A 57,671-nucleotide genomic window follows, 5' to 3' on the forward strand; every position below is an offset into this window, starting at 1 on the left:
AGTTTAATTTGGTGTGGGCCTGGAGCAGTAGTAATGTAGCCTTCCATACTTAGTATACTGCTTCCCTCATCAACATCCACCTTAAAAGGGTCTATGCAGGAGGTAAATCCCAGCAAAAAGAAATACAAGAATTTTTTAATTACAGACTTACCAGGATTACTTAAAAGAAGATTTCTAATCAATCGGATCATTAAAAAACAGTGTAGATATTTTTAACAAAATAATTGAATCTTGGTTGCTTTCCTAGATTAAAATGAAAAATTCAATGAACGCTGTTGTTTGTCTCAATCCTAGAGCTGTCTTTCCTGCCTTCACAAAGGTATATTACCGCCCTAGTTCGTGTTTTCACGAACGGACATATCCTCCTCCAGACGATCTGTCCCTGCATAGGGCTGGCCATCTTTTCTTCCGAATTGTTCAATAGAAATTAAGCCCCGTTGTAGTCCGATGTTTAAAATCATTTTTAAGCGTGAATCGAAGATTTAATTGTCAAAAATGGAGTTTTCAAGATGAAAATTACCCTGTACAGGGTATTTTTCTATATAGTTGAGTGTCGTAAATTTACCATGGGTGATTAAGACTTTTAGTACTTCAAAATTTTACGGAGCCAAGGGAGGGAATTGTTAAGCATGTTATTTTTTATCCCTCCTTTTTTATGAACTTATTCAAAAACTTGAATTTGAACTGGATCTGCCTTAATTTGTTACCTGATTAACAAGTATATAAACCCAATGGAACTCTACGCCAAAGCCCTATCCTTTGCAATACCGTTTTTTCTTCTCCTGATCATTATAGAAGAATTTGCTGCCCGCAAAATGAAAAAGCAGGTCAATAGAGGCATGGATACCATTTCCTCTCTCAGTTCGGGAATGACCAACACCCTGAAAAACCTGATGGGCCTGTCCATAGCCATAGTATCTTATGCTTGGCTGGTGGATAAAGTGGCGCTGTTTGACATTAAAAGTACTTTCTTGGTATATGTGCTGGCCTTTATAGGAATAGACTTTGTCGGATATTGGAGCCATAGATTCGACCATAAAGTGAATGCATTCTGGAACAGGCATATCGTGCATCACAGTTCGGAGGAATTTAATTTGAGTTGTGCTCTGAGGCAATCCATTTCGGCCATTATCGGTATTTATTTTTTTCTCTATATCCCCATGGCATTTTTGGGGATTCCTGCAGAAGTTGTGGCCATCATAGCACCCATACATCTCTTCGCCCAGTTTTGGTACCATACCCGTCTTATCGATAAAATGGGCTTTTTGGAACACATCATCGTGACACCTTCACATCACCGGGTTCACCATGCCATCAATGACATATATCTGGATAAAAATCTTGGGCAGATTTTTATATTTTGGGACAAGATTTTTGGTACTTTTCAGGAAGAACTGGAGGAAGAGCCACCTGTCTATGGGGTGAAAAAACCGGTTAATACATGGAATCCCCTGATCATCAATTATGTGCATTTTTGGGCCTTGATACAGGATGCCTGGAGAACCAAAAGCTGGTGGGACAAGCTCAGGATCTGGTTTATGCCTACCGGATGGAGGCCTTCCGATGTAGCAGAAAGGTATCCTTGGGCATATTGGAAAAATGCCTTCGATCAGGTCAAGTATGATAGCAAGCCTTCCAGGCAACTCTTGGTCTGGTCTTGGGTACAAATGATTGTGGCATTTGGAATGGTATTCCATGTTTTGATCAGCTTTGTCAATTTCCAATACCTGGAAGTAATGCTGTATGCGGTCTTTATGATGGTATCTATTTTTGCCTACACCAGTTTGATGGACAAGTCTAAAATTGCCATTCCTGCAGAAGCGCTGAGGTTGACCATGGGTTTTGGCTTATTTTATTGGACGGGAGGCTGGTTTGGCCTGGATGTGTTGGTCCCGGGTGCGGGATATGCGGTGTTGGCATTTTTGCTGCTTTCTTCCCTGATGACTTTCTGGCTGATCCAGAAGGAATCAAGACAGTCGGTAAAAGAAGTGCCTGCTCAGTCCTTTGCAGCGGGTACTTAAATAAAATAAAGTTTTGGTTTCAGATTCAGTATCCTTAGTTTAGTACTAAACTAAGGGTATTATGAAAAATGTACATTTATTTTTAGCAGTTGCCTTTTTTTGTAGTTGTGGTAACTCCAACATTGAAGATCAGGGCGATTATTACGAATTGAGTCTAGACACGGTGTATCTGGATTCCAAAGGTGAAAATCTCTTTCTTTTCAACAACCTAAGTGTGTCTGATTTTTCGGATGATCAAACGTTGATGTACAATTTTGATTTGAGGACGCCTTCAATAGAGGTGTTGGACCTGGACAAAATGGAATTTAAAGAAAGGATCCTTTTGGAAAAGGAGGGGCCTGACGGGGTCGGAGAGATGGTGTACCATTTCAATCTTTTGGGAAGTGATACATTTTTTGCAGGAAGTACAGACCAAAAATTTGGAATATTCAGTATTGATGGATCAAAAGTCAAGGGTTTTACCGAGGAAGAGCTTGGTGAAGTCCTAGGGTTTCCTCAGGGAATGGTATCCATTAGCCAAGTCTTAGCGTTAAGTTCAGACCCTTTGTCTGTGATATGTGAATTTAATGACTGGACTGCAAAAGATGGAACTAAGCGTCAATGGATTGGTGTGTGGCACGTGGACGAGGGATCAATAGAGGAATATAAAATTGAAAATTGGTTTGATTTTGACGGTTATAGTCCGTTGGTAGACTTTGGAAATTACAAGGCCCAATTGAATGCATATTGGTTTTTTATCGAGAGCCTTGATGAAAAAGTTTTGTTTAGCACTAATGTCACCTCTACTTTGCTTGCATATAAAAATGGGGCATTCGACCTGATTATAATTAACCACAAGACCATCGAAAATAAAAAGAGAGGTAAACTGACTGATAGGTTTGAAAGCAGAGAAGAATTCGAGTTAGAATTGAAAAAATTACGAAGTGAGATTAATTTCAGCAAACCTGTTTGGGATGCCGAGAATGAAGTTTTTTATAGATTTGCTTACAAAGAAAAAGGGAATGAGGATCAGTCGGCTCCTTCAGCAGAAGTCTATTTGGTGGTTATGAACAAGGAGTTTGAGGTTCTGCATGAAATCAAGGTGCCACAGCTCAATAAAAGTCCGAACTTTCATTTTGTAAAGGATGGGAGGATCTGGATTTTTGAAAATGTGGACGATGAGGTCAGTTTCATCAGGATAAAGGTCTCAGCCTGATCTCTGATTTATATTTTTTGATTTATAACTCAAATATTGCTTATTTTTGAGTTATAAAATATGAGTATCCGGATATTTGCACCCTGAGCCTTAAGAACCAAACCTTCAACTTTACTATTAACTGTAAAATGAGACCTTGGAGGGTGGGACGAATTTCGACCGGGCCAGCGCAGGCCTTGAGCGTGGATAGGATTCGAAATTCTTGATTTTTTGGCTACTTTTTCATCAAAGCCTGTCCCGAAAATCGGGAGAAAAAGTAGCTTCATAATCAACTTTTGATCAGAATTTAGCTGAAAGAACTGGTTCAAAACGATAATTGGCTACGTGCAATCAAGCGGATACTCATATTATAAAGTTCTAATTTATAACTCATGAGCTGGAATTGGCAAAAAAAGAACTGGCCAGATTTTTAAAACCGGTGAACTGAAAGGAACCCGATACCACCTGCTTTTGCAGAATTGATTTTTTCAAAAAACCAAGTTGTCCGTATCTACCAGTTCTACCCAGCGTTTCATTTTCTTTTGAATGACTTTCCAATGGTGCTTGTCTTCTTCAGTAATCAGGGAAATGGCTTCTCCAGAAGCTCCCGCCCTGCCAGTTCTTCCTATCCGGTGGATGTAATCCTTGGGTGATCTTGGGAGTTCGAAATTGACTACGTGGGGCAAAAACTGTATATCTATTCCTCTCGCAGCAAGATCTGTTGCAACCAGCACACGAAGTGTTCCTCCTTTGAATTGTTTCAAGGCCTCAGTCCTGGCTCCCTGACTTTTGTCACCATGGAAGGCCATGGCCTGTATGCCGTTTTTATTCAGCTTGGCTGTCAGGTTATCAGCTGTTCGGATAGAGGAAGCAAACACCAATACCTGCTCCCAGTCCCCTTCCTGTATCAAATGCCTCAAAAGCGGTCCCTTTTTCTCTTGGGCTACTAAGTAGGCGGTTTGGTTGATGAGTTCAGGTGTGATTTCTTCAGGTTTGACTTCAATTTTTACCGGATTCTGTAGCAGTCTATCAATCAATTGGTCTACCGAATCTTCCATAGTGGCAGAAAAGAGCAGATTTTGTCTTTTCTTAGGTAGGCGGGAGAGGATTTCATCCAACTCTGCCTTGAACCCGAGATTGAGCACTTTATCAGCTTCATCCAATACAAGGGTTTTCAGATCGGAGATGGAAATGGCATTTCTAGCAATCAGATCCAGAAGCCTGCCCGGTGTAGCCACTAAGATGTCCGTACCGTTGAGTTTGATCATTTGGGGATTGATGGATACTCCACCAAAGACTGCGTTGCTTTTTACTTTTCTGGGTAGAAACTTACCGAACATCCGGATGACTTCTTCTACCTGGGCCGCGAGTTCCCTAGTAGGCACTATGATCAGGACAGGGACTGACCTGCTTTTGTGGATGGAGGATTTCTGCAACTCTTCCAGTATGGGTAGAATGTAAGCGGCTGTTTTGCCGGATCCAGTCTGCGCCAGGCCCAACAAATCCCTTTTTTGCAAAATGTACGGTATGGCTTCCACCTGTATGGGATAAGGTTTCTCGTAATTTGCTTTTTGGATGGCTTGTAAGATGTCGGGAGATAAGCCCAGGTCTGAAAAGTTCATGATCATTCGGTTTTCAGGACAAAGGTAGGGTTTATTTTAAAATCAGTTTGTAGAAAGGAATTTCTCGGGGATTGGGAGTGGTTCTTAGCTTTTTCACTGAATCCAATGAGCCGAATAATGTTTTTAATCGGCTCATAACCTACATTTGGTAAGACAAAGAAAAGTCTTATTTCTGATATGATTCAGGGTGACTATAAGTCCCAGTTTAATAGGTTTTTTTGCTAAGCCTGTTCTCAGTTATTTTGTTTTTTTTCAAGTTCATGAATAATTCTATCTTTTAAAGAAATGATTCTCTCTTTTTCATTTAGTTGATTTTCCAGAGTTGCAATTACAAGTTTTAAAGAATTCACAACCTCTTGATGCTGTGATTTTTCAATTAAACCATAGGGTGGTTCGCTTTCTTTTAGGAGAATGTTACTTTCTTGATTTTCTGCCTTGGCCAATATCATATCACCTTTACCGGTCATTAACCATACAGGATTCACTTCTGGGAAATGAATTACAAACATTTCAAGCCATCTTGTTTGAATGTCTTTATCTTTTCCTATGGCTTTTGAGATAGTACCATTACTTGCGCCTATTTTTTGTTCGATTTTCCTAATACTTAAATGGCAGGTGCTGGCAAATTCCCCTATTCTGTCAATAATTGTCGACATATTAATTTAAATATCTATGAAAATTTCTTAATGTAGAATATATTCTATATATTTCAATATTGTATACTAAAAATAGATAATTAAAGATGTAAATCAATCGAAGTTCAAATTACTATAGCTATAATTAACTCTAAATTTCATTTCTATTGTACCTATTAAACTTAATAAATATGTGTCCTCCTGTTTTTATCATCAACAATCAATACAGTAATCCAAATGGAAGTTCAAAAAATAATCCGGCAATTGAAGAAGCCAGAGAATTATTGAAATTAGTTCTAAAGAAGTGGGCAGAGAACCATGCACAGATATTTTCCCTATTAGAAGAAGAATGGGAGGATGAAGCAGCTCAGCTAAAAGAGCTCTGGAGGCTAAAGCAAGAGGCTGAGCAGTTACATGTCCTAGTGAAGGATAAAATCAAATGAAATCTTAAAAGTGCATATACGGTAAACATGTGGTCTAAAAATTAATTTTCACAAAAAAATGGTGCCGTTTCCAGTGTCCTTTGAAGTAACGGGAACAGGGCTTTCTTATAGGTTTTAAATTCAATACTTCATCTGACATTGTTGAAGCTTTTCAATTGGTTACCACGGAATGAATCTTATTCATAATTCTGTTGAACCGATACTCCTGTTCTTCATAATAGAGATTCCCTAAAATTGCTTCTTGTTTAATTTCATCTTGGAGAATATCCTTAAAGCAATCTTTTAAGTAGGGCGTGCTGAAAAACGCCAACTGGAGAATTAATTCTTTAAATTTTGATGAATACCCCGTTTGTCAGGTATTTTCTTTTTAAGCAGGTGCACGCTTATTCAATGACATAGCTTGATTTCCGTGCTCCTTAAAATTTCAAAACTCGAAATTTTAAGGCTAGCCTCAGGCATACCATCTTCTTCATTGGGCTCACTCGAAGTATAATCATACATCTTCATTCGCCCGCTTTGAATCTGGCATACCTGAGACTTTTTCAGCAAGCCCTAAATATCACTTTTCTCTTTACCTCTTCTTTCATCTCGGGTAAAAACTTCTTTGATCCTTCCTTTTGGGTAAAAATGTAAGCTTTCCTCCATGATCTGTGTATTGGTAAGACTGAAAGCATACTCATACTCAATCCCTTTGGATAAGAACCTTATAAAGTATTTGCTTGGCTTATTGGCATACCCATCAAATTTGAATGGTTTGTAATTGAAAATGGTATTTTCATTATGCGTATGTGATCGAAACACCAAGGTATTGCAAAAACGAATGGCCTTGATGACATTGCTTTTTCCAGAAGCATTTGCTCCATACATGACCATCGTTTTGAGAACATCAGTTTTATCATGGCGAAACACATTATCCACTAAGGCTCTAGCATTGGCGGATTTAATGTTCGCTGCTCTGAAATCTAGACAAACTTCATCTTTGATGGAAAAAAAATTGCTAAGACGTATCTATAACACCATTTTAATAGCTTATTATGTAAATATTTTACAAATATAAACTTTAAAATGACGTAAGTGTTTTTTTGTTTTGTTTTTCGACTAGCAATAAGTTTAATGAATATGGTTGCAGGTTTTTAGATCATCTTCTTTGCAATAAAACCACGATGAGCCGATTAACCCTTTTAATCGGCTCAAAATCTCATTTAGTTCAAGTAAGTAATGGTAGCAAGAATAAAAAGAACAAGAAATTCTTAATATTTAGCGAATACAATGTAAAAGAATTTCGATTTTCTTTACATTAGTGTTTCACAAGATAAAGAAAAATAAAAAATCTTTACAATACCCATGACCTGGCAACCTACATCACTTCCTTACAGCAAAGAACTTGAAACCAAACAAGTACTCAAAGCCCTCAACCAGGCACATCGTGCACTGGCAGAGCTCAAGGGCGTAGCTCGAAGTATTCCTAGGCAGGATATATTGATCAATTCATTATCCATACAAGAGGCTAAAGATAGTTCTGAGGTGGAAAATATAGTTACTACACATGATGAACTCTACCGATCTTCACTTGGACCTGATTACGATGTATCTCCACAAGCCAAAGAAGTGAAAAACTATATATCTGCTCTCAAAAGGGGTTTTGACATTGTCACCAAACATGGCATTCTTACATCCAATCACATCATAGAAATACAAACTGTATTGGAAGGGAACAATGCAGGTTTTCGAAAACTACCAGGAACAGCACTTAAAAATCAGCAGACGGGAGAAGTGGTTTACACACCACCGCAGGAATATGATGAGATTGTAAGGTTAATGCAGAACTTGGAGCTGTTCATCAACGATCCTGAGATGAGTGAAGTAGACCCAATTATCAAAATGGCAGTTATTCACTTTCAGTTCGAAAGCATACATCCATTTTATGATGGCAATGGTCGCACAGGAAGAATCATCAATATCCTCTACTTAGTTCTCCAAGGTTTACTTGACTTGCCCATATTGTACCTGAGCCATTTTATTATACAAAATAAAAGCGAATACTACATGCACTTGCAAGAAGTAAGAAAAACAGGGGAATGGGAAGATTGGCTTTTATACATGATTCAAGGGGTGGAGCAAACTGCGCTAAGCACCATGCACAAAGTGGAAGAAATAAAAAGAGCTATGATGGTGTTGAAAAATGTCCTCCGAGAAAATTATAAATTTTACAGTCAGGATTTGCTCAACCACCTTTTCCATCATCCTTACACCAAAATAGAATATTTACAAGAGGCCCTTCGCATCAGCCGTCCTACCGCCGCGGGATATCTCAATCAATTAGCCAAAGATGGTGTCTTGATCAAAAAAGTAAGCAAACCCAATTATTACATTAACCCATATCTGACCAAGGCATTGACGCCCTAAATGAATATAGACATAATGGTTTAAAACATTTTGAACAAAAGAATGATAAGGGATGTAAAGTTAATTTTTTAAAAAGTGCCTTAAACAGCTAACAGAGAGGGGTTAAACAAAAAAGGATACCAACTGGTATCCTTCGAAGTAGCGGGAACAGGACTCGAACCTGTGACCTTCGGGTTATGAGCCCGACGAGCTACCAACTGCTCCATCCCGCGATATATTTTCAATATTTCAAATCAATTTATTTTCGGACTCGAATCCCGAAATTCGGGACTAGCTCTGTGTCCGCCGCGGCGGATATGAGTCCGACAATCTGCAGTTGCAGTTCCATCCCGCGATATATTTTTAAAGCTTTTAGCTTTTAAATTCGATTGTTGAAAGGCCATTTGCCTTTAGCGTGGTACAAAAGTAGGGGGCTTTAGATTAAAATGCAAATATGTGTTCTTATTTTTTATTCAATTTGCTTTTTTAGAACAGTAAGAATTGGAATATATTGCTGATTGAGAGGTGATTTAACCATTAAAATTCTTTTTTAAACCCGATTAGGTGCCGTTTATCGAAAGCTTCTTTGGTTTATGGTGATTAAACTGACTGATACTCAAAAAAATCAAGTACCTTTGTGAAAAAATTATTGTCATGACCGAACAAACACACAAAGCAGGATTTGTAAACATAGTGGGTAAGCCCAATGTAGGCAAATCTACCTTGATGAATGTTTTGATCGGTGAGAGACTTTCGATCATCTCCTCTAAGGCACAGACTACCCGGCATAGGATTATGGGTATCATCAATGATGATGCATATCAGATTGTGTTTTCGGACACACCGGGTATGCTCAAACCCAAATATGAATTGCATAAAAACATGATGGGTTTTGTGCACATGTCCCTAGAGGATGCAGACGTGATCCTTTTCGTAACCGATCTATTTGAAACAGATGCTGAAATAGAAGACGTAATAGAAAAGATCAACCAATCAGGTGTTCCTGTATTACTTGTCATCAACAAAATTGACCTTTCCAAAGAGAATCAATTGGATGAAGTGACGGCTTATTGGACGCAGAGGATCAAAGCAGAAGCGGTTATTCCGATTTCTGCTACCGAAAGTTTCAATACCGAACGCATTCTGATGGAAATTCTGGACAGGTTGCCCCAACATCCCCCATTTTACGATAAAGAAGAACTTACTGACAAGCCTGAGCGTTTCTTTGCGTCTGAAATTGTTAGGGAAAAGATCTTTCTTAATTACAAAAAAGAAATTCCTTATAGTACAGAAGTAGCGATTGAGGATTTTTATGAAGAAGATCATATCATAAGGATCCGGGCTGTAATCTATGTGGAACGCAAAAGCCAAAAAGGCATAATCATAGGAGAGGGCGGAAAAGCCCTCAAAAGAGTAGGGATTCAGGCAAGGGAGGAAATGGAGAAATTTTTCGGAAAGAAGATTTTTCTGGAGACCTTTGTCAAGGTGGAAGATGATTGGAGGAAAAATAAAAATAAGTTGAAAAAATTTGGTTACGACCAATAAGTAATACAAGTATGTCAAATATAGTAGCAATAGTTGGTAGGCCTAACGTAGGTAAATCTACCTTTTTTAATAGATTGATCGAACAGCGTAAAGCGATAGAGGATAATGTCTCCGGAGTGACCCGTGACCGACACTATGGACACGCCACTTGGGGCGGTAAGTTTTTTTCAGTTATTGATACCGGAGGGTATGTGACTGGATCGGAAGATGTATATGAAGCTGAAATCAGAAAGCAGGTTAAGCTTGCCATTGAAGAGGCTAACGTGATCTTGTTTGTAGTGGATTGTCATGACGGCTTGACCGATTTGGATAAGGAGTTTGCCAATGAGCTCAGGTCTGCCAAAAAGCCAATCTATATAGTAGCCAATAAAGCCGATACTCCGGAGAAGTCCATGATGTCGGCAGAATTTTACGCCCTTGGCCTAGGAGAAAATGAGATTTTCCCTATCGCAGCCGCTAGTGGAAGTGGAACCGGAGACCTATTGGATGAAGTGATTCAGCATTTTGAGGAAGAAGGTCAGGAAGATCCCGAAGACGGAATTCCCAGAATAGCTATCCTCGGAAGGCCGAATGTTGGGAAATCTTCTTTTCTTAATGCCCTTCTTGGTAAAGAAAGGTCTATAGTAACCAATGAAGCAGGTACCACAAGAGATGCGATCAATACCAGATACAAGCTTTATGGTAAGGATTTTATCATTACTGATACGGCGGGTATCAGAAAAAAGGCTAAAGTCAAAGAAGATATTGAGTTTTACTCTGTGATGCGTTCGTTGAGGACCTTGGAAGAGTCTGATGTACTGATCATCATGATAGATGCCACCCGTGGTCTGGAAGCCCAGGACATCAACCTTATTTCCCTAGGAATCAAAAACAACAAGGGCATCATGATCATGGTCAACAAGTGGGATTTGATAGAAAAAGATCACAAGACCTTGGACACCCTAAAAAAGGATATGATCGATAAATTGGGAGAAAACAAATGGATTCCTATCATTTCTGCTTCTGTAGAGACCAAGCAAAGGATTTTTCAGGCGATTGAGCTGGCGGTCAAAGTGTATGAAAACAAAACCAGAAAGGTGCCTACCTCAAAACTCAATGAAAAAATACTTCCTGAAATAGAAAATTATCCCCCACCTGCCAATAAAGGGAAATACATTAAAATCAAATACATTACCCAGTTGCCGACCAAAAATCCTGTCTTTGCCTTCTTCTGCAATCTTCCGCAGTATATAAAGGCTCCATATACCCGGTTTTTGGAAAATAGGTTGAGAGAAAACTTTGATTTTGAAGGGGTTCCTATCAAGATCACTTACAAAAAGAAATAAAAATATTTGCATGAATTGCTTGCCGATTCCAAACAATATTTTACATTTGCGTGCTTAATTTAAGAATTAAACCAAACATCATGAAAAAGGTATTTGCAATCTTCGCCGTAGCTGGTATGTTATTTACTGCTGCTTGTGGCAACAAAGAAACTAACGAAGAAACTGAAATCGAAGTAATCATCGAAGAAACTGAAGAGACTGTAGAAGAGTCTGCTGAAGACGTTGAAGATGCTTTCGAAGATTCAGCTGAAGAAGAAGTAGAAGCTTAATTTCTACCTAACTTAAAATAAAGTCCCTCAGAAATGTGGGACTTTTTTTATATTCGACCATGAGTAAGGAAGCAGACTTTTTAAAGGTTTTCCAAAAATACATGCCGGAGGCTGCAGTTGACTATTGTTTTCAATTGTGGAAGTCCCAACCTTTTAATTTTTTGATCAGTAAGGAGAGACAAAGTAAGCTTGGGGACTTCCGGTATAGGAGAGATAGAAAATTACAGACCATTTCCATCAATCATAACCTGAACCCTTACCAGTTTCTGATCACTTACTTGCATGAGGTGGCTCACCTTAAGGCTTTTATCCAGTATGGATATCAAATTGCGCCTCATGGAGTAGAATGGAAAAGGACTTTTCAGGATTTAATGTTTCCGATCCTCCAAAAACCCGTTTTTCCCAAGGACGTCCATCATGCACTTCTCAGGCATATGGCAAATCCTAAAGCCAGTACAGGTGCAGATCTTTTTTTGAGTAAGGTGGTTAAGGCCTATGATCTGAACAAAGATGAAAACCAGTTGCTGTTGGCAGAAGTCAGGGTGGGTGACAGTTTTTTACTGAAGGGAAGGAAGTTTAAAAAGGAGGCAGTGAGAAGAACTAGGGTCTTGTGCGAGGAACTGACATCAGGACGCAAATACCTCATATCCGCGCATGCAGAAGTGTCAAAAATCCAATGATTTATTCTTTTTCTTCGCCAATCTGGTTTTCTTCTTGGCTAAAGTCTTTGGGTTGGGGCAGGTCAGAGATTTTATTGATGCCAAAATATTCCATGAACTTTTCACTGGTACCGTAAAGTAGTGGTTTGCCAACAGCGTCAGATTTACCTTTGATGGCAATGAGTTCTTTTTCAAGCAGCTTCTGTATGGAATAATCGCAACTCACTCCTCTGATGTGTTCTACTTCGGTTTTTGTGACAGGCTGCTTGTACGCTATGATAGACAAAGTTTCCAGCTGTGCCGTGGAAAGTCTTTTTTGGGATTGTTGCTTGAGTAATATGGCTATACTGCTTTGATACGCCGGTTTGGTCAGAAACTGGAAACCACCACCCAAGTGCTCAAGTCCAAAGGCGAAATCCTCAGAAGCGTATTTTTGCTGAAGCGCATAGATTGCTTCCTGAATATGATCCAGAGGGACATCCGACTCAAACATCTCCGACAGACATTTTTGGATTTCATCCATGCCTATGGGAGATGTTGAGCAGAATATCAATGCTTCTATATGCTTATGTAGGAATTCCACTTACTTTTTGGCAAGTTTTGCCTCAATAGAATGCATGGTGTGGGGTACGGCCCTTAGTCTTTCTTTGGAAATAAGTTTGCCTGTGTCTACACATACTCCATAGGTGCCGTTCTTTATCCTCACCAAAGCATTTTCCAGGTTGATGATGAATTTTTGCTGCCTTCCTGCCAATTGGCTCAGACTTTCGCGTTCCAGAGTATCAGCACCATCTTCCAAAAGTTTCGAGGTAGAGGCTGTGAAATCTGTTCCTGAATCATTTTTCTTGCTCAGGGTTTGTTTCAGGGTGCTCAATTCCTCCTTGGCTATAGCTAATTTTTTCAAAATAATTTCCTCAAATTCCTTAAGCTCCTCTGGAGAATATACTGTTTTTTCTTCTTGGCTCATGATCTTAATGTTTTAACAGTGAGTAATCCAATCTACCGGGGGTGATTGAAAAGTCCCCTAAAATACGTCTAGCATTTGAAAATCAAAAATAAAAAAACCGCCATGCGACGGTTTTTGAGATCCTACAGGTTTTGGGCTCTTTTGATCAGGACTTTCTCGTCCATAATCAGGTGATAATGTATCCTTAGATACCGCTGAATCACTTTGAGATTTTTACCTTTTTCTTTGAAGTAGGTTCTTAAGGTCTGCGTGATGAGGTCAGGCTTCATGGGCTTTTAAGATAAATTTAATTGCTACTTCTAATATACTGATTTTGTGTACTTTTTGCCAGCTACCTGTGAAATTTAGTGCCGACCACCACGGTTTTTCTTATATGGGATACCTGGCCATGCAAATCGAAAATTTCCAGCCATACAATGTAATACCCTGGCCTGACTTTTCTGCTGTTTTGGTCTGTACCATCCCATAAATAAAACCCGCTTTCTCCCCAGATGGCGTTCTGACACAATTCTTTTATCAAAACACCGGAAGGACTGAGGATTCTTAATGTGGCGATTTTACCCGCGCTTTCCATCTTATAACTGATTGTAGTAAAGGGTTGTTCACCCGCGGCTTCTGGAATAAATACTTTTGGGATTATTTCAAGCGTTAGATTTTGGTTTCCTTCGAAATGGTGGGAGTTACGGTATCCCGGACTGGCATATCCTTCAGTGGAAGAGGCAGATTGCCAGTTGTTGGGATCGTCTATGGGGGCCTTGGGGGAAAGTCTTTCCAAAGAAACACCTCTTTTGTCTCTCAGGAGCGGATGGTGCATGCGTTCCGTATAACTGAAAGTTTCCGTAATGCTTTCGTCGGGATTCAAAAAAACTACATTGCCGGCGGAAATGGGATAGCTGGGAAGTGAATTGTAGGCTACAAACCTTTCTTTTTTTCCTTTAGGATATTCCTGAAATAATTTTTCGGCATCTGTGGTAAAAACCAAAAATGAAAAAGGCTCTAGAATTTTGTTTTCTGAAAACAGGATCCGCCTGTTAGCCACTTCGTCTGATGCATTGAGGTTAGCCAGTTTCCAATCCTTCAGGTTGATGAACTTATGGCTTGAGTTATAGATTTCCACAAATTTTGGTGCTCCGGTCCTTGGGTTGAAAAGGACTTCATTGATGACCACATCACCTTGGACCGCTTCATCCGGCAAAATAAAATAGGTTTCGTTCTTTTTACCCTCAAACAAGTTGCCGCTGCAATCTCTCAAGCCATTTATCTCAACATAATATTGTGTATTGGTTTTCACTGGATCTTGCAAGTGTAGAATTATCTGATCTGGTGATGGGCCAATTTCCACTTCGAGTAGCTCAAGAAAAGGTTTTATTTCTATTTGCACATTCCTGAGGTCTTGATTCAGGATTTTGTCGAACTGTAGCAAAACTGTTTGTTCGGAAAGGATATCACTACCGATAAATAGGGGCGGTTTCCGGTCCGGGATATCTTCAAATACCGAATTGGTTCTGCCCGGTGTTCCTCTTTCAGGGTCTGTGCTGGGCCTGATATTGCTTGGCAGGTAGCATTTCAAAAATGGATTGACGATTTCCAGGCTATATCCACCACTTGCCAAAGCGCTCGATCCGTATGTCTGCTGGGTATAATTTAGGCTGTCGATGACATTGTCTTCCTTATCAAAAAGCTTCACCTGATCCGCAGTGTTCAACAAAGTGGGCCAGTTGCTCAGGCCAAGGACTTTTCCATACTTTTCAAATTGCGGACTTTGGTTTCTGGGGCTGAGGATGATGTACTCTCCCGGATCGAGGATGGCGCTTGGAAGTACGGTGATTCTCCTGGAATTGCCCAGCTGCATGCCACCTAGATACACCGGTCGGGTTCCTGCATTGAAAAGCTCCACATACTCAACATTGGGAAGGCTGTTGTTGGGCCTTGGTGCCGGCATCACTTCATTGAGAATTATGTCTTTGAAAGCTATTGGGATAGGTTCTCCTACAGTAAATTCCTTTTGAATGGATGCTGTCTGATTTCCATTTAGATCAAAGGTGCTCTGAATTTCCAAGGCATACTTTTCCCCCTCAATCAAGTCAAAATCTGTTTTTAACAAAACCCTATGCCCGCTGACGAATACTTCGAGAGGTTGGGTATTGCCAATTGAGTAATTCCCCACAACCGAAGCGAAGACGGGGTCAATATCTTCGGAAAATATCAATAAAAGCTTCCTTTGGCCCAAGGAAGTTATATCGATCAATTCCGGTGGTGTGATGTCAAAGATAAATTCCTTCATGGAAGCATGGACTGTAAATCCTCTGTCACTCCTCCAATTGGGAATATTCAATTGATAATGCACTCCCTCCTCAAAGGAGATGTCAGTATAAAGGATAAGCTCATAAGGATTTTGCAGACTTAATTTGAATGTGTACTGAGGAAAATCATCCATAGCAAACCCGGAATGATCCAGCTCACTTTTATTGAATGGCAGGATACTTACCAATTTCAGGTTGTTTTCATCCAGCACGATAAGGTGTTCTAAAAAATCAAGGTATAGGAATTCGGCCAAAAGGGTCTCGGAATTGGATACCCCATGGAGGTTAGGAATGTTGCTGCCTTCAATGGTGATTTGTTCTCCTACTCGTAGTGGTGAAGCCAATTCCAAGAAAATGGTATAGCCGTCATCCTGAATTTCGATATTTACAGGTGGCTTCCCGTTGATTTTGAAGTTGGCCGTCTGACTGACACTTTCCGGTGCGAAAAATTGAGAAAAAGAGAGCTGAATAGTCTTCGGATTGAGGATCAATGGATTCCCAAATTGTATTGATTCATTAATGACCCTGTAAGTTAAACTGCTGTTTGTATTTCCATCTTTACTTTTAATTTGGTTCAGGCTAAGTTCCTGATTGTGTTCCAAAGGATTTTCAAAAACAAGAATCAGGCTGCTGTCTGCCGGGAATGTCAAATCCAGTAATTTGTTGTTGGTCAAAGCGATCTGAGATTTGTCAGGCAGGAAGATTTCTTTATTAAAGTCTATCGCAACTTCAAAAGGGTTATGGATATGGACATTACTGATTTTAATAGGGTCTATTTCTTCACTGCTTTCAAATATACCTGCGTCATCCATAAAGAATCGTGCAGCAGTGCCATTCCCCGGACCAAATCGGATTTCCCATCTGATCCAGACTTCATTTTGTTGTTGGAATTCTTCAGGAAGTGGGACTTCATATAGGGAATAGTCTGTATTTCCGTTTGGGAAGGTGCTTTCATCACCGATTTGGATTTGACTTTGGAAGTCTATACCATCTTTTGAAAAAGAGACAAAAAGCAATATTGGTCTGTTGCCTGAGCCATTGGCTTTTGTTTTGGCAAAAAAGGCCAGTTTAGGGTTTTCGAAGTGGGATGTGGAGGTTTTGAAGAAAACCAGGCCATTGAAGGAGCTTATGGCTTGTACAGCCAATGCTTTGCTACCGGACCTTCCTTCTCCTGTTGCCTGGAATACTCTTGAACTGGTACTTCTCACTTCATTGGCAGACCAGCCTGGCAAAAATTCTTCAGGATGATTGGCGATGTTAAATGGGTTTTCAAAATCCTGGACTTGGGAAAGGGCAATAAAAGGGAAGTACCATGCTATCAAGGTAAAAAGATGGATAAAAAACCCATGGCCAAAAACATATTTCATAATGTCTAAAATTAAAAAAGTGGCAGGTTTTGGGATAATTTTATCCGTTTAACTGATTTTCTTTAGTGAAATTTGAAAAATTGAGCCTAATTTTTGAAAATTAAGCAATTATATATCTTGCATGTATCTTTTTTGGGAATTCTTCTTATACCTTTGCGGTTCATTTAAAAATTAATCTGATCTAAAAAATGAAACTAGCAGTAGTAGGAGCTACCGGATTGGTAGGCTCAGAAATCCTCGAAGTGCTGGAAGAGCACAATTTCCCATTTGATGAATTATTACTCGTGGCGAGCGAAAGGTCTGCCGGAAAGAAGATGACTTTCAAGGGTAAAGAATATACCATTATGGGATTGAAACAGGCTGTTTCTGAGAAGCCGGACGTTGCGATCTTCTCTGCTGGTGGTAGCACTTCTCTGGAATGGGCACCGCAGTTTGCTGCTGTAGGTACAGTGGTGGTGGATAATTCTTCGGCTTGGAGAATGGATCCGTCCAAAAAGCTGATTGTTCCTGAAATCAACGCCAAAGACTTGAGAATCGATGATAGGATCATTGCCAATCCTAACTGTTCTACCATTCAGATGGTAGTGGCTTTGAATCTACTGCACAAAAGATTTAAGATCAAAAGGATTGTAGTGTCTACCTACCAATCGGTAACAGGTACAGGTAAGGCTGCAGTGGATCAAATGATGGCTGAGAGAGCCGGAGAGAAGGCTGAGATGGTTTATCCACACAAGATTGACATGAATGTCCTTCCTCACATTGATGTTTTTCAGCCAAATGGATATACCAAAGAAGAAATGAAAATGATCAACGAAACCAAAAAGATTTTTGGGGACGATAGCATACAGGTCACAGCCACAACCGTAAGAATTCCTACCATGGGAGGTCACTCAGAAGCTGTAAATGTGGAGTTTCATGAAGATTTTGATCTGGAAGAAGTGAAAGAACTTCTTGTGAAAACTCCTGGCGTGGTCTTGCAGGATGATCCGGCTAACAACATCTATCCAATGCCTTTGACAGCGCATAAAAAAGATGAAGTATTTGTAGGTAGGTTGCGTAGAGATGAATCTCAGCCAAATACATTGAATATGTGGATAGTAGCCGACAATTTAAGAAAAGGCGCTGCTACCAATGCCGTGCAGATTGCAAATTACTTAAGGGAACATAGTCTCGTATAATTTGTCAATCGAAGGGAAATATACCGATGACGTGAAAAAATTTGTGCAGGATCATCTTAATGATGATCCTGCACAATTGCTTTTGGGCTATGCCGGTAAGGTAGACTTTGATCTGAGGTTTGCTGTTCAACAAATCAAAGCCCGGCAAAAAGCTAAGTCTAAGGTCCCAAGTTGGTGTGAAAATGAAAACCTGATTTTTCCTGTCAGCCTTTCAATGGAGCAGGCTTCTTCTGAGCTCACTGCTAGATACAAAGCAGGATTGATTTCAGGTGGGATCATGGCCGACCTTACAGGTGGCTTGGGAGTAGACAGCTATTTTTTAAGTCAAAAATTCCGATCGGCAGTTTATTGTGAGCGGAACAAGGATCTTTTTGACATTACAAAGCATAACCTCAAGATCCTGTCACCTGATAAATTTGACTTTGTTTTTGGAGACAGCATGAATTGGTTCAATAATCAGCAAGAAGTATTTGACTTGGTTTTTATCGATCCTGCCAGAAGGGGAGAGGGTAATCAAAAGCTGTATCGCCTGGAAGATTGCGAACCTGATGTGATGGCTCAATGGGATGGCTTGAAGACCAAGTCCAAAGCTATTTTAGTAAAAGCTTCTCCCATGCTTGATATTAAGCAGGCTTTACAAAGCCTTTCAGGTCTTGCCAAGGTACTGGTGCTATCTGTCAAAAATGAGGTGAAAGAAGTTCTTTTGTTTTGGTCCGCGTCATCTTTAGAATCTGTTCCTCAGATAGAAGCGATAGATATCAGAAATGAGGCTTCTATAGCTTTTTCATTCACATTCGAGGAAGAGGAAAACACATCCAATAAGATAGCGGAGGAAGTAGGCCAATACCTATATGAACCGAATGCGGCCATTTTGAAAGCTGGAGCTTTCAAAATTTTCGGACAGCGTTTTGGTCTGGAAAAAATCCATCCAAACTCACATTTTTTCACTGGAAATGAGGTGGTTGGACAGGTCCCTGGGAGGGTTTTTGAGATTCATTCAGAAATCAAACAACCAAAAAAGGAGATCAGGAAACTTTTCCCTTCAGGGAAAGCCAATGTTTTGACCAGGAATTATAGCATGAGCACCGATGAACTGAAGAGAAAATTCAGGCTAAAGGACGGTGGCGAAGATTTTTTGATCGGCTCCCAGACTGCAAAGGGATTTCAGCTTTGGCATTGTAGTAGGGTGAAAGGAGAAAGTGAGTGAAGACACTCACTTAGGCTCTTCAAACACGCACTTCTTCTTCGGCCCCCGTAAGTGTCTTTACTAACGGAAAACATATGCGGTTGCAGGGGAAGTGAGTGAGGACACTCACTTAGGCTCTTCATCCCATCACTTTTGTTCTTTTCAGCGCCCGTGAGTGTCATCACTAACGGAAAACATGTGCGGGTGCAGGGGAAGTGAGTGAGGACGCTCAATTTGGCTATTCATTCCCTCACTTTGGTTCTTTTCAGCCCCCGTTAGTGTCTCACTAACGGGTTCAAGGACACATTCATATTCTTTGACCAATGTGAGTTAGTATATTGAAAGGGTCTTCTTCGGCCCCCGTAAGTGTATAACAGGGCATGGAATAAAAAAAGTGAAGGATTTTAGTCCTTCACTTCTTCGTAGTCGATGTAATCTCCACCACGTATTTCTTTGGTACGTTTTTCCTGATAATCTCTGGGAATATGGTCTACGTTCACATTACCATCTTTTGGTTTATTGCGTCTTTCCTCTTCTCTTTTGAGGTCATTGGCGTGATTTACAAATTGCTTTAGCTTGCTTTTAAGGAAGAACCTCAAAAGGTTGGAGAATATCCATGACAAGGCTACTGCGATTAATATAAATTTTAAAATAAAACCCATTTTTTATAGATCTGAGAATCGAGAATAAAGAAGCGAGACTTTTTTTGAAGTATTGTCTCGCTTCCACTTTTCAAATTAACGGCTGAGGTACAGATTTCGTTCAGAATATATTTTCAGAAAATAATCATCCATCAAGTCTTCAATGAAGTAGATGGCCTCACCTGTAGACTTCATCTCAGGTCCTAATTCCTTATTTACATTCGGGAATTTGTGGAAAGAGAAGACTGGTTCTTTGATGGCATATCCTTTTTTCACCGGATTGAATTCAAAATCAGTGACTTTGTTTTCACCCAACATTACCTTGGTAGCATAGTTGACATAGGGCTCTTGGTAAGCTTTACAAATGAATGGTACTGTTCTAGATGCCCTTGGGTTGGCTTCGATCACATACACTTTGTCGTTTTTGATGGCAAACTGAATATTGATCAATCCTACTGTTCTAAGCGCCAAGGCTATTTTTTTGGTATAGGTCTCAATCTGGCGCATGACATAATCACCCAAATTGTACGGAGGAAGTACCGCATAGGAGTCGCCGGAATGGATTCCTGCTGGCTCTATATGTTGCATGATACCTATGATGTAGACGTTTTCCCCGTCGCAAATTGCATCTGCCTCTGCCTCGATGGCTCCTTCGAGGAAGTGGTCCAAAAGGATTTCATTGTTTGGGATATCCCTCAGCACATTGACCACATGCTCTTCCAGCTCTTTTTCGTTGATGACGATTTTCATGCCTTGTCCACCTAGGACGTAAGAAGGCCTTACCAAAAGAGGGAAGCCTATGGTTTTGCATAATTCAAGTGCCTCATCTGTATTATGGATGGTACCGAATTCTGGATAAGGAACCTCATTTTCTTTAAGCAAAGTGGAGAATCTACCACGGTCTTCAGCCAAATCCAGCGCCTCATAGCTTGTGCCAATGATGTTTATACCGTATTTGTCCATTTTCTCGGCCAGCTTGAGTGCTGTCTGCCCTCCAAGCTGTACGATGACACCTACCGGTTTTTCAGAAAGAATGATCTCATATATATGTTCCCAAAAAACGGGTTCAAAGTAAAGCCTGTCAGAAATGTCCGGATCAGTAGATACTGTTTCAGGGTTGCAGTTGATCATGATGGTTTCATAACCGCATTCTTTTGCAGCCAAAACTCCATGTACGCAGGAATAATCAAACTCGATTCCCTGGCCCACCCTGTTTGGTCCTGAGCCTAATACCACTATCTTCTTTTTGTCAGATGGGATGGCTTCGTTTTCCTCTCCAAAAGTAGAGTAATAGTAAGGAGTCTGGGCTTCGAATTCAGCCGCACAGGTATCCACAAGTTTGTAGACCCTTTTGATACCCATTTCTTGATACCGTTTGTCGAAAACCTCTGATTCAAGGCAACCAAGCAAATGTGCAATTTGACGGTCGGCATATCCTTTTCTCTTTGCCAGTTCCATCAACTCCCTGGGGATGTCCTCAAGCTCGTACTTTTCGATTTCTGCCTCGATATATATAAGTTCTTCAATTTGCTTCAAAAACCATTTGTCTATCTTGGTCAGGTCATGTATGGTCCTGAAAGAAATTCCAAGTTTAAAGGCGTCATAGACATGGAAAAGTCTGTCCCAGCTTGGATTGGCAAGGCTGTATAAAATCTGATCCTGATCTTTCAGTTCTTTGCCGTCAGCACCCAATCCATTTCTTTTTATTTCCAGGGACTGACAGGCTTTTTGTAAGGCTTCCTGGAAGTTTCTTCCGATACCCATTACCTCACCTACGGCTTTCATGGATAGCCCGAGTTTTTTGTCAGAGCCTTTGAATTTGTCAAAATTCCACCTTGGGATTTTGACGATCACATAGTCTATTGAAGGCTCAAAGAAAGCAGAGGTAGAACCTGTGATACTGTTGGTAAGTTCGTCCAGATTGTATCCTATGGCAAGCTTGGCTGCTACTTTAGCAATTGGGTATCCTGTTGCTTTGGAAGCAAGGGCTGAAGACCTGGATACTCTGGGGTTGATTTCTATTCCTATGATTTCAGTATTGTCAGGGCTTACCGCAAACTGAACATTACATCCTCCGGCAAAGTTGCCGATGCTGTTCATCATGGTAATGGCATAATTTCTCATGCGCTGATATACCGTGTCAGGGAGGGTCAAGGCCGGGGCCACAGTAATGGAATCACCTGTATGAACACCCATAGGGTCAAAATTTTCAATGGAGCAGATGACAATCATATTCCCGATATTGTCACGCATTACCTCCAGCTCATACTCTTTCCATCCCAGGATAGATTGCTCGATCAAAACTTCATGAACAGGGGAGGCCTGAAGTCCTGCGGAGAGGGCTTTTTCGAAGTCTTCTGCTTTTTCTACAAAAGCTCCCCCTGCTCCACCCAAGGTGTAGGAAGCCCTGATGATAAGTGGGAATCCAATCTCTTGTGCGATCTCCTTCCCCTGCAAAAATGAAGTGGCAGTGTCTCCTTTACAAACACCCACACCGATTTCTTCCATCAATGCTTTGAATTTCTCCCTGTTCTCAGCAGTATCAATGGCCTCGATATCCACACCGATCATACGGACACCAAACTTCTTCCAAATGCCTGCGCGGTCACAGTCGATGGCAAGGTTGAGCGCTGTCTGCCCGCCCATGGTAGGGAGGACACAGTCAATATCAGGATGGTCCTGAAGAATTTTTATGATGGATTTTTTTTCGAGAGGCAACAGGTACACATTATCGGCAGTGACCGGGTCAGTCATGATGGTGGCCGGGTTAGAGTTGATCAAAGTGACTTTGATCCCTTCTTCCCTGAGTGATCTTGAGGCTTGTGAACCTGAATAGTCAAATTCACAGGCCTGTCCGATGACAATGGGACCTGAACCGATGAGTAGAACGTGTTTGATGCTGGAGTCCTTAGGCATTCTTAATGAGGTTTTAAGAGGGTTAAATTACTTACGGCTAAATTGGTGCAAAATTAGGGAAATATATTTAAGCAGCCCGATAGAATTGGAAAAACATCCGCTAATTTGGGGATTTAACCCTTATTAATTCTTTCGCCGATTATTTATCTAAACCATTCCTAAGACTTCTCAAAGAGACAAATCCGCTGCTTACAACAAAATTTTGCTCGATTTGTCTCTAAACTCTCCACTTAAAACTTTTCTCATCAATTGCTCTCATGGTGCATAGTACTCCATCCAAATGGTCATATTCATGTTGGACCAACTCGGAAATCGCCCCTTCTACCTGCCAGGATTGCTTTTCCCAGTTTTCGTCCAAATATTCCAAAGTCAATGATTGGTGTCTTTTGACCTTGACAAAAAGGTTGGGGAAACTCATGCAATCGTCCCAGAGTTCAAAAACTTCCTCGCTTGGGTTTACGATTTCAGGATTGATGATGACATAAGGGCGGTCTAGGTTAAGGTAAAAAAGTCTTTTCATGATTCCTAGTTGTGGTGCGGCTATCCCCCTTCCAAACCCATACTTTGCACGGATATCTTCCATTGCTTCGTGAAGGTCATTTACCCACTGCTTTACCATGGGGAGTTCTTCTTTTTGAACAGGGTCACATACCTCGTATAGGCGTGGATCACCAAGTTTCAGAATGTCATCAACCGTTTTCATCTTTCATTGGGGGCATTTGATAAAAGGTAAAAATAAAAAATTTGGTCAGGAAAACCTGCCAAATTCTAAATGTCCTGTAATCAAAAATGAAGGTTTACTGATTGATTCTGAAAAAAGCATCCTTCATAGCAAGCTTGATTTCTAAGCTTGAAAAAGGTGATAATATCTGAATTGTTTCTATTTAAGTATCATATCCTGTATTTTAGGAATTAAATAATAATTGGAAAAGTCAAAAGATAGAACCTGCCAATAGGTCGAATTTATGATATGACTGAAAAATAAAAGGATGCTTCACTTATAAGGGTAACCAAAGATATTTTGCGGCAAATTAATTTCAAATAATTGAGAGTGGTTCTATTTGGCTGATGGACTGGTGCTACCCATCAGTTTTCCTTAGAAAATACAATATATTTTCCTGAATCTTTTGTGGAATATATTCCTAAAATGGTTATGAAAATACTGTAGATACATCCTCAAAATAAATCTTTAAAGCTATGATATCTTCAAGACAAGCCACTACTTTTTTATTAAATGAGCTAAATTTTCACTATTTTTTTAATCGATACTTTTGGATGAGAATTTTTGCGGTTTTTTCAGCAATGGTCTTGTCTTTTTTTGTAGAGGCACAAATTCCTGAAGGGATTGATTACCATGAAATTGTTAGAACATGGAGCAATGATAATGGGGTTTATGACTTTCCAGACCATGTTTCTGCCACATACGAACAAACAGTAGAGCAATTGAGTGAAACGGAATCAGTAATCACAATAAAGTCAGCCAAATCATTTCCAGAGTTCAGCTCTGGATTGCCAGTTGATGACATTCCAGAAGGAATGGAGGCATACTTGGCTCACGACAACTTCATTCAGCGGGATGCTCAAGAAATTATTGAAACAGCTGAGTTGATCAAACGAGAGGGGACATATAGCGATCTCTTTACTCTTGTGATAAACGTACTGTATTGGACAGGACATCACTTGAGCTACGGCAACACGTCCGATATTCCTGACGCAGTGAAGGCCTACAATGAGCAAATTGCAAATTGTATTGGCTATGTACATTTGTCAGCTGCAATTTTGCGGCAAATGGGTGTTCCCGCCCGAACCGTGCGCACATTGATTCCAATTGCTGATCGTGGTGCAACAAGGCATTACCTTCTCGAAGTTTATTTTCCAGAAGACGAAACATGGGTTACTTTCGAGCCCCAAACGCTCAGTCCACCTATGGGAGGGAATACCGTGGCCTATAGCGATGCCACTTGGAATCAATCCAAGCATGAGGTTTCACGGGATTTCAGCAGGGATGAGAATACATCTATCCGACGTGGAATGCCATACGTCATATCGCCAACGCCTGAAATCGGACAGTGGCCTAGGCTTGATCCGGAGGATGTAAGCATCTCTAATCAACGGGTTATAGGCCTCACGCTCACAGGGAATGAGGATTATTTTGCAACGCTTGCATATCCACCGGCATCCCCTGGGCCAAGCTACAATAAAGACGCACAATCCGATAGGTCAGCACTAAGAATTTACGGTCATGATGCCACCCAAAATCCCACTGTGCAGCACCTCATTCCAGCAGACGATTTCGGTTCGGCCATTGACGCAAATGGTGGATTAAGTGAAGCCAATAAAATCACTGCTGGAGCTATCGACCGATACAGCGGCCTTTCAAGAGCGCACCTTGGTCCCAATATCACAATGAATGATCAGTGGTTGGTAATTGCCATGCATTACAAAGGTTCTGAAATGAAGGAGGGAGCTGTTTTTAGACCCCTTCCCAAAGGATCTTTTACACAACGCGATTCTGTACACATGGGTATGCTTATGATGTATAAATTGGGAGAGGATGGACAATGGAGCCATAGTCATAATGTGGTACAGCCTTTTCTTGGCGAGAGGAATCGTTTTGGCTCAGCTGTTGTTTTTCAGAATGACTTAATGCTTGTGAGTGCCCCAAGTACTACTGTTGAAGCTTCAATGGGAGGTGAAATTCAATTGTACCGGCTGAGGGAAGACGAGTGGTTGTTCGAAGAAACCATCACCGAACCGGAATCCAATCTGCGCCAAAGTGACTATGGAAGAATAATGCATAGCGATGGCGATCATCTAGCTGTATCGAGTAATGAGGGTGTGTATATTTACAATTTTGCTGGGAATCACATTGAGCGCGAATCCTTGATTGAAATTGATATCGAAGGGATTGCTCCAGAGTTTAAACCACATGATATCCATATATCGAAAAATCGATTACTGATTGGCTTGGGTGATGCCGAATTACGTGGAGAATCTTCAGGAGCTGTGCTTGTGTACGAAAAAGAAGACGGTGAGTGGTTGCATGCCGCCTTACTGGCTCCCGACGAGCTTATGCGGAACGATCAATTCGGTGCCAACGTTCTCGAAATTGATGGAATGATTGTGGCTACGGCGCACAACCAAGGTACTTCATTCTCGGAAAATGCGGGTGCTATTTATGTTTTCAACCAGGTGGAAAGTGAGGTGTGGGTCCCGACAGACTATCTTACCATTGAAAATCCGATCGAGAATCCGCTCGTACCTTATTTAGATGAAAATATTCATCGAGAAAATGTTGGGCTGAACACCCTTTTATTTGGTGGAGAATTAATTGCAAGTGCCACTGGACATTTTGTAGGTTCAATGACCGGAAAGAGAATGGGAAGTTTCTATCGCTTCGCTTTGCCTGAACCTATTCACCGTCTCCGTAAAATTAGAGAAGCTGATAACGAGCTAAGCACCATCATTGATCTGCAACCAAATCCTGTGGTAACCCTAACTGAAATCATCTTTACCCTTCCAGAAAGTGGGAAGGTCGAGCTGAAAGTTTCCTCGAACGACGAAGGTGTCCAAATGAAACTTGTCGACGAAATCCTTGAGGCGGGCACTTACCAAATTGGGGCCGATCTTTTAGAACTCTCTCCAGGTAGTTATCGGTTAGATTTAATTACATCGAAAGGAGTTGATCATTTTGATTTATTGAGAATTGCTCGTACTCAATTGGAAGAAATTGAATAAAATGGAAATATGAAGGCTTTTTTACGTTGAGTAATCCTAACCTTCAATACATATTCTGGTTTTAGACAATTTGAAAATTTCATTCCATTCCAAGTTCTTTTTGATCATATTACCTTTAGATCTTTTACTGATTCACACTTCTCCATAGCTGTTAGATCGGCGCCTTGTAATCATAAAAAAAGCAAGAAGTCCGGCTATAATCCCGGACTTCTTGCTCAAATATTTCAATTATGAACCTGCCTACAAGGCAAAAACGGTAGTTTTAAATATGCAGTGCTCTATTATCAGTAGCTGCCAAACATGCTTCTTTGAAAGCCTCCGTATAAGTAGGGTGGGCATGGGACATCCTTGCAATATCTTCTGCCGAAGCCCTGAATTCCATCGCGACAACTGCTTCAGCGATCATATCAGCTGTTCTTGGACCGATCATGTGTACACCTAAAATCTCATCCGTCTCTGCATCAGCAAGTACTTTGACCAAGCCATCGGTATCCATAGAAGCCCGAGCTCTACCAGATGCCATGAAAGGGAATTTACCTGCTTTGTATTTGATACCCTTTTCTTTCAACTGCTCCTCGGTATAACCTACTGCAGCCACTTCTGGCCAAGTATACACTACTCCAGGAATCAATAGGTAATTGATATGGGGCTTCTGACCTGCAATTACTTCTGCTACAAAAGTACCTTCTTCCTCCGCCTTGTGTGCAAGCATGGCACCTTTGACCACATCGCCGATTGCATAGATATTCGGAACATTGGTTCTCAAATGCTCATCAACTTCCACTTGACCTCGATCGGTGATTTTCACCCCCGCAGCTTCTGCATTGAGCCCATCGGTATAAGGTCTTCTACCAATTGACACAAGCACATAGTCACCTTTCAATTCTATGGTCTCACCTTTAGCATTCTCAGCTTTGACGATGACTTCTTTGCCTTTGTTCTCCACTTCCACAACTTTGTGTTTCAAGTAGAATTCAAAGCCAAGCTTTTTCAAAGACTTCTGCAATTCCTTGCCCATGGTCTTGTCCATCGTTGGGATTAGAGAATCCATGTATTCTACAACGGATACTTTTGCCCCCATCCTTCCGTAGACAGAACCCAATTCCATTCCGATCACACCACCGCCTATGACGATCATGTGCTTAGGAATTTCTTTAAGGTTCAGGGCTTCGGTAGAAGTGATGACTCTTTTCTTGTCCAATTTGATAAAAGGAAGTGTAGATGGCTTAGATCCAGTGGCAATGATGATATTTTTGCCTTGGATATTTTCAGAAGAGCCATCTTCCTTGGTCACTTTCACGGTGTTTTTATCCACAAATGATCCCAAACCATGATGCACATCGATTTTATTCTTTTTCATCAGGTATTGGATGCCGTCGACATTCTGTTTGACGACATCGTCTTTTCTACCGATCATTTGCTTCAAATCTACCTTCAAGCTGCTGAGGTTGATACCGTGGGTTTTAAAAGTATGTGCCGCATTGTGATAGTGCTCGGAAGAGTCCAGCAATGCTTTGGAAGGGATACAACCTACATTGAGGCAAGTACCCCCCAATGTTGAATATTTCTCAACGATGGCTGTTTTCATTCCCAGTTGTGCCGCTCTGATGGCTGCCACATATCCTCCAGGTCCGGAGCCGATTACGATTACGTCGTACATATTTTTAGACATTAGATGTGAGACACAAGATTCAAGACTTGCGACTCCCCATATTTAAAACTTTATTTTATAGAAAAAGGTAAAGGGCTTTTCATCCCTCTACCTTCTAAATTCATCCTTTTTTAGACTCCAAACAACAACCTCGTCGGGTCTTCGAGAAGCTGCTTCACTCTTACCAGGAAGCTTACGGATTCTCTGCCGTCGATGATCCTGTGGTCATAAGAAAGTGCCAGATACATCATTGGTAGGATTTTGACTTCTCCGTTGACTGCCATCGGTCTCTCTACGATATTGTGCATACCTAAGATGGCGGATTGAGGCGCATTGATGATCGGTGTAGACATCATAGAACCAAAGATACCTCCATTGGTCAATGTGAAGGTTCCTCCGGTCATTTCCTCAATGGACAATTTGTTGTCTCTGGCCTTAGTAGCCAATCTCACTACTTCTTTTTCGATCTCCTCAAAAGACATGGATTCCGCATTTCTGATTACAGGCACTACAAGTCCTTTTGGCGCAGAAACAGCAATAGAAATATCACAGAAGTCATTGTAGACGATCTCATTGCCATCGATTTGGGCATTCACTGCAGGCCACTCTTGTAGGGCTACACATACAGCCTTGGTGAAGAATGACATAAAGCCAAGGTTCACCCCATGTTTCTCCTTGAACTGATCCTTGAATTTCTTCCTCATTTCCATGATCGGCCCCATGTTCACTTCATTGAAAGTGGTCAACATGGCTGTTTCATTTTTCACAGCAACCAATCTTCTGGATACAGTTCTTCTCAAGGAAGACATTTTTTCTCTTCTGCTGTCCCTAGAGCCTGAAACTTTCGGTGCTGGAGCAGCACTATCCTCAGATTTGCTTGCCGTAGGCTTGGAAGCAGTTTTAGGTGCTTCGGGAGCTTTTTTCTCCGCTTTTTCAGCATCTTCTTTGGTGATTCTGCCATCTTTGCCTGTACCTTTTACATCTTTGGCATCGATTCCTTTTTCTGCCAATATTTTAGCTGCTGCAGGTGAGGCATGTCCTGTAGCATAAGTTTCCTTATCAGAAGTAGAAGCACCACTTGGAGCAGAAGATGTAGATTCAGTAGCAGACACTTCCTCGGATGGGGCTCCACCTTCGGTCACTTCGATCTTACAGATCAAGCCACCGATTTCCAAAGTATCACCTTCTTGAGCAACGTGTTTTAGGATACCATTGGCTTCGGCAGGCAATTCAAAAGTTGCCTTGTCAGAATCCACTTCGGCGATGATCTCGTCCAATTCTACATAGTCACCGTCAGCTTTTAGCCAGGTGGCTAATGTCACCTCAGTGATGGACTCACCTACGGTAGGGACGATCATTTCTTTCACTTCTCCGGTTTTGCCTCCTTCCGAAGATTTTTCTTCAGATTTGGACGGGCTGTCGTCCTTTGGTTTGCTTTCGCTCGCAGAAGCCTCTGCCTCTGTGTCTATGATGCAGATGGTTGCACCGATTTCTAAAGTGTCGCCTTCCTGGGCTTTAATTTTCAGCACTCCGGAAGCTTCTGCGGTAAGTTCAAAAGTCGCTTTGTCTGACTCAAGTTCACAGATCACTTCATCCATTTCGACCTGATCACCGTCTTGTTTAAACCATTGTCCGATGGTCACTTCTGAGATAGACTCCCCTACAGCGGGGACTTTCATTTCTAGGCTCATTGTTTTTTTAGTTTACCCCCAAATCCTGAATTTTGGATCCAAGGTTAATTTAAGATTGATATGTTAAATTAAACCTATTCCCGGAAAAGCCGGGATTAGGGGATTATTTTGAAAGTTTTAAAGCTTGCTTGATAATATTGGATTGTTCTTCCACGTGTACCTTGTTGTATCCCGTGGCAGGAGATGCAGACATCTTTCTTGCGATCACTTCCATGGAGATTTCTTTGTACAACATTCTCAGGATAAAGTTCCAACCGCCCATATTCTCAGGCTCTTCCTGTACCCATACTACCTCAGCGCCTTTATATGCTTTCAAGGCTTCTAAAATCTGGGTTTTTGGTAGGGGATGGATCTGTTCTACCCTGATAATGGCTACATCTTTTACTTTATCCTTTTCTCTGCTTTCCTCAAGGTCATAATAGATTTTACCTGAGCAAAGTACGACTCTTTTGACATCTTTCGGGTTGACTGTTTTGTCAGTAATGATTTCTCTGAATCCACCTTTCGTAAACTCTTCCAATGGAGAAACTACCTTCGGGTGTCTAAGAAGTGATTTTGGAGACATTACTACACAAGGTTTTCTAAACTCCCATGCCATCTGTCTTCTGAGCAAGTGGAAAAAGTTAGACGGCTCGGTGATGTTTGCGACCACCATATTATATTCAGCAGAAAGCTGTAAGAAACGCTCAGGCCTTGCATTAGAGTGTTCAGGACCCTGACCTTCATAACCGTGTGGCAAAAGCATAACTAGCCCGTTCATTTTCTGCCACTTAGATTCTCCTGAGGAGATAAACTGATCAATCATGGTCTGTGCACCATTGGCAAAGTCTCCAAACTGTGCTTCCCAAATAGTCAGGGCATGTGGGTTCGCCATTCCATATCCATATTCAAATCCCAAAACCGCATACTCAGAGAGGAGGGAATTGTAAATGCTGAAAAGCCCTTTGCTTTCCTTTAATTCTTTGAGGAAATTATGGGGTTTGTTGGTGTTGGCATCATGTACTACAGCATGTCTATGGGAGAAAGTTCCTCTTTGGCAATCCTGCCCAGTGATCCTTACTGTCTTGCCGTCCATCAATAGGGATCCGTAAGCCAATAGCTCTGCAGCCGCCCAATTGAGTGATTTGGAAGTGAAGTACATGTCTTTACGTTGCTTCAACTGTACCTCAATCTGTTTGATAGGTTTGAAACCTTTTGGAAGGGAAGTTACGGCATTGGCTACAGCCTCAATGGTAGCTTCTGAAATTCCCGTTTCAGGTGATTTTTCAAAATCTTCCGGCTTAGACCTTCTTAATGTGCCCCACTCCTGTTCAAATTTGGTTTGCTGGTATGGAAGAGGCTTTTCCTTGACCATGTTGAGCCTATCCTGCAAAAGCTGGCGGAACTCTTTATCCATTTGCTTGGCAAGTTTGGCGTCAATATCACCTCTTTCCGTTAATTTTTTGATATAGATCTCTCTTGGGTTGGGATGCTTAGAGATGATATTATACAGTTCAGGCTGGGTAAACTTTGGCTCATCGGATTCATTGTGGCCATGTCTTCTGTAGCATACCATGTCCACAAAAATGTCCTTGTCAAATTTCTGACGGAATTCTGCGGCCAGTTTCGCAGCAAATACCACTGCTTCAGCATTATCTCCATTGACGTGGATGACAGGAGCATCTATGATTTTTGCAACATCAGTACAGTAAATGGATGAACGTGCATCATCAAAGTCTGTCGTGAAACCTACCTGATTGTTGATGACAAAGTGTACAGTACCGCCGGTATTGTAACCTTTAAGACCCGCCATCTGGGTTACCTCATATACTATACCCTGGCCTGCAATAGCCGCATCACCATGTATTAAAATAGGAAGGGCCTTTTTGCTGTTTCCTTTATGTTGTGAGTCAATTTTAGCACGGATAAATCCTTCTACCACTGGATTGACTGCTTCCAGGTGGGATGGGTTCGGGGCTAGTTTTAGGTTGACTTTATGATTGCCTGGTGTCACAATATCGGAGGAATATCCCATGTGGTATTTGACGTCTCCATCTCCCATGGTCAGGTCAGGCTTGGCTGTTCCTTCAAATTCAGAAAAAATCTGCTCGTAGGTTTTGCCCATAATATTGGCCAGTACATTCAGTCGGCCTCTATGGGCCATACCAATCATCACTTCTTCCACTCCATGTTCTGCTCCTGTATTGATGACAGCATCAAGGAATGGAATTGTGCTCTCCCCGCCTTCAAGTGAGAACCTTTTTTGGCCGAGGTATTTGGTATGCAAAAAGTTTTCAAATACCACCGCCTGATTCAGTTTGGAAAGTATCCTTTTCTTCTCTTCTACAGCTGGATTGAAAGCCAAAGCTTCTTTTTCTACTTTGGTTTTGAACCAATCCAGAATTTCAGGATCTCTGATATATAAGTATTCAAAGCCTACAGAACCTTCATAGATGGTTTTTAGCGCTTCTACAATTTTTGAAAGCTTTGCTTTTCCTATACCGATTTCATTGCCTGCCTGAAATTCTTTGTTCAGGTCAGATTGATCCAGTCCAAAATCGTCAAGGTCTAAGAGTGCTTTTCTGTCTCTTCTTTCTCTTACTGGGTTGGTTTTTGACCTCAGGTGGGCCCTGGACCTGTAAGCATGGATCAAAGCACGGACTTTGATTTCCTTGGGAAGCTCTTCCATGTCCATGATGGTGCCTTTGGTTGCAAGGGCTCCATTGGGTGCGGAAGCATCTCCTGATTTAGCAGAGGGTTGAGCTCCTCCGTTTTCGTCTTCTCCATATTGGGTTATGGCAAATTCGAAACCGTCAAAAAAGGTTCTCCAGCTGTTGTCAATGGATTCTGGGTTTTGTTTGTATTCTGCATAAAGCTCATCAATGTAAGCTACATGTGCATTTGCGATATAGGAATATTTATCCATAATTGAGTTTTTGCTAACCTTACAAAGGTAAAGCCTATATATTTTGTTTGAAAACTGAATATTCGTATAAGCAAATATTATTGATTATCAGTGTTTAAAACAGTTAATTCAGAATTTTATTCTGTTTTGATCCGGTTTTAGCTCTTTAGGTGAAATAAACTTTTATTGAACTTGAGTTGCTGGCCGGAATAGTGGGCTAAAGTGGCTTATTATGTATGGATTCGGCCAAAAATATATACTTAATCAGCAAAGATTTAGGCTTTGGCTTTGTAGCTCTTCTGTGAAATCATGTTAAATTACTCTGGGCATCCGTAATCTTGCGCTTTTTGAGTGATGGGATTAAATTTCCCTACAGAACACCCGCTAGGATACAGTCATTTGTCATTAGAATTGCAAAGTGTACTTTGATCATTAATTCTTTGGCAAAATGCATAAAACCGGGTGTGCTTATAAATTGAAGGGTAAATGATACAATTATTGGAATGGTTTTGAAAAAGCAGTTTACAAATGCCTTGGATAGGTTGAGGTTGTTGTTTGAAGAACAAATAACGGTAATGACCTTAGCGGAAAATTTGGAGGTTTTTTCCAAAGAAAATTTCCTTTCAGAGATGCAGGAGCGCAGGTTTCACACGGCAGTATTTTTTGAAGATCAAAAATGGTGGAGGTTTGATATTGGAGAATTGGAACCTGTTCCTGTAGGTCCCGAGGACCTGTTAGAAGCAAGCACGCCGATATTGACAGCTTTCAGGGGGCTTCTGAAAAAACGGAGATTTTTTATCAAAGATGAATCAGGGGAATTGGCATTTATCATCACTAGGACTGATTTGGATAAAATACCCATGCGTATCTGTATTTTCGGTATGATAAGTACTTTCGAGACTTTTTTAAAAGAATTGGTCAGAGCTTCGATCAATGATTGGCAGGAAAGTTTGAGCCAAAACAGGCTACATCAGGCGGAGAAGCTCTTTGCATGGAAAATGGAAAGAGGAGAAGACATAGATTTGATCCAGTGCATTCAATTTGGTGACCTGGGTTCGATTTTTTCCAAAAAGCAAAGGTTTAAAAATTTTGAACCTGGCTTTAGTCGTGACGATTGGGTGGATATGATGAATGCAATCGGAAAGCTCAGGGATGCCTTGGCCCATTCCCAGTTGAACTTGGGGTTTACTTGGGAGGAAATAGATGGTATTATTCTTTTTATAAGGAGGATTATTGATAAGGGAGATATAGATTTTGTAAAATAATTCAGTTCCAGGCAACCCTTTGGTATAAGCATGCATTTTTAAAATAAACGAATGACTTGATTTGGTAGAAAAACGAACCATAGAGAAAGCAGTCAATGGCAATAGGAAAGCTGAAAAGTTACTCTATGATACTCTTTGTAAACCCCTGTTTATGTTGTGCCTTCGGTATCTCAAAAACCAAGAAGATGCGGAGGATGTTCTTGCAAGTTCCTTGATTAAGGTGTTTGGTTCACTACATAAGTTTGAATACGAAGGTGATGGTTCATTGGAAGCATGGAGTCGGAAAATCACTGTCAACGAATGCCTGATGTGTCTTCGCAAACAAAAAAGAAGTCCTATGATGGTAGAGCCTGATGAAAACATATCAATTGTTGAAGAAGAGATCTTGGATAAATTATCAGCTGATGAGCTATTCGAAATGATTCTTCAACTGCCAGAAGGGTATAGAACCGTATTCAACCTATATGAAATAGAGGGATTCACACATGCTGAGATTTCAAAAAATCTTGGAATTAGCCTAGGGACATCCAAGTCTCAACTGAGCAAGGCTAGAAATTACCTAAAGAAATTAATAATAGCAAACGGCTGGAATCATGCTTCGAAAATCATTTGAAAATATAGACCAAAGAGCCAAGATCCCAGCTGGTGTGGAATTCCGAAAGGAAGAGGTCTGGGGCAAGGTGGTAAAAGCATCCCGAAAAAATAGAATAAGATACCGGTATTGGGCAGCAGCTGCTTTAATTCCATTTATCGCATTCTCAATTTGGTTTTTTAAGGCTTCGACTGATGCTGAACCTCGGTATTTACTTACTGCTATTTCTTCAGATCAATCAAATATGGTAGAAGAAATCCCTACATCGGATTGGGAACAAAAGCCGGAAGAGAGGATAAACACAGCAACTCATCAAGAGGAGGGGGTTTATGAAAAAGAAGTTTTGAAACCTATTACTCCTGATAGTACAGAAACATTGCATAAAAATGAGCAATCGAAAATCCTAAGACAAACTATTGTTTTGGAAGACACCTTTGCTGCGCCTGAAGAAAAGAAATTAAGTCCCTCTGCTCAAGCTTTTCAGCAAGCCTTAGAAAAAACTAAAATCGAAAAAAAGGTCGAGGAAAGGATGATCGTGGAAAAATTGACCTTTGAACAGATGATTCAGGCGAGAAGGCAATTTATGCAAGAGAAAGGAAGTTCAACAAAAAACAAAAAGCAAAATGACTAAATTTAGGAAGACAGTATTGATGTTTTTTGTGCTTTTTCCATTGATTAACACAGTTAATGGACAGGTATTTGGATTATTTGACCTGTTACAAATTCATCCAAAAAGTTGGGATCGACCTCAAAAACCCTTGGAGTACTTCTATGATCAGCCTGAGCTGAAGCTTAATACTGCACATGATACTTTGGATATTTTCGTCTTAGGCCATAAAAAAGTTTCCTACAGATGGCACGATGTCAATCGGCAAAGGGATTTTAATGGATGGTTTGGGTTTGATAAAGATATTCAGATTCTCTTAGAGAAGTTAGCGGCTATGGGGTTGGATTTCGACAGGCAGAATTACCATATCATATTCAGTCCAGAATCTGATGAATTGAAGGTTTTAATGAATCCAGTCGGGATGTTTGCCAAAATTGGAGATGATTTTTTACCGACTTTAAGGCACCAAATTACCATGACTTACTATTCTTACTTAATGGAAGTTGACTTTTTTTTGGGTGAAATCGATGAACTGGAGGTGTTGAAAAATGCAGGTATCAATGATATGGTAAAGTCAGCGGCTTTGGAGAATAACTGGTACGATCAGTATAAGAAAAGGAACTTGAACAAGGTTCTTTTTATAGATGAAGAAGGAAATGTTAGCCTAGATACTTATTATTCTAAGGAAAATCCTTACTACCCCAAGACAAACCTAGACCTCGGTGCGGGTTATCTTTTTGGGAATGGATTCAGTATGTTCTTTCAACCACGGTATAATATTAAACTATGGACAAAAAAAACCAATACCCGTAATAATACTTTGTTCTTTGCTTTTAGCGGCTTTTTATCCCACCTGCCACAGAGAGAAATTTCATTTGAATTGGCGCAAGATTATTTTTTAGGCATAGGCTATGAAACAGACCAATTGGGAAATGAATTGAGTGCTACCTTGGGCTTTAGGACTTTTGGGCAAAATGGAGTTCTGGACGAGCTTCCGGTCATGTTTAAGGTTGATTTTGAAATAATTCCCAGACTAAAAATCACCCACTCTCTTTTTTTTAAGCCTTTTTCAGGTGAATTAAGAGAGGCTCATGTTGTAGGCTTGTCCTATATGATATTCTGATAAGGTTTAGAGTTGAAGCTCTGAAAAGGAGAGGTTAATTCTGATATTTTCAATGGTGTATCGGTTTTCGTTTTTTTACATATCATCTAATGAGAAACATTGATAATTCACTTGGTATCCATCATATGCATTTAGGATATTTTTTGATTTTTCGATCAGTTTGAACTGGTTGAATTTGTTTTTATTCAACTTCACTTCTGCAATCAACAATTTCTTTTCAAGTTCATTTACCGCCACAATGTCAATTTCATTTTGATTGCCTTTTTCCCAGTAGGTTCCAATAGCCGTATATGCCTTGGAATTTTTGAGTTTTTGAAGGAAGTATTTTTCAAGTGCAAAACCCGAGAAAGTGGCAAAATCTCTTTTCACTATCTGTTTAAGCAAATCAAAATTTTCGATTTCTACTGTGCTCCTGTATTTGTAAATAAATCTAAACCAGAAGTTTAGAAAGTTGTCCTCAATTTTGTACTTTATTTGTCTGCCTTTTGGTTTAGCTAAAACGGGTTTTATTTTTTTGATGATTCCGAACTCATTTTCAAGTCTATCTAAAAAACCTCCTACGCTCATTTCCATGATGGACTCAATTTCTGGTCTTGATGTCTTTGAAGATGCAATTAAACTCAAGATTGAGAAATAAGTAGTATAGTCCCTTCCAAACTCCTCTATAAGAACATGCTTGCCTTCATCAATCATCAATGAATTTGATTTGAAAATTTCATCCAACATATCATTAAAATTGAAAGAGGCTGAGTTTACCATGTTTTCCAGATATTTAGCAACGCCACCTGTTAGGGTGTACATGGCCAATAAATCTGATGTACTATAGTCAGGACTGAAATCTGCCAAAATCTCCTTAATAGTTTCCGTTCCGAAGGGTTGGAGATGAATCTTTCCTGTAGCTCTTGCAAAAAGTGGTTCTTTGGAATCTTCAAAAATCCGCTTCATCATGGAATAGATAGATCCGCAAAGGATGAGATTAATTTTTGAATCGTCTTTTTTACTATCCCAGATATTCTGCATATCACTGAAAATAGCTGGATTTATATTTAGGAATTCCTGGAACTCGTCAATGACCAAAGTAAATGGTTCCTGTTTGCTGTAATCCATCAAGACTGCAAAAATGTCTTTAAATGATTTTAAGTCTCCATACCACGATATCTTCAGGGTAGTTTTTATCAGTTCGGAAAATTCACTAACCAAAAGACTTTCAGATTTTTTGGCAACAAAAAAATATAAAGCATGCTTACCCTCAATACTCTTCTTAAGCAGTGAAGTTTTACCAATCCGCCTTCTACCGACCATAATGGTCATTTGAGCTTGATTTTGGGACTTCTCGTAGTTTTTTTGAAGAAATTTCAGCTCCTCTGATCTATCGTAGAATTTCATTTTATTGTTTTTGCATTGAATATTACTGTAATATAAATTACTGTAATATATTTTACAATAAAAAACCGCATTGTAAATTCGTCATCCTTGAGAAATCAATACCTCCCCACGGCAAATGCCTTGATATCCATTTGGCCCGCATGGCCTTGATGCAGGTCTGCCAATATTTTTCCAGTACCCGTTGCCATACTTACACCCATCATCCCATGACCTGTCCCGACCCAAACGTTTTCATATCCCGGTGCCGGACCGATGTAAGGAATGCCGTCAGGTGAACAGGGGCGAAGGCCTTTCCAGATGTTTTCTTCGGCCGGAAAAACGGACTGAAAATCCGGGTAGTACCTGTTTATGGATTCAAAAATTCCCCTAACCCGGTTCACATTGATCCGCTCATCCGTTCCTGCTATTTCCATGGTGCCTCCGAAGCGGATTTTTTGGCCATAAGGACTTACCGCCACTTTCATTTCGGTGAGAATACTCGCTTGTTTGATTTCAGGATTGTTGTCCTGAATGAAACTGTAGCCTTTTCCGCCCATCATGGGGAGGTTGAAACCCAAAAGTTTGGCAAGTGAAGCAGACCAAGCGCCACCACAAAGTATGACATTTCCAGCGGCTTTGCTGCCCTCGGCGGTGATGACCGAAGTAACCTTTCCTTTAGATTTTTCGAACCCTAAAACTTCCTGCTGGGTCAAAAACTCCACACCTTTTTTTCTCAGGTTGCTTTTCAGGAAATTGAATAGACTTGAAGGAGATAAGTGGGCATCACCGGGAAAAAGAACAGCACCCAAAGCCTTGACCTCCAAGTTGGGTTCTATTTTGGATATGTCCTGAGGGCTCAGAATATCAGCTTCCAGCCCATGTTTTCTAGCTAGATGGGCAAATTCTATTTCTTCCTTTTCGACTTGGGGAGTTTGATAAATCATCATCAGGCCTTTCTCGGCCAATTCCAGATCCACCTCTCCTTGGTGCGTATTTTTAAATTCCTGGTAAAGCCCCTTGCTGAGTAAGGAAATGTTTTTCAAGTAAGGAATAGACCTTTCCACATGACCAACATTGGCCGATTTGTAAAATAGCCAGGACCATTCCATCAGTTTACGGTCCAGTCTTGGGTGAATATAAAATGGACTTTTAGAAGAAAACATCCAGGAAATGCCTTTTGCTATCATTCCTGGTGCAGCTAGGGGGATGATATGGCTGGGCACAATCATACCTGCATTGCCTGTTGAAGTGGATACTTCCAGGTTTCCTTTATCTATGATACAGACTTCTACTCCTTGTTCGGTGAGGTAATAGGCTGTGAAAAGGCCTATGATTCCGCCTCCAATGATGATGGTTGGTTTCATGTTGGTGAATGTACAAAGTACCAGGAATTATGTGCAAAGCAAGTACAGCGATGTTCTTGTTTTTCTTTCAATAATTCATGAAATATAAGTGAATTTGGCTATTGCTCGTTTTTTGTGTCGAAATTAAACACAAACCTGAATACATGAGAAGAGGGTTTTGACTAATGATGGTATTCAATTGACCTAAATTGATTTTATGAAATCAACTTCTCCACAAGTAGGGGAATAAAATATAAGCAGTTACAGCTACGATCACATTGATGGCAAGTAAAGTGAGTATTTTGTCTAGGCTGACAGAAAAGTCCAGTCCATCAAGTGCGTTTTTGGAAACGCGGATGGCCATAAGCAGTATGGGGATGATGACAGGAAAGCTCAAGATTGCCATCAGCGTGGCATTATTACTCGCTTTGGAGGCAATGCCGCTGACCATGGTCAGACAGGCAGAAAATCCTAAGGCCCCCAGCAGCAAATTCAAAACAAACAATCCTTGATCTTGTACGGGGTTTCCTAAAATTATACTGAAAACCAAGTACCCCAACAGCGCCAACACCAATGTCAAAAATGAATTATAAATGATTTTGGAAACAATGATTGCTTCAGGTGAAGCAATCATATAATAGTAAAGCTGTCTTCCCTGATGTTCCTGAACGAAGCTTTTTGCTACTGCATTGACTGCCGAAAAGAGAATAATGATCCAATACAAAGCATTCCAGGTAGTAACAGCAATATTACCTTGTTTGGCCCCTACACTGAGATAGGTTATAAAAACAGCAGAAACGACATACAATAAGATTCCATTGAGCGCATATTTTTGTCTCCACTCCAGAGTGAGTTCTTTCAGAATTAGGGTATGGACTTGTTTGAACATATATCTACTTGAGGGACAAAGTTAAGGTTTGGAAAATGGAAATGAGTAGAAATAAGGTGGAAATACAGTAGAAATATAATGGAAATAAAAGTCCAGTTCTCTTTGTGGTGGATTAGGGGTTAATGATATTTGTGGATACTGATGGATATTCTTGGATATTGATTACTGGGATTTAGCAGAAATTCCTTTGATAATGATATTATTGAAATATGATGGAAATACGGTAGAAATACATTGGAAATAAAAGTCCAGTTCTCTTTGTGGTGGATTAGGGGTTAATGATATTTGTGGATACTGATGGATATTCTTGGATATTGATTACTGGGATTTAGCAGAAATTCCTTTGGTAATGATATTATTGAAATATGATGGAAATACGGTAGAAATACATTGGAAATAAAAGTCCAGTTCTCTTTGTGGTGGATTAGGGGTTAATGATATTTGTGGATACTGATGGATATTCTTGGATATTGATTACTGGGATTTAGCAGAAATTTTTAAGGTCGGGTAATTGGGGATATTATTAAAGAGTTATTTTAGTTTTGCAAACCAAAAAAGATAAATCGATGATTCCTACTCCAGAACACAATGAAAGAATGGCAAAAATGACCTTTGCTTCAGTCTACCCCCACTACGTCACCAAGGTAGAGCGCAAAGGCAGAACCAAAGAAGAACTTCATGAAGTGATCACTTGGCTGACAGGTTTTGATGATGTACAGATTCAGGACCTGATTGATAAGAAGGTAACATTTGAAGAGTTTTTTGCCAAAGCAAAGCTCCACCCAAATGCGGAAATGATCACCGGAACCATCTGTGGCTACAAAATCCAGGAAATCGACAACCCTCTTACCAAGCAAGTCCGTTACCTGGACAAGCTTGTCGATGAATTGGCGAAAGGGAAGAAGATGGCGAAGATATTGAGGTGATATTTAATTGATATTGGTGGATATTGGGATATTTTTCAAGACCCTGATATACATGGAGATATGGCGAAATAAATAGAAATAAGATTGAAATAAAAGTACAGTTCTCTACGTGGTGGATTAGAGGTTATTGATATTTGGATATTGATTACTGCGATTTTTTCGAAAGTCTTAGGAGAGAAGGAATTCGGGATAATTTTGAAATATGGTGGAAATACGATGGAAATACAATTGAAATACAACCTGTCACCTTACATGGGAAAATTGACTCTACGGATATTTATGAAAATGGTGGAAAGTAGTCGATGTTGAATTGAGGACTATCATTAAGATAATCCGTATACTTACTATGAAATTAAAAAAGCGACTTAAATTAAAGATCAAAAAAAGACTCATTTAATGTCATGAAGTACACTACCATTTACCATGAAAACAACAAAATAGAAATTTACAATTCCCTATTGGGGAAAGAGACAATTAAAGTAAATGACCAAGTTGTCTCCTCCAAATATTCTATTTTTGGAGCAAATCACATTTTTTCTTTAAAAGAAAACGAAGCCTTGAATCATTATCAAATCCAAATTTCCTTAGGAATTAATGGCGTAGTTTATGATTTATACAAAAATGACAAACCCATTATAGAATCAGAAAAAGGAGGCTGTATGACTTTCATAATTATCTCCTTGTTTGTAGTAGGAGTTATCATAGGTTTATTAAAGACCAAAGGAGTTTTATAATTTCTTTTTCTAAATTTTTCATCATAGGCATATTTCGAAAAAAATTATACAGTAATCAGGACATATTTCAACCCTGATTTGCGGGGCATATTTTCACTATTTTCCGTGGGGGCATATCTCGAATCACTAAAAATCTAAGAATCTCCACATTGCTCCGATTTCTAACATATTTCACGAAGTATGTCCCGAAATGGTCCGCTCTCGGGACTTCCGATAAAGCTTCAGTTTCTACCATATTTCGCCGAAGGCATATTTCACGAATTATATTTCCACTGTATTTTTTCTGCACATTTATAAATATCACGAAAGTAATCTCCATCAATATCGCCAAAGGCTAATATCCACCAATATCTTTTTAATCTGCCAAATTGACATTTTTTACCCTTTGGAACGGGCATTGATAATGCTGCATTGTCAAAATGTTTATCCATAATTAAAATTCAATATAGCTATGCAGGAAAAAGGTACCATCTCGATACATACCGAGAATATTTTCCCGATCATCAAGAAGTTTTTGTATTCAGACCATGAGATTTTTCTCCGAGAACTGGTCTCCAATGCAGTAGATGCCACGCAAAAAATAAAAAGACTGGCACAGTTGGGACAGTACAGCGGCGAACTTGGCGATACCACTATTGAGGTAGCTTTCGACAAAGACAAAAAGACCATCACCATTACCGACAAGGGTCTTGGGATGACCGCCGAAGAAATCAAAAAATACATCAACCAGATCGCTTTCTCAGGAGCTACAGAGTTTGTGGAGAAATTCAAGGATGCCAAAGATGCCAATGAAATCATCGGTAAGTTTGGACTTGGGTTTTATTCAGCCTTTATGGTCGCCAAAACAGTGGAGATCAACACCCTTTCTTATCAGGAAGGAGCGCAGCCTGCCAGATGGACTTGCGATGGAAGCACTGAATTTGAAATCAGTGAAGGAGACAGAAAAGAGAGAGGCACTGAAATCACCCTTCACATCAATGAAGACTCTGAGGAGTTCTTGGACAAGTGGAAATTGCAGGGCATCTTGGACAAATACGCCAAATTCCTTCCTGTTCCCATCAAATTTGGGACAAAAACGGAAAGTGTAGAAGATGGTGTGGACGACAAAGGAGAAAAAAAATGGAAATCTGTGGAGGTGGACAACATCATCAACACCACTTCGCCTATCTGGACCAAATCTCCAAGCGACCTGAAGGATGAAGATTACCTTGCTTTTTACAAAGAACTTTATCCGATGAGCGAAGATCCGCTTTTCTGGATTCACCTCAATGTGGATTATCCTTTCAACCTGACAGGAGTACTTTATTTCCCGAAGGTGAAAAATGACTTCGAATTTCAGAAAAATAAAATCAAGCTTTTCAGCCGTCAGGTATTTATTACCGATGAGGTAAAAGACATTGTGCCTGAATTCCTGATGCTGTTGCATGGGGTAATCGACTCTCCTGATATTCCGCTCAATGTATCCAGAAGTTTCTTGCAGGCGGATGGTAATGTCAAGAAAATCAACAATTACATTACCAAAAAGGTAGCAGATAAACTGGGTGAACTCTTCAAAAAGGATAGAAAAGTCTATGAAGAAAAGTGGAATGATATCGGACTCTTTGTGAAATACGGCATGATCAGTGAAGATAAGTTTGCTGAGAAAGGAAAGGACTTTACATTGTTGAAAAATACCAAAGGAGAACTTTTCACTTTACCTGAATACAAGGAGAAAGTTTCCGCCATTCAGACTGACAAAGAGGGCAACACCATTTATCTCTATGCCACAGATGCTGATAAGCAGGATGCCTTCATACAGTCAGCTGGCAAAAAAGATTATGATGTGTTGTTGATGGATTCGCCAATCGATAGCCACTTTATCCAACACCTGGAGACCAAGGAAGAGAAAACCCAACTGAAAAGGGTAGATGCCGATGTGGTAGACAAACTGATCCAAAAAGAGGACAACTACGAAAATCTGCTTACTGAAGAACAATCCAATAAGGTGAAAGAGATCTTCGAAAAGGCCATCAACAGCCAGACTTATTCGGTGGCAGTAGAAGGGCTTAGCCCGGAAGAGCTTCCTGTGACTGTGACCATGGATGAATTTATGCGCAGGATGAAGGATATGGCCCAGATGGGTGGAGGCATGAGTTTTTATGGTGCCATGCCTGACAACTACAAGGTAGCCATCAACGGCAATCACCCAGTGATCGACAAAGTCCTTAAAGCAGAATCAGAAGAAGATCAGACCAGGTTAGCAAAACAGGCTTTTGATTTGGCATTGCTTTCTCAGGGATTGCTTAAAGGTAAAGACCTGACGGAGTTTGTCAAGAGAAGTGTGGAGTTGATTTAAAATACCATTAACCATTGGGGTCTTTTTCAGACCCCGATGGTTTTACCTCTTGAACCTTTGAGATCTTTATGATCTCGAAGGTTTTTTTATGTCTTTAAATTCTTATGACTAATATTTTTATAATTGAAGATCAGGAGGTTAAAAAGGGATGTGAAAAAGATTGCTTAAACCATCACATCTAAGTTATTTTTTTTGGTTCTTTAGCTACAGCATTTTGAGAAATTAAAAATGATAAGATTTGACCTTACAAAAAGATATTTTCTGATAAAAATTAAAAGGATGCTAAGTAAAGCAGAGGATGATCAACGGAATTTAAATTACATGAAATTAGGAAGATTAACATTAATTATTGTAGTAGTATTCTGTAGTATTCATCTTGGAAATGCCCAAACCGAAGACGTACTTCGGGTAAACTTTCTTAATCCTGCTATTTCTTATGAATTGGCTACAGGGAAAAATACGACACTTGACGCAAGTTTGGGATTTGGGTATAATTACTCCTATCCAGATTTGGCTTCAGGTTCAATAGGCGGCGTACAATATACTTTCGCCATGTTTGCTGATATTCAAGGCAGATATTATTACAATTTTGACAGGCGAGAAGGTAAAGGAAAACGAACTGACCATAACAATGGAAATTTTATAGCTGCTAGAATGCTCTATACTGGTCCAGGTGTTTCGCAAATATCATCGTTTGACCGGTTTGATAATAACTCGTTTGCAGTAGGCCCCACCTGGGGTTTGCAACGAACCTATGGAGAACGCATCAATTTACTGTTTAGTATTGGACCTATATACTATTTTGATACTGTGGGTAACGGTAATTTCTTTCCATTGAATTTAGAAATAAACCTAGGTTTCAATTTAAACTAATAATGGGGCGATTCTTTTTCAGCTCCACCTTTTTACTATGAAAAAGTTCCTTTTGCTAGCTCTTATCCCCCTATTGTTTTCCTGCAAAAACACCAAGTTTTTTCCCAGGCAGTATTGTAGTGTTTGTCTTCAAAATGCTGATCTGGTTCTCATGGACTTTCAGATTCCGGGATTGACCTTCAGAGAAGAACAAAGGTTATATCAAATTATTGAAAAGCAATTTTCCAAAAGAAAGGATATCAAATTCGGGCTTTTGGAAGATTGGGACTATGAAATCATCGCCAATCAAATAAATCCTGGAGAAACAGCTAAATTAAAGGAGATTCTGGGTATAGACTATATACTGCAGGTTGGATTAAAAGGCTATAAAAATTCAGAAGGTTTTGATTGGTTTACTCCAGATGAAAATCAAGCACTATATCCCACGCCAAGAGTCCCTGGTACATCCAATTCAACCATTGAAATGAAACTTATAAGCACTGAAACAGGTAGGGTAGTATTCACTTTGGACTTGATTACCCAGACTATCGAATATGGAAAGGACACTCAAGAAGGTTCAGCTTTTTACTTCGATTCAGGAACAGTTTGGGGTTCTATGAAAACAGGGACGCGAAGAGGAAGTAAATACCTTCTTGCCGATTGCCGCTGTCCAAAAGGCATCTATGTCAGATGGAGTAAGATTTTGCATTGGTTGTAGGTTCGATTCAAGGTAAACCCCAAAGGTCTTCAAGATCTCGAGGGTTTTTGATTCCAATATTTATTAGCTGTTTGATTTCATCTAAAAAGCAGCTATTTCACAAAACATAAGAAATTAAGCCCCCTTTCATTTGTGGAAATTCGTGCATCCGTGGCAAAGATAAAGATGCCACGAATACACGAATGAACACTAATTTTATTGAAATTTTAAGACGTTCAAACCTTGCCTTATTATAATATTTCTGGTATTAAATAGTTAGGAAATTCGAGTCTTTGATAAAAACGAGATGATGGATTCATCTCACTTTTATTCTAAATTCTCTTACTTTTTATTCTGCAAATTCCTATTCTTTGCTTTCCCAGTTTTTCCCCTATTTTTGTAACCATGCTATCCAAAAAAACCAAGTATGCTTTTCATGCCCTTACTTATTTGGGCAAGCACCGTGATCAGAAGACGGTTTTGATTCAGGACATTTCTGAGGAATATGGGATTTCCCATAAGTTTTTGGAAAACATACTTTTGGAGTTGAAAAAAGCCGGGATCCTGGGGAGTAAAAAGGGAAAAGGAGGCGGCTATTACCTGATCAAAGCCCCCAAAGATGTAGCCCTTTCCAAAGTCATCAGGCTGCTGGACGGTCCCATAGCACTACTTCCCTGCGTGAGCCTCAACTACTACGAACCCTGCGTAGAGTGCAAGTCCGAAGCAGCGTGTGGCCTAAATAAGGTCATGATCCAAGTACGGGACGAAATGCTTAAAGTATTGGAAAATAAGACTTTAGCAGATATTTTAGATAAAGAATAAAATTTTTTCCCTAATTACCCTATCTTTTTTATAGGTTTTATATACTTTTGTTATTCTGAAACTGGAAAAGTATATGATCCTAGACCAACCTATCAAAAAGTGGTTTGTAAACAGCAAAGGCCAAGACTCTAACATCAAGAGCTTTCTCAAATCCATATCTTGGAGAATAGTCGGTACACTCGATACCATGGTGATTTCCTTTTTCGTCACTGGCCAATTGGTCATGGCCCTTTCCATTGGGTCAATAGAGGTAGTCACCAAAATCGCCTTGTATTACCTGCACGAGCGTGCTTGGGAAGGAGCAACCAAAATCAAAAAAGATGAGCCTAAAAACGAATTTGCATAGTCTTGGCGAAAAGCTGGATAGTCTAAGTCCGTCTGATGGCTTGGCACTGCTTTCGGATCTTTTCCCTGGAAAAGTAGTCTTCTCTACTTCACTGGGACAAGAAGATCAGGTCATCACGCAGTTGATCGCGGAGAACCTACTTGATGTCCACATCTTTTCTTTGGATACAGGTCGCTTGTTTCCGGAAACTTTGGACTTGATCGCTAGGACTGAAAGTAAGTACAAAAAAAGAATTGAAGTGCTTTACCCTGAAAGGACTTCCGTAGAGAAGTTGGTGGCCGATATCGGCATTAATGGATTCTATGATTCAGTGGTTAATAGAAAGTCCTGTTGCTTTGTGCGGAAAGTAGAGCCCCTGAAAAGAGCTCTGGCTGGTAACAGTGTCTGGGTAACAGGCCTTCGTGCCGAGCAAAGCCCAAACCGGGCCGATATGAAAAAAATCGAATGGGACGAAGCCAATCAGATCATCAAGTTCAACCCCTTACTCGATTGGACTTACGATCAGATGATCGCCTATATTAATGAACATAGAATCCCTTACAACCCTCTTCACGACAAAGGCTTTATCAGCATAGGCTGCGCCCCATGTACCCGAGCCATCAGCGAAGGCGAGGATCCAAGAGCCGGCAGATGGTGGTGGGAAGAGTCGAAGAAGGAGTGTGGGCTTCATGCTAAATAGATGAAAGACTCAAGATACAAGACAAAAGACAGGTGCACCTAAATTTCGGAGTTCATTATTCATCATTCAGAATTCAAGATTTAAAATATCGAATGATGAACGCTGAATATCGAATAATGAAGTCGGTAAATCCGGTTCCTGGTTCAAGACTTCAGTCTTGGACCAAAAACTAGCAGTCTTCAGACTGTACTGAGTCTCAACCCCGAAGGGGTTAAACTTTGATTAGCCCCGGGTTGCAACCCGGGGGACAAGGTTAAAACAAGTACCAACAACCCTGAAGGGGTTGAACTGATGCCCTGATCAGTATAAAAGAAATGGGCAATGAGATAAAAACATGAAAATGATGGCTGTCACAATTTTCGACAAAAATCTAAATTCTAAAATCTAAAATAAATATGTCAAACCTATTCATACCTAATCCAAAGGAAGTCGAGTCCATCCATATCTTGAGGGAGGTGGCAGCACAGTTTGAAAAACCTGTCCTGCTTTTTTCTGGTGGAAAGGACTCGATTACTTTGGTGAGACTGGCTCAAAAGGCATTTTACCCTTCTAGAATTCCTTTCCCACTGCTGCATATTGATACAGGGCACAATTTCCCGGAAACGATAGAGTTTCGTGATCAATTGGTAGCTGAATTGGGTCTTGAACTGATCGTGAGGAATGTACAAGATTCTATAGATCAGGGGAAAGTGACGGAAGAGAGAGGAAGATATGCCAGCCGAAATACCCTTCAGACGACCACATTGCTGGATGCCATTGAAGAATTCAAGTTTGATGCCTGTATAGGTGGTGCCAGAAGGGATGAAGAAAAAGCCCGTGCCAAAGAGCGTGTTTTTTCCGTGCGGGACGACTTCGGACAGTGGGATGAAAAAAACCAAAGACCTGAACTGTTTGACATGCTCAATGGACAAATAGAGCAGGGACAAAATGTCCGTGTTTTCCCTATTTCCAATTGGACAGAACTTGATGTTTGGGAATATATCAAAACAGAAAATATCCAGATTCCTTCTATCTACTTTGCCCACAAGCGTGAAGTCTTCTTCAGAGATGGCATGATCTGGACAGCCAACGAACATGTTTTCAGAGAAGAACACGAGCAAGTAGAAGAAAAAATGGTGCGTTTCAGAACCGTGGGAGACATGACCTGTACAGCAGCCGTCCTCTCCGAAGCCACCAGTTTGGAAGACGTAGTCAATGAAATCAGGGCCTCCACCATCTCCGAAAGAGGTGCCAGAATTGACGACAAACGTTCTGAAGCTGCGATGGAGAAAAGGAAAAAGGTAGGGTATTTTTAAATAAGACAATAGACTTAAGATGTAAGACAGAGTGACTAAACTTCGGGATTCATTATTCATTATTCGAAATTCAAAATTTAAAATAACGAATGATGAACGCTGAATATTGAATAATGAAGTTAGGTCAAATAGTTCAACACTTCAGTCTTGGACCAAAATACCCGCAGTCTTCAGACTGACCTTAGTGTCTTTGAGCCTTCGTGGCAAAAAATATATGTAAAGTGATGGATTGACGAAGTCTTACGTCTGATGTCTCACATCTAAAATCTTAACAAATGGAAAATAGAAAACTAATCAAAATAGCAACAGCCGGTTCGGTGGATGATGGGAAAAGCACCCTGATCGGCCGTTTGCTCTATGATACCAAATCTCTGACCACGGACAAGTTGGAGGCCATTGAGAAGACCAGCAAGCAGCGTGGATTTGATTACCTGGATTTTTCCTTGGCTACCGATGGTCTTGTTGCAGAACGCGAGCAAGGGATCACCATTGATGTAGCCCATATCTATTTCAATACCGAAAAGACAAACTTCATCGTAGCAGATACTCCCGGTCATGTCGAATACACCAGAAACATGGTCACAGGAGCTTCTACCTCACAGGTAGCCATTATCCTGATCGATGCCAGAAAGGGTGTGATCGAACAGACCAATAGGCACTTTTTCATCAGCAACTTACTCAGGATGGGCCATGTGGTAGTAGCCATCAACAAAATGGATTTGGTAGACTATGACGAAGATGTATTCCTGAAAATCCGCGAAGACTTCGAGGCATTGGTAGAAAAAAGTGACTTCAAATCTGAACAGATCACGTTCATTCCAATCTCAGCACTAAAAGGTGAAAACATTGCCAAAAAATCTGATCTGATGCCTTGGTATGTAGGCAATACCTTGCTGGATCATTTGGAGGTGTTGGAGCCTGAAGATTTGCAACAAAGTTCACTGGCACGTTTTCCGGTTCAGTATGTTGTAAGGCCAAAGACAGAAGCATTTCACGATTTCAGGGGATTTGCAGGCAAGCTTTATGGTGGAAACCTTAAAGTGGGTGATGATGTCACTATCCTGCCTTCTTTCACTACCTCCAAGATCAAGTCCATACAGTTTTTTGATCAGGAGTATTCAGAAGCCACTCCTGGATCTTCCATTACCATTACTTTGGAAGATGAAGTCAATATTTCAAGAGGAGATATGTTGGTCAAATCAAGTGAGGTGCCCCATTCTGAAAAAAGTATCTCTGCCACCATCTGTCAAGTTAACAATAAGCCGTTAAGAGTCGGGCAAAAGTACACCCTGCAACATGGCGTAAACAGGGTCTTGGCCAAAGTGGAAAGCATCTCCTCAAAAGTGCATACAGACTTCTCAGGAGAAGAAGCAAGCGACCAGCTGGGACTCAATGACATCGGAAAAGTCAATTTCAGACTGAGCAAGCCGATACACTTTGATGCCTATACCGTCAATAAAGCCAATGGCAGCTTTATCCTGATTGATGAAGGCAGCTATGATACGGTGAGTGTTGGGTTTATTGAAATTTAGATTGAAGATTTTAGATTGAAGATTGAAGATTTCAGCTCTTCTTTCTTGATTCTTGCATCTTGACTCTTGTTTCCGATAAGTCGACCTTCACTACATTAAGACCCAGATTCATTGTACATCGTACTTGGTACTTCGTACAAAAATTTAACCTATCAAACCTATAGAGAATAAATAAAAATGGAAAGCTTCAGAACTGAAATAGAAAACCCCATCGTCCAAAAGGACATCATTGAACTGGAAAGGAAGATCAAACTTTTCAGGGATGGGAAAATCGACGAGGAAAAATTCAGGAGCCTTCGTCTGGCCCGTGGAATCTACGGTCAGCGTCAGCCGGGAGTACAGATGATCAGAATCAAATTGCCCTATGGAAAATCCACAGGTGAGCAACTGGTAAGAATCTGTGAAGTTTCTGAGAAATACTCTACGGGTAAGCTTCATATCACTACCCGACAGGATATTCAGATCCACTATGTCAGTCTGGATGAAACACCTCAGCTCTGGGCGGAGCTGGAAAAAGATGATGTGACCATCCGAGAGGCATGTGGAAACACCGTCCGCAATGTGACAGCTTCTGAGACCGCTGGAGTGGATCCTAAGGAGCCATTTGATGTAACTCCCTATGCTGAGGCTACTTTCCAATACTTTTTGAGAAATCCAATTTGCCAAGAAATGGGCAGAAAGTTCAAAATGGCTTTTTCTGCTTCTGAGGAGGATACCGCCTTGACTTACCTGCATGATTTAGGTTTTATCCCCCAACTGAAAAATATCGAAGGACAAGCGCAAAGAGGTTTCAAAGTCCTTCTTGGAGGAGGCTTAGGTTCCCAGCCAAGGCATGCAGACTTGATTCACGAGTTTTTGCCAACAGATGAACTGATTCCCTTCATTGAAGGGGTCTTGAGGATATTTGATCGACATGGTGAGCGTGCCAGAAGGATGAAAGCAAGAATGAAATTTTTGCTCAATGATATCGGTTTGGAGGAATTTCTGAGGTTGGTGGATGAAGAAAAAAATGCACTACCTTATCAAAAATACCCTATAGATTACAAGACTTACGAATCTACCATTACCCAGGCTAGACCTGTCGTGCCTGCAGCTGAGGCACCATTGTCATTGGCTTACGAACAGTGGAAGTTGACCAATGTGCTTCCCCAAAAGCAGAAGGGTTTTGTATCTATAGGTGTGAAGGTGCTTTTGGGGGATTTCAGCACCAAGCAGGCAAGACAGTTGGCGGAATTGGTGCAAAAATACGCCAACAACGAAATCAGATTTACCTTGCGTCAAAACATCCTGATCCGTGACGTACAAGAGGAAGCTGTTCCTTTTTTCTATCAGGAACTACAAAAAATCGGTCTTTCAGATGCCGGTTACAATACATTTGGTGATATCACCGCATGCCCTGGTACAGATACCTGTAACCTTGGTATTGCCAGTAGCACCGGAATTGCGAGAGAGTTGGAGAAAGTGATTCTTAACGAATACCCACAATACCTGAAAAACACTGATCTGACCATTAAAATCTCAGGTTGTATGAATGCCTGTGGGCAACACAACATGGCACACATAGGCTTTCAGGGAATGTCCATGAAGGTGGGCAAAACAGTGTTTCCTGCACTTCAGGTATTGCTTGGAGGAGGAACATTGGGCAACGGAAATGGAAGATTTGCAGATAAGGTGATCAAAATACCGAGCAAAAGAGGGCCTGAAGCTTTGAGAATTCTGATCAAAGACTTCGAAACTTTTGGGGAAAAATCCGAGAGCTTCCTTGACTACTATGACCGCAAAGGGCAGATTTATTTCTACGATATCCTGAAAGTCCTGACCGACACCGCCACGCTGACCGAAGCTGACCAAGTCGACTGGGGCAATGAAGATGCCTATAAAGTAGCAGTTGGCGTAGGAGAATGTGCCGGTGTGGTGATCGATTTGGTGGCTACCTTATTATTAGAAGCCAGAGAGAAATTGGAGCTTTCGGAAGAAGCCTACAAAGAAGCCAGGTGGTCGGATAGTATATACCACACTTATGCTGCTTTGGTCAATGCGGCTAAGGCCATCTTGCTCAGCGAAGGCAAAAGCACCAATTCCTACGCAAACATCATCAAGCTTTTTGACGAAACCTTCACCGAAACTGACAAAATAGAGCTAGGGAAGCCTTTTGCTGAGATAGTCTATCAGATCCAGCAAGAAGAACCTTCACAGGAATTTGCAAAAACTTATTACGAACAAGCCGCTGGGGTATTTGAAGCAATCAGTGCATTTAGAGAAAAGGAGGTGACAGCATGATAAACCGTACAAAACCAAAAGTAACCCTAGTCGGTGCAGGACCTGGTGATCCAGAGCTGATTACCCTCAAGGCAATCCTTGCGCTCAACAAGGCTGATGTAGTGCTCTATGATGCGCTGATAGATAAATCCTTGCTCAAACATGCCCCGCACAACGCCATTAAGGTGTTTGTAGGTAAAAGAGTAGGCAAACACAGCTGTCCTCAGGATGAAACAAACAGGCTCTGTGTGGAGCATGCGCTCAAGCATGGCCATGTAGTCAGGCTCAAAGGTGGCGATCCCTTTGTTTTTGGTAGAGGGGCAGAAGAGATTGATTATATCGAAGCCTTTGGCATCCCGACAGAGGTGGTTCCAGGTATCACTTCCGCCATTTCTGTTCCTGCGGCAGTAGGAATTCCCGTAACCAAAAGAGGCAGCTCAGAGAGTTTCTGGGTGATCACTGGCACCACTACTTCGGGAGAAATGTCCAGGGACATAGCGCTTGCTGCCAAGTCTACCGCTACAGTAGTGATACTGATGGGGACCAAAAAACTATCGGAAATTGTCGCTTGCTATCAGCATGAAGGCAGGACATCCATGCCTATTGCCATTATCCAAAGTGGAACCACCAAGGAAGAAAAATTGGTAGCAGGTACCATCTCCGATATAGAAGAAAAAGCCCGCCTCTCCCAGATTGCCGCCCCCGCCATCATTATTATTGGGGAAGTGGTGAGGGAAAGTTATCGTCTAAAGGAGGTTTATGAAGAAGTGGAAAAAATAGCTGTAAAGTAAGAATTGATTTTAGTGGATATTGGATACTAATAGATATTAGTACCAAAAAAAATGTGTCATTTGGTAAATTCTGTATTGAATGAAAATTGTTGTTATTCTTTTCTGTAAAGATATTAGTTGATACTAATTGATATTGATCCAAACGAAATTATTGTTTCAATCTATCAACTTACTGATCTACTACAATATGAATTTTGATCCGGAAAAATTAAGCTCAAATAGCTATTGTAACATAACAAGGAAATGGATTTTATAATCCAAAAACTGAGAGGTTTTGAACCAATATCCATAAATATCTAATATCAATGAATATCCAATAATCTCTGTATTTGTTTGATTGTTTGTAATTTAGTCAATATTCAAAATATATGTCAAAGAATCCATTATACCCCATCTTCCTCAAAGTTCACCAGCTCAATGTACTCTTGGTAGGGGGTGGATTTGTGGGGACAGAAAAGTTGAGTTTTCTGCTCAAGAGCAGTCCTAAAGCTCAGGTCACAGCGGTTTCCAAGGAGTTTAATGCTGAGTTTTTGGAATTGGCCGGGCAGGCAGCTAATGTGACCCTGATTCAGGATGCTTATGATGAAAAGTACCTGGGAGGAAAGCACCTTGTCATTGCTGCTACCAATATCCCAGAGATCAATAAGCAAATTCATGACGAAGCCAAGGAAAGGTATATCCTGGTCAATGTAGCGGATACGCCCGAGCTCTGTGACTTTTATCTCGGTGGCATCGTAACCAAAGGAAATCTGAAAATCGCCATCAGCACCAATGGCAAATCTCCTACCACAGCTAAGCGTCTGCGCCAAATGTTGGAAGAAGTACTTCCTGAAGAAATCGATGAACTATTAGAAAACCTCAACGCTTACCGTGATACGCTCAAGGGTGATTTTGAGTATAAGGTGAAGGCGATGAATGAAATTACAGGGATGCTGGTGGAGAAGAAGGGTTGACTTCAGAAGAGGATGGTTTTTGGCATTTTATTTTAAACCTAACCTCTTAATTCCCGTTCGAATTGACAAATAGACTTTTAAAATTCCAACGGTATGAAAAGATTTGTTTACACTTTAATTCTTTTTTCCATTGTTTCCTTTTCAGTCAGAGGACAGGATGGAATAGCAGGGATAAATTTCAATGCAGGTTTTCCTGTCGGTTCGTTTCAATCTGAAGTAGGGAACCAATTTTTTCCATCAATTAGCTTGAACTACCTGCACAAACTTTCAAATACTCCTATTTATGTAGGAGGTGAGTTTGGGTACATGTTGTATGGTACTGCTGTAGAAAGAAGCAACAATATCATCAATGGTACAGATCAGAATTTCAGAATTCGGAGAAATAACAATGCGGTAAATCTTTCAGCTGTTGTTCGCCTAATGCCGGATTTTGGAATTGGTGTCAAACCCTTCGTGGAAGGTCAGCTAGGTGGAATTCATACCTACACCCGATCCAAAGTTCGTGAAAACCGGCTGACCGAGCCTTTGTCATCAGGTACAGAGGTGTATGATTGGTCATACCTGTATCAGTTGGGAGGGGGGATTATGGTTCCATTAGAAAAAAAGGGTGATGTTTTTCTGGAGCTGAGGGTCAATTACCTGCAAACAGGGCCTATGAATTTCCTCACCAGTCGGGATGCACTATATGACGATTTCGGCTCAGTGACACTCAACACAAGAAATGCTGCTTTTCAATTACTGTCGCCAAGTTTAGCTATTAAGATTTTGCTTTAAAAGAAGTTTTTCTTACGTTTTGTATTCTAGGAAATTTAAGATTTTTCAGATAAGGATTGGGTTCGAAATAATAAATTAAAAAGTTAAACTTCCCGGTTCTTTTTTAAACAGAATCCGGGAAGTTTAATCAATTTAATATCCAGGGTTTTGGTCAGCTAAACTTATTCCTGGATTGAGATCGATTTCTCTTTGAGGAATAGGGAAAAGTAAATGATGGTCTCTGACATTACCGGAGAGGTTAGGGTAAAACCTCTGAAAGTGTTCTCTGGTTACTTCGAGCAATGTTCCCCACCTTACTAGGTCATATCTGCGAATTCCTTCAAAAGCCAGTTCTACTCTTCTTTCATGTCGCACAGCCTGCCTGAATTGATCTCTGGATAATCCTTGTGCCAAATCGGGCAGTCCAGCTCTATTTCTAACTTGATTGATTGCTGAATAAGCCTCACCAGTTGGCCCTCCGTTGGCTTCATTGGCGGCCTCGGCGTACATAAGAAGAACATCAGAATATCTCAATATTGGGTAATTTAAATTACCTCTGGGTGGTGCAATTTCCAAATATTTTCCAATGTATGGCTGCGGAATACAAGGTGTAGGAAACCCTTGGCAACTTCCTTTAGGATCATAGAAATTACTTGTTCCATTGGCCAGAGGCAATTCCAGTAGAAATGTAGTATTGTATCTTAGATCTCCCTCTTCGTATGCCTGTACAATATCCGGAGTCGGTTCATTAACACCATTTCCATTACCTGTGGTGGAATTGATTCCTCTTGGCATAAAGAATTCTTGGAAAGAACTTCCAACCCCTTGTAGGGATGAGAATTGAATAGAGAACACATGTTCTTGACTATTTTGGTTTTCGACTTGAAATACATCTCTGAAGTCATTCAATAATCGGTGCTGTCCTGACTCTATTACTTCATTTGCCTTATTTCTTGCCAAAGCCCAATATGGTGAGTTGGGGTCATTTCCTGCCCTTGCCAAATATACCCGGGCCAAAAGTGCCTTTGCAGACGTGTTCGTGGCTTGTCCTTCCAACCTTGGTGATTCCGGAAGACTTTCGGCTGCCTGAAGGTCCGGGATAATTACTTCATCATAGATCCTGTTAAAATCTACTCTTGGACTCGCCACATCGTTTACATTTAAAGTTTCTTCTATTTTCAATGGAACATTTCCAAATAGCTGTACCAGATCAAAATATAATAAAGCGCGTAGAAAACGTGCCTGATTCACGATATTTTCTCTTTGCTGGGAATTCATTTCAATTCCCGGTACTCGACTGATTACTGCATTTGCTCTATTTATGGTAATATATGCATTTTCATATCTTTCTCTGATGATGCCATTATTGGGATCAACTGTAAACTCATCTATTTGGATTCTATCCTGATTGCCTCTGAATTCACCAGTAAATGTGTCATCTGATCCCATATCACCAATCATATAGTGACGGTCGTACATATGAATCAGTCTAAATCCTGCATAGACCCCGACTAGCGCTGCCTCTGCATCTGTAGCGGAGTTGTAGAAGTTTTCGGGCGCAATAAAGCTGAAGACCTCTTCCTGGAGTGCTTCTTCACAGCTATTGAAAGTCATAGCAATGAGGAATAGCCCAATAGTATATATTTTATTTATTTTCATATTGTGTCGAATTTTGTAAATCAATTGATATTCCTAAAAATTACAGTCCTAAGTTTACTCCCATTATGAATGATCTTGCCATCGGGAAAGTACCTCTGTCAATACCGATTCCGATTGGGTTTTGACCAAGGGAATTGACCTCTGGATCAAACCCGGAATAGTTTGTAAAAGTGAACAGGTTTTGCCCCTGAATATAAACTCTGCAGGATCTCATCCAATTTATTTTTACTGCTGGCAAGGTGTATCCGAGTGTAATGTTTCTTATTCTTAAGAAAGAGGCATCTTCAATATGTCTATCCGATAGTACAAAAGGTCTTGTTCTCGAGCTAGGCCATTCATTGCTAGGGTTTTCGGGAGTCCATCTGTTCATCACATCGCGGACATTGTTTGTGGCCCCGTCATTTCTGTATAGCTCATGACTGTTTACATTCCAGACATCATTACCATAGGTGCCATTGATAAAGATGGCTAGATCAAAGCTTCCATAATTGAAGGTATTGTTCATCCCAAAAAAGAATTTGGGTTGAGGGTTTCCGATGATAGTTCTGTCATTATTGTCTACTACTCCATCACCATTTACATCTACATACCGGATGTCACCTGGTCCCACTGACCCGAAGGAACTGCTTCCGGGTAATATTTCATCACCTTCTTGATAGATACCGTCTGTTACCATTCCAAAAAAGCTTCCAACTGGAGCACCTACCTGAAGTATGCTGGAATTGGCTATCTGAAGGTGGCCATCGCCAGTGCCTGGGGCCAACCTGAAAGTCTCACCTGGTCCCAACTCCAAAACCTGATTGCGGTTAAAGGTAATATTTGCATTCGTCACCCACTTTAACCTTCCGTTTATATTGGTACTGTTGACAGCAAGTTCCAACCCTTTGTTTTCCACGCTACCTATATTTTGAAGGATTGTTTCAAATCCAGTTGACCTAGGTAGGTCAAGTGGTAGAAGTAAATCCTGCGTTCTTTTGTAATATGCAGCTGCTTCAAAAAAGACCCTGTCTTCAAAAAGACCTATTTCCAAGCCCGCGTTGATTTGGTTTGTTTTTTCCCATCGAAGGTCTGGATTTGGGATTCTCCCAGGTGCCAAACCTATGGCAATGACGTTACCAAAAGCATTCCTTACAGTGTTGAGTTGGGAAAGAGATTGATACAATCCTATTTCCTGATTACCGGTCAAACCCCAACTTGTGGTTACTTTGACCGTGCTCAGCCAGTTGGTATTGGCTACAAAGTTTTCATTGCTCA

At 40.6% G+C, this 57,671-nt stretch carries 49 protein-coding genes and 1 tRNA gene (2 of these 50 running past the window's edge); 29 read left to right on the forward strand and 21 right to left on the reverse strand.

Annotation, left to right across the window (positions count from 1 at the left end; genetic code table 11):
- On the reverse strand, window positions 1-191 hold the 5' portion of the coding sequence (locus tag EGN73_RS08120; protein ID WP_219288160.1) for a DUF4249 family protein. 313 nt of this gene lie to the left of the window's left edge; only the first 191 of its 504 coding nucleotides appear in the window; it begins with the start codon at window positions 189-191; the stop codon falls past the left edge of the window.
- Window positions 192-731: 540 nt separating this feature from the next.
- On the opposite strand from EGN73_RS08120, the gene EGN73_RS08125 reads away from it, so the two are divergent.
- Window positions 732-2,021: a sterol desaturase family protein gene (locus EGN73_RS08125; protein ID WP_219288162.1), complete on the forward strand. Its 1,290-nt coding sequence runs from the start codon at window positions 732-734 to the stop codon at window positions 2,019-2,021.
- A 61-nt stretch (window positions 2,022-2,082) separates the two neighbouring features.
- A complete protein-coding gene (locus EGN73_RS08130; RefSeq protein WP_219288164.1) occupies window positions 2,083-3,216 on the forward strand; it encodes a DUF4221 family protein in 1,134 nt (377 codons plus the stop codon).
- A 467-nt stretch (window positions 3,217-3,683) separates the two neighbouring features.
- On the opposite strand, the gene EGN73_RS08135 is transcribed toward EGN73_RS08130, so the two are convergent.
- Both EGN73_RS08135 and EGN73_RS08140 read right to left on the reverse strand, forming a co-directional pair.
- Window positions 3,684-4,817, reverse strand: a complete 1,134-nt coding sequence (locus EGN73_RS08135) for a DEAD/DEAH box helicase (protein WP_219288166.1) — start codon at window positions 4,815-4,817, stop codon at window positions 3,684-3,686.
- Window positions 4,818-5,050: 233 nt separating this feature from the next.
- A complete protein-coding gene (locus tag EGN73_RS08140) occupies window positions 5,051-5,473 on the reverse strand; it encodes a hypothetical protein (protein ID WP_219288168.1) in 423 nt (140 codons plus the stop codon).
- Between the two features lie 170 nt (window positions 5,474-5,643).
- Between EGN73_RS08140 and EGN73_RS08145 the strand changes: the two genes are divergently transcribed.
- Complete coding sequence (locus tag EGN73_RS08145) at window positions 5,644-5,895, forward strand: hypothetical protein (protein ID WP_219288170.1); 252 nt, start codon at window positions 5,644-5,646, stop codon at window positions 5,893-5,895.
- A 552-nt stretch (window positions 5,896-6,447) separates the two neighbouring features.
- On the opposite strand, the gene EGN73_RS08150 is transcribed toward EGN73_RS08145, so the two are convergent.
- Window positions 6,448-6,762: an AAA family ATPase gene (locus EGN73_RS08150; protein WP_246611508.1), complete on the reverse strand. Its 315-nt coding sequence runs from the start codon at window positions 6,760-6,762 to the stop codon at window positions 6,448-6,450.
- Between the two features lie 477 nt (window positions 6,763-7,239).
- Here EGN73_RS08150 and EGN73_RS08155 point away from each other — a divergent pair, with 477 nt between their 5' ends.
- The gene (locus tag EGN73_RS08155) at window positions 7,240-8,301 is read left to right on the forward strand and encodes a Fic family protein (RefSeq protein WP_219288172.1); all 1,062 of its coding nucleotides are present in this window, start codon (window positions 7,240-7,242) and stop codon (window positions 8,299-8,301) included.
- A 139-nt stretch (window positions 8,302-8,440) separates the two neighbouring features.
- On the opposite strand, the gene EGN73_RS08160 is transcribed toward EGN73_RS08155, so the two are convergent.
- Window positions 8,441-8,513, reverse strand: a tRNA-Met gene (locus EGN73_RS08160).
- A gap of 412 nt (window positions 8,514-8,925) precedes the next feature.
- On the opposite strand from EGN73_RS08160, the gene era reads away from it, so the two are divergent.
- The 4 genes from era (at window position 8,926) to EGN73_RS08180 (ending at window position 12,099) form a co-directional block, all read left to right on the forward strand.
- On the forward strand, window positions 8,926-9,825 hold the full coding sequence (gene era / locus EGN73_RS08165) for a GTPase Era (RefSeq protein ID WP_343207099.1): 900 nt from the start codon (window positions 8,926-8,928) through the stop codon (window positions 9,823-9,825).
- An 11-nt stretch (window positions 9,826-9,836) separates the two neighbouring features.
- Window positions 9,837-11,150: a ribosome biogenesis GTPase Der gene (gene der, locus EGN73_RS08170; RefSeq protein ID WP_219288176.1), complete on the forward strand. Its 1,314-nt coding sequence runs from the start codon at window positions 9,837-9,839 to the stop codon at window positions 11,148-11,150.
- Window positions 11,151-11,230: 80 nt separating this feature from the next.
- Complete coding sequence (locus EGN73_RS08175; RefSeq protein WP_219288178.1) at window positions 11,231-11,419, forward strand: hypothetical protein; 189 nt, start codon at window positions 11,231-11,233, stop codon at window positions 11,417-11,419.
- A gap of 59 nt (window positions 11,420-11,478) precedes the next feature.
- Window positions 11,479-12,099 (forward strand): SprT-like domain-containing protein, encoded by a 621-nt coding sequence (locus tag EGN73_RS08180; protein ID WP_219288180.1) that lies wholly within the window; start codon window positions 11,479-11,481, stop codon window positions 12,097-12,099.
- 1 nt (window position 12,100) lies between these two features.
- On the opposite strand, the gene scpB is transcribed toward EGN73_RS08180, so the two are convergent.
- From scpB to EGN73_RS08200, 4 genes are all read right to left on the reverse strand, one after another.
- Complete coding sequence (gene scpB / locus EGN73_RS08185) at window positions 12,101-12,661, reverse strand: SMC-Scp complex subunit ScpB (RefSeq protein WP_219288182.1); 561 nt, start codon at window positions 12,659-12,661, stop codon at window positions 12,101-12,103.
- Window positions 12,662-13,045, reverse strand: a complete 384-nt coding sequence (locus EGN73_RS08190; RefSeq protein WP_219288184.1) for a TraR/DksA family transcriptional regulator — start codon at window positions 13,043-13,045, stop codon at window positions 12,662-12,664.
- A 122-nt stretch (window positions 13,046-13,167) separates the two neighbouring features.
- Window positions 13,168-13,314 (reverse strand): hypothetical protein, encoded by a 147-nt coding sequence (locus EGN73_RS08195; protein WP_219288186.1) that lies wholly within the window; start codon window positions 13,312-13,314, stop codon window positions 13,168-13,170.
- 62 nt (window positions 13,315-13,376) lie between these two features.
- Entirely contained in the window at window positions 13,377-16,715 is a 3,339-nt protein-coding gene (locus EGN73_RS08200) for a lamin tail domain-containing protein (protein WP_219288188.1), read from the reverse strand.
- 188 nt (window positions 16,716-16,903) lie between these two features.
- Between EGN73_RS08200 and EGN73_RS08205 the strand changes: the two genes are divergently transcribed.
- Both EGN73_RS08205 and EGN73_RS08210 read left to right on the forward strand, forming a co-directional pair.
- Complete coding sequence (locus tag EGN73_RS08205) at window positions 16,904-17,893, forward strand: aspartate-semialdehyde dehydrogenase (RefSeq protein WP_219288190.1); 990 nt, start codon at window positions 16,904-16,906, stop codon at window positions 17,891-17,893.
- 31 nt (window positions 17,894-17,924) lie between these two features.
- Window positions 17,925-19,100 carry a THUMP-like domain-containing protein gene (locus tag EGN73_RS08210; protein WP_343207097.1) on the forward strand — a complete coding sequence of 392 codons (1,176 nt, stop codon included), beginning with the start codon at window positions 17,925-17,927 and terminating at the stop codon, window positions 19,098-19,100.
- A 383-nt stretch (window positions 19,101-19,483) separates the two neighbouring features.
- Here EGN73_RS08210 and EGN73_RS08215 read toward each other — a convergent pair whose 3' ends face one another.
- The 3 genes from EGN73_RS08215 to EGN73_RS08225 all read right to left on the reverse strand — a co-directional run bounded on the left by EGN73_RS08215 (window position 19,484) and on the right by EGN73_RS08225 (window position 23,339).
- On the reverse strand, window positions 19,484-19,741 hold the full coding sequence (locus tag EGN73_RS08215; protein ID WP_219288194.1) for a DUF4834 family protein: 258 nt from the start codon (window positions 19,739-19,741) through the stop codon (window positions 19,484-19,486).
- A gap of 75 nt (window positions 19,742-19,816) precedes the next feature.
- Window positions 19,817-22,636, reverse strand: coding sequence for a carbamoyl-phosphate synthase large subunit (gene carB, locus EGN73_RS08220; protein WP_219288196.1), 2,820 nt, complete (start codon window positions 22,634-22,636; stop codon window positions 19,817-19,819).
- A 217-nt stretch (window positions 22,637-22,853) separates the two neighbouring features.
- Window positions 22,854-23,339, reverse strand: a complete 486-nt coding sequence (locus EGN73_RS08225) for a peptide deformylase (RefSeq protein WP_219288198.1) — start codon at window positions 23,337-23,339, stop codon at window positions 22,854-22,856.
- A 494-nt stretch (window positions 23,340-23,833) separates the two neighbouring features.
- Between EGN73_RS08225 and EGN73_RS08230 the strand changes: the two genes are divergently transcribed.
- Window positions 23,834-26,374 (forward strand): transglutaminase-like domain-containing protein, encoded by a 2,541-nt coding sequence (locus EGN73_RS08230; protein ID WP_219288200.1) that lies wholly within the window; start codon window positions 23,834-23,836, stop codon window positions 26,372-26,374.
- A gap of 262 nt (window positions 26,375-26,636) precedes the next feature.
- Here the strand turns inward: EGN73_RS08230 and lpdA are convergent, their stop codons facing one another.
- The 3 genes from lpdA to EGN73_RS08245 form a co-directional block, all read right to left on the reverse strand.
- Window positions 26,637-28,034: a dihydrolipoyl dehydrogenase gene (gene lpdA, locus EGN73_RS08235; protein WP_219288202.1), complete on the reverse strand. Its 1,398-nt coding sequence runs from the start codon at window positions 28,032-28,034 to the stop codon at window positions 26,637-26,639.
- Window positions 28,035-28,156: 122 nt separating this feature from the next.
- Window positions 28,157-29,716 carry a 2-oxoglutarate dehydrogenase complex dihydrolipoyllysine-residue succinyltransferase gene (odhB, locus tag EGN73_RS08240; protein ID WP_219288204.1) on the reverse strand — a complete coding sequence of 520 codons (1,560 nt, stop codon included), beginning with the start codon at window positions 29,714-29,716 and terminating at the stop codon, window positions 28,157-28,159.
- 103 nt (window positions 29,717-29,819) lie between these two features.
- The gene (locus EGN73_RS08245) at window positions 29,820-32,621 is read right to left on the reverse strand and encodes a 2-oxoglutarate dehydrogenase E1 component (protein ID WP_219288206.1); all 2,802 of its coding nucleotides are present in this window, start codon (window positions 32,619-32,621) and stop codon (window positions 29,820-29,822) included.
- Window positions 32,622-33,103: 482 nt separating this feature from the next.
- Here EGN73_RS08245 and EGN73_RS08250 point away from each other — a divergent pair, with 482 nt between their 5' ends.
- The 4 genes from EGN73_RS08250 (at window position 33,104) to EGN73_RS08265 (ending at window position 36,187) form a co-directional block, all read left to right on the forward strand.
- A complete protein-coding gene (locus tag EGN73_RS08250; RefSeq protein ID WP_219288208.1) occupies window positions 33,104-33,865 on the forward strand; it encodes a hypothetical protein in 762 nt (253 codons plus the stop codon).
- A 61-nt stretch (window positions 33,866-33,926) separates the two neighbouring features.
- A complete protein-coding gene (locus tag EGN73_RS08255; RefSeq protein WP_219288210.1) occupies window positions 33,927-34,478 on the forward strand; it encodes an RNA polymerase sigma factor in 552 nt (183 codons plus the stop codon).
- Between the two features lie 67 nt (window positions 34,479-34,545).
- Entirely contained in the window at window positions 34,546-35,088 is a 543-nt protein-coding gene (locus EGN73_RS08260; RefSeq protein WP_219288212.1) for a hypothetical protein, read from the forward strand.
- The gene (locus EGN73_RS08265; protein WP_219288214.1) at window positions 35,081-36,187 is read left to right on the forward strand and encodes a hypothetical protein; all 1,107 of its coding nucleotides are present in this window, start codon (window positions 35,081-35,083) and stop codon (window positions 36,185-36,187) included. Before EGN73_RS08260 ends, EGN73_RS08265 begins: the two co-directional genes overlap by 8 nt.
- 75 nt (window positions 36,188-36,262) lie before the next feature.
- Here the strand turns inward: EGN73_RS08265 and EGN73_RS08270 are convergent, their stop codons facing one another.
- From EGN73_RS08270 to EGN73_RS08280, 3 genes are all read right to left on the reverse strand, one after another.
- Entirely contained in the window at window positions 36,263-37,573 is a 1,311-nt protein-coding gene (locus EGN73_RS08270) for an ATP-binding protein (protein ID WP_219288216.1), read from the reverse strand.
- Window positions 37,574-37,668: 95 nt separating this feature from the next.
- The gene (locus EGN73_RS08275) at window positions 37,669-38,916 is read right to left on the reverse strand and encodes an NAD(P)/FAD-dependent oxidoreductase (protein WP_219288218.1); all 1,248 of its coding nucleotides are present in this window, start codon (window positions 38,914-38,916) and stop codon (window positions 37,669-37,671) included.
- A 202-nt stretch (window positions 38,917-39,118) separates the two neighbouring features.
- A complete protein-coding gene (locus EGN73_RS08280) occupies window positions 39,119-39,784 on the reverse strand; it encodes a heme exporter protein CcmB (RefSeq protein WP_219288220.1) in 666 nt (221 codons plus the stop codon).
- Between the two features lie 566 nt (window positions 39,785-40,350).
- Here EGN73_RS08280 and EGN73_RS08285 point away from each other — a divergent pair.
- The gene (locus tag EGN73_RS08285) at window positions 40,351-40,710 is read left to right on the forward strand and encodes a DUF2200 domain-containing protein (protein ID WP_219288222.1); all 360 of its coding nucleotides are present in this window, start codon (window positions 40,351-40,353) and stop codon (window positions 40,708-40,710) included.
- 401 nt (window positions 40,711-41,111) lie between these two features.
- Window positions 41,112-41,444 (forward strand): hypothetical protein, encoded by a 333-nt coding sequence (locus EGN73_RS08290; protein ID WP_219288224.1) that lies wholly within the window; start codon window positions 41,112-41,114, stop codon window positions 41,442-41,444.
- Window positions 41,445-41,698: 254 nt separating this feature from the next.
- Here EGN73_RS08290 and EGN73_RS08295 read toward each other — a convergent pair whose 3' ends face one another.
- Entirely contained in the window at window positions 41,699-41,875 is a 177-nt protein-coding gene (locus EGN73_RS08295; RefSeq protein WP_219288226.1) for a hypothetical protein, read from the reverse strand.
- Between the two features lie 20 nt (window positions 41,876-41,895).
- Here EGN73_RS08295 and htpG point away from each other — a divergent pair, with 20 nt between their 5' ends.
- From htpG to EGN73_RS08355, 12 genes are all read left to right on the forward strand, one after another.
- Window positions 41,896-43,779, forward strand: a complete 1,884-nt coding sequence (gene htpG / locus EGN73_RS08300) for a molecular chaperone HtpG (protein ID WP_219288228.1) — start codon at window positions 41,896-41,898, stop codon at window positions 43,777-43,779.
- Window positions 43,780-44,058: 279 nt separating this feature from the next.
- The gene (locus tag EGN73_RS08305) at window positions 44,059-44,652 is read left to right on the forward strand and encodes a hypothetical protein (protein ID WP_219288230.1); all 594 of its coding nucleotides are present in this window, start codon (window positions 44,059-44,061) and stop codon (window positions 44,650-44,652) included.
- A gap of 37 nt (window positions 44,653-44,689) precedes the next feature.
- Window positions 44,690-45,349 (forward strand): hypothetical protein, encoded by a 660-nt coding sequence (locus tag EGN73_RS08310; RefSeq protein ID WP_219288232.1) that lies wholly within the window; start codon window positions 44,690-44,692, stop codon window positions 45,347-45,349.
- 384 nt (window positions 45,350-45,733) lie between these two features.
- A complete protein-coding gene (locus EGN73_RS08315; protein WP_219288234.1) occupies window positions 45,734-46,150 on the forward strand; it encodes an RrF2 family transcriptional regulator in 417 nt (138 codons plus the stop codon).
- Window positions 46,151-46,223: 73 nt separating this feature from the next.
- On the forward strand, window positions 46,224-46,496 hold the full coding sequence (locus EGN73_RS08320; protein ID WP_009035139.1) for a DUF2061 domain-containing protein: 273 nt from the start codon (window positions 46,224-46,226) through the stop codon (window positions 46,494-46,496).
- Window positions 46,471-47,175, forward strand: coding sequence for a phosphoadenylyl-sulfate reductase (locus EGN73_RS08325; RefSeq protein WP_219288236.1), 705 nt, complete (start codon window positions 46,471-46,473; stop codon window positions 47,173-47,175). Before EGN73_RS08320 ends, EGN73_RS08325 begins: the two co-directional genes overlap by 26 nt.
- A gap of 395 nt (window positions 47,176-47,570) precedes the next feature.
- Entirely contained in the window at window positions 47,571-48,470 is a 900-nt protein-coding gene (cysD, locus tag EGN73_RS08330) for a sulfate adenylyltransferase subunit CysD (RefSeq protein WP_219288238.1), read from the forward strand.
- Window positions 48,471-48,745: 275 nt separating this feature from the next.
- Window positions 48,746-50,002: a sulfate adenylyltransferase subunit 1 gene (locus EGN73_RS08335; RefSeq protein WP_219288240.1), complete on the forward strand. Its 1,257-nt coding sequence runs from the start codon at window positions 48,746-48,748 to the stop codon at window positions 50,000-50,002.
- Window positions 50,003-50,179: 177 nt separating this feature from the next.
- A complete protein-coding gene (locus EGN73_RS08340) occupies window positions 50,180-52,282 on the forward strand; it encodes a HEPN domain-containing protein (RefSeq protein ID WP_219288242.1) in 2,103 nt (700 codons plus the stop codon).
- Entirely contained in the window at window positions 52,279-53,052 is a 774-nt protein-coding gene (cobA, locus tag EGN73_RS08345; RefSeq protein ID WP_219288244.1) for a uroporphyrinogen-III C-methyltransferase, read from the forward strand. Before EGN73_RS08340 ends, cobA begins: the two co-directional genes overlap by 4 nt.
- Before the next feature lie 368 nt (window positions 53,053-53,420).
- Window positions 53,421-54,005, forward strand: coding sequence for a precorrin-2 dehydrogenase/sirohydrochlorin ferrochelatase family protein (locus EGN73_RS08350; RefSeq protein WP_219288246.1), 585 nt, complete (start codon window positions 53,421-53,423; stop codon window positions 54,003-54,005).
- A 93-nt stretch (window positions 54,006-54,098) separates the two neighbouring features.
- Window positions 54,099-54,779, forward strand: coding sequence for a hypothetical protein (locus EGN73_RS08355; RefSeq protein WP_219288248.1), 681 nt, complete (start codon window positions 54,099-54,101; stop codon window positions 54,777-54,779).
- Between the two features lie 132 nt (window positions 54,780-54,911).
- Here EGN73_RS08355 and EGN73_RS08360 read toward each other — a convergent pair whose 3' ends face one another.
- Entirely contained in the window at window positions 54,912-56,417 is a 1,506-nt protein-coding gene (locus tag EGN73_RS08360; RefSeq protein ID WP_219288250.1) for a RagB/SusD family nutrient uptake outer membrane protein, read from the reverse strand.
- Window positions 56,418-56,457: 40 nt separating this feature from the next.
- Window positions 56,458-57,671, reverse strand: partial view of a SusC/RagA family TonB-linked outer membrane protein gene (locus tag EGN73_RS08365; protein WP_219288252.1) — the final stretch only. The gene runs 1,864 nt beyond the window's last position; 1,214 of the gene's 3,078 nt are visible here — the last part of the coding sequence; the start codon falls outside the window, past its right edge; it ends in the stop codon at window positions 56,458-56,460.

It is taken from the genome of Arthrospiribacter ruber (assembly GCF_019343195.1).
Lineage (GTDB): Bacteria > Bacteroidota > Bacteroidia > Cytophagales > Cyclobacteriaceae > Arthrospiribacter > Arthrospiribacter ruber.

Coding starts and splice junctions, on each gene's coding strand:
- EGN73_RS08125 (WP_219288162.1), top strand. CDS start 732: ATGGAACTCTACGCCAAAGCCCTATCCTTTGCAATACCGTTTTTTCTT.
- EGN73_RS08130 (WP_219288164.1), top strand. CDS start 2,083: ATGAAAAATGTACATTTATTTTTAGCAGTTGCCTTTTTTTGTAGTTGT.
- EGN73_RS08135 (WP_219288166.1), bottom strand. CDS start 4,817: ATGAACTTTTCAGACCTGGGCTTATCTCCCGACATCTTACAAGCCATC.
- EGN73_RS08140 (WP_219288168.1), bottom strand. CDS start 5,473: ATGTCGACAATTATTGACAGAATAGGGGAATTTGCCAGCACCTGCCAT.
- EGN73_RS08145 (WP_219288170.1), top strand. CDS start 5,644: ATGTGTCCTCCTGTTTTTATCATCAACAATCAATACAGTAATCCAAAT.
- EGN73_RS08150 (WP_246611508.1), bottom strand. CDS start 6,762: ATGTATGGAGCAAATGCTTCTGGAAAAAGCAATGTCATCAAGGCCATT.
- EGN73_RS08155 (WP_219288172.1), top strand. CDS start 7,240: ATGACCTGGCAACCTACATCACTTCCTTACAGCAAAGAACTTGAAACC.
- der (WP_219288176.1), top strand. CDS start 9,837: ATGTCAAATATAGTAGCAATAGTTGGTAGGCCTAACGTAGGTAAATCT.
- EGN73_RS08175 (WP_219288178.1), top strand. CDS start 11,231: ATGAAAAAGGTATTTGCAATCTTCGCCGTAGCTGGTATGTTATTTACT.
- EGN73_RS08180 (WP_219288180.1), top strand. CDS start 11,479: ATGAGTAAGGAAGCAGACTTTTTAAAGGTTTTCCAAAAATACATGCCG.
- EGN73_RS08190 (WP_219288184.1), bottom strand. CDS start 13,045: ATGAGCCAAGAAGAAAAAACAGTATATTCTCCAGAGGAGCTTAAGGAA.
- EGN73_RS08195 (WP_219288186.1), bottom strand. CDS start 13,314: ATGAAGCCTGACCTCATCACGCAGACCTTAAGAACCTACTTCAAAGAA.
- EGN73_RS08200 (WP_219288188.1), bottom strand. CDS start 16,715: ATGAAATATGTTTTTGGCCATGGGTTTTTTATCCATCTTTTTACCTTG.
- EGN73_RS08205 (WP_219288190.1), top strand. CDS start 16,904: ATGAAACTAGCAGTAGTAGGAGCTACCGGATTGGTAGGCTCAGAAATC.
- EGN73_RS08215 (WP_219288194.1), bottom strand. CDS start 19,741: ATGGGTTTTATTTTAAAATTTATATTAATCGCAGTAGCCTTGTCATGG.
- carB (WP_219288196.1), bottom strand. CDS start 22,636: ATGCCTAAGGACTCCAGCATCAAACACGTTCTACTCATCGGTTCAGGT.
- EGN73_RS08225 (WP_219288198.1), bottom strand. CDS start 23,339: ATGAAAACGGTTGATGACATTCTGAAACTTGGTGATCCACGCCTATAC.
- EGN73_RS08230 (WP_219288200.1), top strand. CDS start 23,834: ATGATATCTTCAAGACAAGCCACTACTTTTTTATTAAATGAGCTAAAT.
- lpdA (WP_219288202.1), bottom strand. CDS start 28,034: ATGTACGACGTAATCGTAATCGGCTCCGGACCTGGAGGATATGTGGCA.
- odhB (WP_219288204.1), bottom strand. CDS start 29,716: ATGAGCCTAGAAATGAAAGTCCCCGCTGTAGGGGAGTCTATCTCAGAA.
- EGN73_RS08245 (WP_219288206.1), bottom strand. CDS start 32,621: ATGGATAAATATTCCTATATCGCAAATGCACATGTAGCTTACATTGAT.
- EGN73_RS08250 (WP_219288208.1), top strand. CDS start 33,104: ATGGTTTTGAAAAAGCAGTTTACAAATGCCTTGGATAGGTTGAGGTTG.
- EGN73_RS08265 (WP_219288214.1), top strand. CDS start 35,081: ATGACTAAATTTAGGAAGACAGTATTGATGTTTTTTGTGCTTTTTCCA.
- EGN73_RS08270 (WP_219288216.1), bottom strand. CDS start 37,573: ATGAAATTCTACGATAGATCAGAGGAGCTGAAATTTCTTCAAAAAAAC.
- EGN73_RS08275 (WP_219288218.1), bottom strand. CDS start 38,916: ATGAAACCAACCATCATCATTGGAGGCGGAATCATAGGCCTTTTCACA.
- EGN73_RS08280 (WP_219288220.1), bottom strand. CDS start 39,784: ATGTTCAAACAAGTCCATACCCTAATTCTGAAAGAACTCACTCTGGAG.
- EGN73_RS08285 (WP_219288222.1), top strand. CDS start 40,351: ATGATTCCTACTCCAGAACACAATGAAAGAATGGCAAAAATGACCTTT.
- EGN73_RS08290 (WP_219288224.1), top strand. CDS start 41,112: ATGAAGTACACTACCATTTACCATGAAAACAACAAAATAGAAATTTAC.
- EGN73_RS08295 (WP_219288226.1), bottom strand. CDS start 41,875: ATGGATAAACATTTTGACAATGCAGCATTATCAATGCCCGTTCCAAAG.
- htpG (WP_219288228.1), top strand. CDS start 41,896: ATGCAGGAAAAAGGTACCATCTCGATACATACCGAGAATATTTTCCCG.
- EGN73_RS08305 (WP_219288230.1), top strand. CDS start 44,059: ATGCTAAGTAAAGCAGAGGATGATCAACGGAATTTAAATTACATGAAA.
- EGN73_RS08310 (WP_219288232.1), top strand. CDS start 44,690: ATGAAAAAGTTCCTTTTGCTAGCTCTTATCCCCCTATTGTTTTCCTGC.
- EGN73_RS08315 (WP_219288234.1), top strand. CDS start 45,734: ATGCTATCCAAAAAAACCAAGTATGCTTTTCATGCCCTTACTTATTTG.
- EGN73_RS08320 (WP_009035139.1), top strand. CDS start 46,224: ATGATCCTAGACCAACCTATCAAAAAGTGGTTTGTAAACAGCAAAGGC.
- EGN73_RS08325 (WP_219288236.1), top strand. CDS start 46,471: ATGAGCCTAAAAACGAATTTGCATAGTCTTGGCGAAAAGCTGGATAGT.
- cysD (WP_219288238.1), top strand. CDS start 47,571: ATGTCAAACCTATTCATACCTAATCCAAAGGAAGTCGAGTCCATCCAT.
- EGN73_RS08335 (WP_219288240.1), top strand. CDS start 48,746: ATGGAAAATAGAAAACTAATCAAAATAGCAACAGCCGGTTCGGTGGAT.
- EGN73_RS08340 (WP_219288242.1), top strand. CDS start 50,180: ATGGAAAGCTTCAGAACTGAAATAGAAAACCCCATCGTCCAAAAGGAC.
- cobA (WP_219288244.1), top strand. CDS start 52,279: ATGATAAACCGTACAAAACCAAAAGTAACCCTAGTCGGTGCAGGACCT.
- EGN73_RS08350 (WP_219288246.1), top strand. CDS start 53,421: ATGTCAAAGAATCCATTATACCCCATCTTCCTCAAAGTTCACCAGCTC.
- EGN73_RS08355 (WP_219288248.1), top strand. CDS start 54,099: ATGAAAAGATTTGTTTACACTTTAATTCTTTTTTCCATTGTTTCCTTT.
- EGN73_RS08360 (WP_219288250.1), bottom strand. CDS start 56,417: ATGAAAATAAATAAAATATATACTATTGGGCTATTCCTCATTGCTATG.